The sequence below is a fragment of the Acidipila sp. EB88 genome, assembly GCF_003858395.1.
Taxonomy (GTDB): domain Bacteria; phylum Acidobacteriota; class Terriglobia; order Terriglobales; family Acidobacteriaceae; genus EB88.
Genome location: NZ_QWEV01000005.1, coordinates 4,034,610 through 4,092,280, shown reverse-complemented (window position 1 = coordinate 4,092,280; position 57,671 = coordinate 4,034,610). Strand labels below are relative to the sequence as shown.

The following is a 57,671-nucleotide window of genomic DNA, read 5'->3' as shown; positions in this document are numbered from 1 at the left end:
AGAAGAGAAGTTGTGGATCTGCCGGGTGGTAATACGCAGATGCCGATGCAGGAAGCACGCGGATGCCGAACTGCAAGCTTTACAAGCGGGGGAGGGTGAGGTGTTCAAGATGGCACGCAAGCTGCGGCTGCGGCGTGCCGCGCCGCCTGCTGGTAGATAAAGCGAAAAGCGGCGTAATTGCGTTGCGCCGTGTACTTGCTCTCAAACTCTTCTCGTGCGGATCGACGCATGCGAGCCGCGAAGACAGGGGTATCTAGCAAGGAGCGAACAGTGCGCGCGAGGCTCTCCTCGCGTCCGCCAACCTCGTGTTCGCAACCAACCATGAGACGCGGTCTCTCCTGCTCCGCGCAGGGGCTGAACGCGTGGAGCTGTTTCTCGATGGGGCGTTTACCCCGAAGGATGGACAGATAGCGCCCAAGACCAAGGGTGATGGCCTAACACTCCTCTGGGCCGGACGCATCGTGACGCAGAAGGGTCTCCCGATCGCGCTGCGTGCAGTTGCTGCGTGCAGCAAGAAGGAGGTGCGCATGGTCGTAGCAGGCACGGGCGAGACAGAGGACGCGATGAAGGGTCTGGCTCGCTCGCTGGGACTCGAAGACCGGGTGACCTTTCTTGGCCGCGTTTCCCCCGAGGCAATGGCGGCTCTGTTCGATCGCTGTGACGCTTTGATCTTCACGAGCCTCCGTGAAGCTTTTGGCACCGTGATCCTGGAGGCTGCGGGGCGCGGCCTGCCGGTGATCGGCTTGAATCATCAGGGCCTACGAGCGTTTGTGCCCGATGCCGCTTCCGTCAAAGTGGAGCCCGGCAGCCTCCCGCAAATGGTACGAGGGTTTGCCGATGCATGTGATTGTCTGGCAGCAGACCCGCAACGGCTGCGCAGCATGTCCGAGGCGGCACTGCAGTTTGCGTCGGAACAAACGGCCGAGCGCCGCGCTGTCAGCATGCTGCACTTTTATGAAGAACTGCTCAGTGGACCTGCAGGCAGGGTCTTGACTTAGTCTGATTGTTTCAATGCTTCTGCTCCCGCAATGATGAGTGCCAGTCCCTCCTTGTAGCGGCGGTTATACCCATCGAAGAGAATGGTGTTGGCCTGCCGGTGATGAGGAAACAGCGCCGGATCTAGCCGCGCGCGGCGCGCTTCCAGTGCATACAGGGGAGAGCGCATGCCTGGAGTCGGAAAGACGGCCTGTTCCTCCATGACGAAGCTGAGGGTGTAGTTGTAGATGGTGCTCAGGAGCACAACCGCTTCGCGAAGCGCGAAGTGAGAACCAATCATCCTTGCGCCGAAGGCTTCACCAGCCTTTAGAGGCTCCGTGCTGGTTAGCCTGGTTCCGCTGACCATGCGAGCCCCGTCACGGTACGCCAGCAACGTTTTGCGCAGGCCGTGCCCGTACGTGGAGGCCCAGACCTGCCAGTCCGCAGATGGGCGCCGCGGGACCAGGCCGGACGCACCCTCCACCAGCACAGTGGTCGCCATCTCGTCGAGAAGCTCCTGCTTGTCCTTGAAGTGCCAATAGATAGCAGCCGCCTGCACGTTGAGCTTTGTAGCCAGGCGCCGAAGCGTAAGCTGCTCCAGTCCCACCTCGTTGAGCAGTTCCAGTCCCGCACCTGCGACGATTGCCTTGTTGACTTTCATGCATCCAGCATACGGGAGCGGTCATCTGGTTATTGAACGCTGTTCAATAATGAGTGGCTGGTCGCAGTAACTGCTCGACAGAGTCGGCGGCCGGACGCAAGGAGACGCACGATGAAAGCAGCAATCGTAACGGGCGCAGGGAAGACGCCGATCTACGGAGAGTTCAACGACGCTGTTGTCCACGGAGACGAGGAACTCATCACGGTACGCGCAGCTGCGCTGAGCAACGTGACCAGATCCAGGGCGTCGGGGGTTCACTATAGCGCCGCAGGGGTCTACCCCGCAGTGGCTGGCGTGGATGGCGTCGGGCTCATGAAAGATGGAACACGCGTGTATTTCGCGATGCCCGAGGCGCCCTGGGGCGCGCTTGCCGAGCTTTGTCCCATGCATCCCAGGCGCTGTGTAGACATTCCGGATGCCCTGGATGACATCACCGCTGCCGCGATCGCGAACCCCGGCATGTCAGCGTGGGCTGCCCTGATGGAGCGCTCGCATTTCACCGCTGGTGAGACGGTGCTCGTCCATGGTGCCACCGGAACCGCCGGCAGGATCGCCGTCCAGCTGGCCAAGTACCTGGGAGCCGCAAGGGTCATCGCGACGGGCCGAAACGTGGAGGAACTTGAGGAGTTGAGACAGCTCGGCGCCGATGTCACGATACCGTTCGCGCTGGGCCCAGGCCACGCCGCCGCTCGCGGCGAATTCGAGGAAGCGCTGGCAGCGACATTCCAGCAAGGCATCGATGTAGTGATCGATTATCTTTGGGGTGAGAGCGCCCTGATGGTCATTGCGGCCTTGGCGAAGACCGTCGCAGAGAAGTCTGTCCGCTTCGTGCATGTTGGAAGCGCCAGCGGTGAAAGAAACATCGAGCTTCCGGGAGCCGCACTTCGCTCTGCGGCGATCACTCTGATGGGTTCCGGCGTAGGAAGTGTCAGCAGGAAGGGCCTGGTGCAATCCGTTCGCCATGTCTTTGAAGCGGTTGCGCCTGCCGGCTTGAAGATCGCTACGAAGTCTGTCCCGCTTGCAGACGTCGCATCGGTGTGGGATTCGGCCAAGGGCAAACCACGCGTCGTTTTCACCATCGGCTGAAGCCTTGCGTAACTGCCCGGGTCGTTCCACGCGAACAGCCTTGTCGTGATGGAGCAAAAGCGAGAGGCGATCGCATTATGCTCGATCGCCTCTCGGATAAGTGACTTCCTGTTGCTTTGACTTAGAACTCGATGCGGCCTGAGAGCTGCAGCACGCGAGGTTTGCCGTTCATTGCGGTGAGCTGCCCGAAGTTGCTCGCGGCAGTGATGTTGACCTGGCCACCGTAGCTTCCGTAATCGAGGTCATCGAAGTTCGGGTGGTTGAAGACGTTGAAGGCATCCGCGCGGAATTTGAAGTTCACGTTCCGTTCCGGAATCAGCGCAAACGTCTTCGCCAGACCGGCATCGGTGTTGAAGTAGTTGGGTCCACGAAGGATGTTGCGGCTGCCGATCGTCAGGCCATCCGGTCCGGAGAATGCCGCTGCTGCCGCAACGGGATCAGCGAAGACAGTGACGGAGCCATTCGAAAGCTTGTGGATGCCACGACGGACTGCGTGCGTGTCCCCGTTAAAGATCGCCGGGGCGTCGTTTGAGAAGCCCGCGACGAAGGCGTTGGAGAGGGGCGACCATGCCTGCCCGCTATGCCAGGAAGGGATGCCGCTTACACTCCAGCCACCAATGACCTCGTCGGCAATCATCGGCAGGTTGCTGCCGAAGGACCGTCCGCGGCCAAAGGGCAGGGCGTAGGTAAAGTCGCTGGTGATGTAGTGCGTGGTGTCGAAGTCAGAGTTGCCACGGCATTCGCGCGGGTGAACTGCATCGCAGACAAAACCATAGCCGCTCGCGGCGCCATCGTTCGCAACTTCGGAGGTGTTGTCGATGGAGTGCGACCAGGTGTAGTTCACATCGAACTGCACACCATGGCTAAGGTTCTTCTGGAGCGTCACCAGCAGACCACCGTAGCTTGAGAAACCCTTGTTGGTGAAGATGGTGTTTTCACCAAACTGGGCCGACATGCCAACATTGGGTTGCAGGTTCGGAGAGAGCGCTTGGATGAAGTCGCCAAAGTCGCCGATTTGCACAAGGTTCGGGTTCGAGGAAGCAGCGGCCGAGGTGTTGTTCGGCAGGTTGCCCTTGTAGTTGGGACCCAACTGGTGTTCGAACCACGGCTCTGCGGGAAGGCTTGCCGGGCTCTTGCCGGCGCGCACTTCCCGCTCGATGTTCTGCATGGCCTGGTTCATCGTCTGACCCGATGCGGAATCGGTGAAGTCGATGAGCTGGGCTGCGTCAGCCTGCGCCAAAAGTCTGCGGCCGAAGCGACCGACGTAGTTGACCTTGAGCACCGTGTTGCCTGCGAACTGGTGCTGCATGCCGAAGCTGAGCAGGATCGAATAGGGTGTTTTGAGGCTTGGATCCAGTGTTGTGTTGAACTGGCCTTCCTGCAGCCCGACCGGTACGCCATTTGTCACCCATGGCTGAAATGGCGCTTTGGGCGTCGCGGGAGCCGAAACGGTCGGTGCCGAAGCGATGCGGGGGTCAGTGGCGACAGAACCCGTCGCGTTCGAATTGTCGCCGTTCTGGTTGGTGACGTTCTGCTGGAACAGGTAGGAAAACTCGATCTGCTGGTTCAGGATCGCGTTGATCACGGTGCGGTCATAGACGATGCTCGCGCTGCCGTTGAAGACCGTCTTCGGATCAAAGCTGGGGCTGAAGGCGAAGCCCAGGTGCGGAGCGAAGTCCAGGAAGTTGGAGTGATAGAAACCCGGACCATTGTTCTTCTTACCCCCAAGCACGTATGTCACCAGCGGCACCGAGTTGTTGCCCGTGATGCCGGCTGTGCTCTGGGTTTCGCGGGCCGCAAAGTACTGGTCAAAGGTGGTCGTCTGGATGGTTTCCAGCCCTTGGGTTTCGTAAGGAACGGTGAAGAACTGGTAGTTCAAACCGGCATTGATCGTGAGGTGCGGATTGACCTTCCAGCTGTCGCTGATATACGGCTGCATCTGGTAGTCGACCCACTTGCGGGTGTTCGCCGAGGGCTGCGGCAGCACGGTGCCTGCGGCCGTGTAGTTGAACGTCCCGCCGGTACTGGCAACGCGGCCCAGCGAGGACACAAAGGCGTTGTCGTAATACTCCGACGCGGTGCTGTTCGACGGGAGCAGGTTGGCGGGCTCGAGGCCGGGCGTGCTGTACACGTGGCCGCCAAGACCGATGTTGTAGCTGTCATAGCCGCTGGTCGTGGCGACCATGTAGTGGATCCACTTGAAGTAGCCGCCCAGCTCCACCTGGTGGCGTCCCAGCGTCCAGGTGAAGTTATCGTTCACCTGCGAGACAACTACGTGGCGATTGGACGCCCCCGACGGGCTGGAGTACGGGTTGTCCACGAGCGTCGGCGTGAAGCCATTGAAGAAGCTGAGCTGGTATAGCCCTTCAGCGTTCTGCGGCTGCGAGTAGTTGTAGTCCGCAACCGTGCTGCCGTAGGTGAACTGGTTGAACTTCGACTGGCTGATCTCCCAGTCCATGCCGGCGGCATAACGGTAGCTGCGATCCACGAACTGCTGCGATGCCGGATCGCCGGGGAACTGCTCGGCGCCATCGACCTGGTTCTCGCGCGCAACGTTGCCGATGCCATAGAACTTAATCTGCGGGCTGAACGCGTAGTCCACACGTCCGGTGTAGTTCGTCTTGTTGTCCGGTTCCGGAGAGTTGAAGCGGAAGCCGCCGCTATTGAGTCCGTCACCGTAAGTCAAGTCATTCGCTGCAGGATAGCGGCTGTTGAGCAGCGCGAACACCTGCGGGCTCTCGCCGACGTGCGCCGGGTCCATCTGCTGCACCTGGGTCGGACTGAGCGAGGAGATGCAACTCGGATCTGTGTTCAAGCGCGCCGCTGAGGTGCAACCCGCATTGTTGTTGAGGTACGAGATGGTGCCGGCAGCGAATGCTGGCAGAGGCACGGTACGTTCGACGGCAGTCTGCTCTGCAATGCGCGAGCCCAAGTAGTTGAAAAAGAAGAACAGCTTGTCGTGCAGGATTGGGCCACCCACGGAACCGCCGAACTGGTTCTGCACCAGCTCGGGCTGCGCGACGCCATCATTGGCATCGAACCAGTCGTTCGCGGTGGTGGAGTTGTCGCGGTGGTACTCGTTGATGTTGCCGTGCCACTCGTTGGTACCGCTGCGGGTAACCAGTTGGAACTGGCCGCCGCCGCCCGGACCATTGTCCGCGCTGAAGCCCGCGGTTGTGCCGCGAAATTCCTGGATGGAGTCAACCGGGGCATTGCCGGTGATCACGGTAAAGTTTCCGTTGGCCAGGTCATTCGTGTCCAGGCCATCGACCGTTACGTTGTTCTGGTCGGTACGGGCACCGGTGGTCGCGCCGCCTAATGTGATGCCGGGCTGCAGCGTAAAGAGCACGCTCGGCGAGCTGCGGTCGTACACAGGCAGGTCCTGCAGCTTCGACACTTCGAAGTTGTTGCCGATGGTGGCATCAGTCGTGTTCAACGTCACCGCGTTGCCATCGGCATTGACCTTGATCTCTACACTGGCGCCGCCGGGAGTCAACTGCACGTTCTGAGTGCGCGTGTTCGCCACGTCCACGTACACATTCTTGACTGCGTACGGGGAGAAGCCGGGGGTGGTGACATCGATCTGGTAGCCGGGGCCCGGCGGAATGTTCGACAACCGGTAGGAACCGGCAGAATCAGACTTGACCTGGTACTTGACGCCCGTAGACGGGTTGGTCAATACAACAGTGACACCGGGAATGACAGCGCCTGCGGGGTCGGTGACAACGCCTGTCACAGATGCGGTGGTCTGGCTCAACGCAACGGTCGAAGCCAGAACAAGCTGTGAGAGAACGATGGTCCGGCGGGATGATGATCTCAGCAATGCGTGATTCTCCTCAGGGGGAACTCGATAGCGGCCTCTGTAATCACGACTCAAGGCTGAGATCGTGATTACGGGCGGCTCTTGGAGAGGAGCAGTGCAATCACAGGACCAAAGTGAAATGTCCATTTCCGGGCATCTTTTCCGACCAAGGGTCACCCTGTTCTATGGTTTGGTGGATGAGATTTTGTATTTAATCCACAATGCCGGATGGCATGTGCGCTCCGCGACGAAAATTCACTCCTGCTGTTGCAATTGAGGAGAATTTATGTTCATGGCGTGCCATGCTCATTAGCGGGGCAGCTTCTTGCCCTGTCACAGCCCTGTCACAGCCCTGGAACAGCCCTGGAACAACCCTGGAACGGCCCTGGAACAACCCTGGACCGGCTCCGCAGCAGCGCGCCCAAGGACGCGCCCTGCCATCACAACGAGCCACTCCACAAGAGCATTTCCCCGGCGTGTGGCTGCTGTTCGACCCGGCTCTCGCGATCGAGGATCAGGGTCGAGCGAGCCTGGGCGTCATAGCGCGGCCACGATGGCAGCCCCGTGGCCGCAGGCGCGTCTCCCTTGATGAACGTGACCCAGGCCGTGTGCATCTGTGTCGCCAGTGCAGCTTCGGCTGCACCTTTGCTGTGCCCGGGTGCCTGCCATACAAATCGCAGCTCGAGTGAGTGAAATGCATAACCGCGCAGCCGCCCGGCGTTCTCGCTGTAGTCGAAGCGGTACATCCAGGTCGCGCACCCCGCGCCAGCAGCAGCCTCCGCCACGCGCAACGAAGGGATCCAGTACTCCTCCGCGGTGACCGCACGAATGCAGCGATCGGAAACAGACAGCTTCGGGTAGATCGCTGCGTAGCGCGCCAGGATTGGATCAAATGCTTCGAGCGACAGATTGCCCAGGTCGGAGCGGGTGGGTTGGGCGCCGGGCGTGGGTCCCAGGAAGAACGCACTCTCATCCAGGTTGGTGCCGATCAACAATCGCCTGCCGCGCGTGCTGCCAGTGGCCACGTTCTCCAGGGGCAAACGTGTCAGCAGGTCGCCATCGATCTGCGGGCGCAAAGGGAAGTGTCGCGGCCAGATAGCCATGAACCGCTCCTGCGCTTGCAGCAGATCGGCTGGCGCGGCACGCAGCGCGTCGACGGTGTTTCCGCTTTGTCCCCGCCACTGCTTGCTGAAGCCTTCGCCGACGGTGCGCGCCTGCTGCGTTGACCAGACCCGCTCCGCTCCGCCGCTCTCCGAGATCGCGCTTTGAAACAGCAACTGCGCTGCGGGCACGCCGAGCAGGATGTCGGTAAGCTTGGCCCCTGCCGACTGTCCGCCCACTGTGACCCGGGCGGGATCGCCACCAAAGGAGGCAACGTGTGTTTGTGTCCAGCGGAGCGCCGTGATGAGGTCGTGCAGGGCATTGTTGGCGGAGCCGGCGTAGGAGGGCCCGAGCAGGGGCTCCACATCCAGAAAGCCAAACACTCCCAGCCGATACGCCACCGTGATGCAGACGATTCCGTCCCGCGCGAACCGCGCGCCGTCCGCCATGGGGTCGGACGCAGAGCCCGCCGTGAAGCCTCCTCCATGGATCCACACCAGCACCGGGAACGGGCCCGGCCCCTCCGGCGTCCACAGGTTGAGGTACAGGCAGTCCTCACTCGTAGGGCCCTGCGGGTGTGTTTGCAGGGCTGTCGGCGCAGCGCTGTTTGCATCGCGAATGCCAGGCCATGGCACGACCGGCGAGGTGGGTCGAAAGCGAAGCGGACCCACGGGCGGCGCTGCATAGGGCACGCCACGAAACACGCGCACTCCATCCTGGAGCGTGCCTCGCAGCTTGCCGCTCGGCGTGCTGACCACGCTCGGGAACGAGGTCGCAAAGGAGGATTGTGCCAGCAGCGCCGCGGCATGGCTGCCCAGGGGGAGAGCTTTTGCCGCTGCTGGAACAGCCGCAGCCGCGGTGGAGATCAGGAAGTTGCGTCGCGAGGTATGCACGCTTCTTTCTATCCTGAAAATCTGCCGCGTGCGCCTGCGTTTGCATGCTGCGGCGGCAATCGATCACCCGGGGATCAGAACTCGCCGTGCAGTTTCACGCTGATGACGTCGACCGGCCCGCGATCGGCGTTGAAGCCTGGGTTGCGGATCCGCTGGTAGTCGCCGGCCAGCCAGTACGCCTTGTGCAAATTGAGACTGTAGAAAGCATCGAGCACCTGCTCCGATCGGGCGCGAATATGGCCGTCACCCACAAACCCGTCGATCCCACCCAGCCCGAGGTATTGCGCGTGCGGATTCGAGATCCAGCCAAGGTTATAGCCCACCCCACCTACATCGAGCGGCCTGGACCAGCGTGCTCCCTTGGCCAGCACCCCGAAAGAAGCCGAACGATCCGTGGAGGTGTAGGCGTCCACCTCGGTCTTGCCATCGGAGTACATGCCGCGTGAAAACACGCCGATACCGTGCGTGATGTACTGCTCACCGAAGATGCCGATGCCGGTCTTGGTATTTGGCTTGCGCACCCAGCACAGGTCCGGGGCATTGGCATTGGTCGACCCATAGTTAAAGGTGGTGCAGTTGGCAGCATTCTCTAGTGGATTCGCTTTGAAGACGCGGATGGCATCGCTGAAGCGGCCTATGTCTTCTCGGTTGCGGTAGCCGAGCACACGCAGCACTCCCTCGCGATGCCCAAGCTGGTGATCGTGTTCCACTTCGATCTGGTCGCCGTAGTACTTCGCCAGGCGGAAGTCTGTGGGCAGCTGGTTCGGCTGCTTGGGTGGCGTGATGCGCCCGTAACGGGCCGACCAGCGATCCCAGAACAGCTCAGAGACACCGCCCCACGAGTAACCACGCGCGTTCGATGCGAAGTCGTACGCGCTGTAGGTTAGAAACGCCAGGCTGAAGAGCCCTTGGCGCGGATCGATGTCGAACGCGTTCTTGTCGAAGAAGTCGAGGATGCTGAAGTTGCCGACCGTGAGGTTGACTCTGCGGCTGCGGTAGGTCGTTCCCACCTGGCTCGGCCCGGAGTCTTCCTTGACCTCGTCGCCCCCAAGCTCAAGAGTCTGGCGAAGGTAGATCCGCGAAACATACAGTGTTGGGGTTTCCGCGCCGCCCTTCTGCAACTCGAAGTTCTGCACCGCGCCCCCCAGGCCTTTCAGGTTGGAGAGCGGCCGCTCCGAGATCAGTTCCGGGACAAAGTACACCTCGCCGCCCTTCCAGGGTTTCGCTCCCAGGTGGAGCGTGGCTGAGCCGGTGAAGCTCTGTTCCGGCGTAGGCAGCAGGGAATTGATGCTGCCGTCGGCGTTGGTGTACGCCGCGGAGAACGCCTGCTTCCACCCATAGATATAGGTGAACTGGCCATACGCATTCCATCGTTCGTCCGCCAGGTCATGCTTCCCGTGCGATGCCAGGAGCTTCATAAAGGACGGCTGATCCTCGTCCACCGGTGCCGGCGCGCTCTCCTGTGCTATTGCGGCCAGCGAGGAGCACAGCAACACCAGCGCGGCCATGACCGGCCAGTTCCTGTGAAACATACGGGCCAGCTTCTTCGGTGAAGCAGTGCCATTGCCTATTAATGGGAGAAGCTGGTGTCTTGCTGCGGCGTAGTTCGTCACACTTCTAACCTTATCCCGCTGCGTGCGAGCGCGTGCTCTACTTGAAGCGCCGCTTCCATGCTTTTTGTTGTGAAAAGTGCGTGAATCGGCGCGTGCACTCTCCAGCAGCCCGGTGCTCTTTGCTTCCAGCTTCGCGGGGGTCACGCTTTTCCCTGGCCTCGCTGGCACCATCCCGACCGTCCGAAGTCTTGGACACTCCGGCTCCGGAATCTTCCAGCGGCGAGCGCACTGCTCGCCGGAAAAGCTGTTCTTTGCGCATCGGTCCAGGGCGCAGCAACATCCCAGACAATGTGAACGCCATCGACACCGCCAACACCGCTGATGCTGCAAACGAGCGAAAACTCCTCCGCCCAAATCTGATCCTCGGTATCTGCTGCATGAGCGTGCTGCTGCTGACGATGGACGTCACCATCGTCAACGTCGCGCTTCCCGCGATCCAGCACGATCTGCACGCAACCTTCTCTCAACTGCAATGGGTTGTGGACGCGTACACCCTCGTGGTAGCGAGCCTGCTGATGCTGGCAGGCGCGATCTCCGATCGCTTTGGCAGGCGAAGAGTCTTCCTGATCGGCCTGGTTCTGTTCACCGCGGGTTCCTGGTTGTGCAGCGTGGCGCCCAACATCGAGGGGCTGGTCGCCTTCCGGGTCATGCAGGGCCTTGGCGCGTCCATGCTCAACCCCGTTGCGCTGTCGATCATCGTGAACTCCATACGGGACCCAAAAATGCGGGCCCGCGCGATCGGCATCTGGGGCGCGGTCGCAGGTCTCTCGTTCGCGCTCGGCCCGGTGCTCGGAGGAGCGCTGACACAGGCGGTGGGGTGGCGTTCCATCTTCTGGATCAACCTGCCACTCGGCCTGATCGCGGTGGTGCTCGCGACTCTGTTTGTACCGGAATCGAAAGCAAAGCAGGCACGCTCGTTCGATCCCGTCGGTCAGGCTCTGGTGTTCCTCATCCTGGCTTCGCTGTGCTACGGCGTGATTGAAGGACCCCATGCCGGATGGCACGCGCACCGCATCATCGGACTGTTCGCAACGTGCGCCGTCGCGCTGGTGTGCTTCCTGCTCTACGAACCTCGCCGTCGGGAGCCACTGCTCGATCTACGTTTCTTCCGCAGTGTGCCTTTCAGCAGCGCAACGCTGCTCGCGGTGCTTTCGTTCGCTTCTTTCGCAGGTTTTTTGTTTTTGAATGCCATTTACCTGCAGCAGGTACGAGGGCTCTCAGCGCTGCGGACGGGGCTGTACACGCTGCCCCTCGCGGTCATGATGATGCTGACGGCGCCTCTCTCCGGAAGGCTTGTGGGAAGCCACGGAACCCGCGCTTCGATCCTGCTCTCAGGCAGCGGCCTGCTGGCCAGTACGTTGCTGCTGACACAGCTTTCTGGCACGACCTCGGTTGCTCTCCTGCTGTTCTCCTACCTGCTGTTCGGCATCGGCCTGGGCATGATCAACCCTGCGATTGCCAACAATGCCGTGGCCGGGATGCCCCTCTCGCAGGCCGGGGTCGCTTCTGCAATCGCATCCACAAGTCGCCAGGTCGGTGCCGCGCTCGGCGTGGCCGTGGCTGGCACCGTGGTCAACGCGAGCCGCACGCATGGCACTGACTTCAGCCGCGCCACGCACCCCATCTGGTGGATCATGGTCAGTTGCAGTGTGGGCATCGTGGTACTTGGCTGGGCCTCGAACACTCCCTGGTCGCGCCAAAGCGCAGACAAAGTCGCGCACCTGCTTGGCGATGCGGCTCACTCCTGAGCCGCATCGGGCTTCTTTCTAGGCTCGGCCAGCGTGACCCTGCACCATGAAGCGTCGGGCGCCTCGCTCTAAAATGACCACGGCACGAGACTCAGTTCTGATCATTTGGTCGGGTCTGCAGCGTGGGACCGGACACCGCCGGGAGCAGGATCTGCCTGCCGTTCTCAAGCGCAATCGTTACCTGCAAAGGGGCGCTGGTGCGGAACTCAAGAAGCTGCTCAGGCTTCAGTTCAATCTCCTTGCCACGCGTGATCCCGTTCGCCCCGGCCCCAAGCGCGCCGCCGCTCAACGCGCCGATGCCGGCCCCTGCACCGCCTCCGGCTACCGCACCGATGACCGCGCCGAGCGCTGCACCGCCTCCGGCTTTTTCCGCGGTGTTTGCCCCGCGTCCATCGGCCTTGTTCGAGATCGGCTCGGTCACGACCGACACGTCCTGGACGCTGCCGCTCGTGGCGAGCCGCAGGCTCACAAGCTCCACGGAAAGCTGTGCCGCACCTGTGAAGTGGCCTGCACTTTTCGCAGCGATGACGCGCCCCGTAACCAGCGTCCCGGTCGGCACGAGCGTGTAGCTGTCCAGCATCAGGTTGCTGGCGGTGGTGCCATGGAACGTGTCCCCGGCCTTGGCGGTCTTGCTATTCACATCGTCGGAGATACGTACCGGAATGGACGTTCCCTCCGGCAACGTCAGCGTCTTTGACGTGTTGACCACGGCGGGCGGTGGCGTCGGCGGCGGAGGGGGCGGTGGCGGCGCTACCAGCTGGGGCGACACGATGTTGAGGTTGTTCAGCACCGTCTTGATGCCGCCTATTTTTGCAAGCTCCGCCGATGCCAGGGTCTTCTCCGCTTCACTCCGCACATTGCCGCTCAGGGTGACCACACCCTTGCTTACGCTGGAGGAGATGGAGGAGCCGGCAAACGAGTGATCCTGCTGCAACACCTGCTCCACCTGGGCTTCAATCTGTTCGTCCGTGGGTGGGGAACTGCGGCGTGTCTGCGCCACTCCCGGCGGCACAATCCACGAGGCTACGATCAGGGCGAGCAATGTGTTTCTGTGGCGCATTCCGGTCACTCCGTCTTCCCCTGCGATGAGGGTGCGTCTGGTTCCTGCAAGTGCGTTCTGCTGAGGTTGCCGGGCGGCCGCGCATTCACCGTCTGCGGCTACGCCTCCACAGCATGGACGAGGCCGCAATGCATGAAGTTGCTCCGCCTCTGCCTGATTCTGCACGCTCCTGCCCGCGCCGGCACGTGCCCGGACCTGGTTTGCGCAAGCTGGATCCAGATGGCGTGCTCCAGCTTCCGTGCGCTGCTTACCCAGGCTTGTCCTAAGCGCACAAATGCCCGCTACTATCGACATGTGCAACGACGCTCCGTGCTCCTGCTCCTCGGCATCAGCGGTCTGTGGGGTTCAAGCTGGATCATCGCACCCACTGCGAGCAGCCTGGCTCCTCCCTTTGCCCTGGCGGCGATGCTGCACCTGGAGGCGGCCGCCTGGTTGCTGTGCGCGTCCATCTTTATGCGAAAGACGATGCGTGCGAGTGGGCCGCCCATCACCAGCAGCGGGCGCGTGCCTGTCGCGCGCAGCCTCCTCCTGGCAGTGCTGCTTTTTGCAGCGCCAGCCGCCCTGCTGATCGTCGCCGGCGAGCATGGGGCAAGTGGCTGGGCCCCGCTTTGCGCTGCCACGATGCCGTTGATGCTTGCCCTTGCGGACGGACTCGCCGCGGGTTCGCTCATCCTTCCCCTGTCGGCAGCTGTCGGCGCAACCCTGGTGCTCCTGAACGGATCCGTGCCGTTCGCCTGGAACAAGGCAGCGTGGGCGCTGCTGTCGCTGCTGGCCGTTGCCACACAAGCCTCCGGACTGCGAATGGCTGCGGTGCAGCTGCGCGGTGACCTTGGACCGCACCCGCTACGTTCGCTGGTACGCTCGCTCGCGCTGCAGTGTGCAGTCGCCGCAGTGTTGCTCGGCAGCGTCAGCTTTGTGGTTGAACCAGCCCCGAGACTCGCAGCACCACACGTGTGGGCCGGTAGCGAACTCTCCGCGATGCTGCTGCTCAGCACGCTCGGCATCGCCGTACCCTATGCCGCCCTCCTGTGGCTGCTGACCCGGTCACCTTTGTGTACCCACCAGGTCGTCGTCACACAGTGGATACAGTTCCTGGTCGCGGCCATGGAAGCCATGGTGCTTTCCCAGGCTGAGCCCTCGACAACCTGGCTGGCTGCTGCCGTGGCGCTCGCAGTGTGCGTGTTGCTGGTGCTGTGGCAGCCGGGCACGGCCCCTGGAAACTCCGCTCTGACAAACTTGCTTGAGAGCCCGTTCGCTTAGTTGACTTACAAGATACTTTTCGGATCCGCAGCGCAGGCGCGACAGATGCGATCCGCGTTTGCCATTACACTGTGCTGCATGAGTGCCTGTTTCTACATCGTCGTCGAAGGCGAAGATCCGGGTTACGACATCTTCGTCAATGGGCACGCGCTTGCCCGTCATGAAGCCGAACTGGAACAGTTGGCGACCGCGCTGGGCGTGCCTCCGCTGCTCGACTTCTTCTCCGCTGATCGCAATTCCATGGCCATTTTGCTGGAGCAGGGAGCAGGCGACCCAGCCTGGTCCGCATCGCTGCCCGACCCGCAATGGTTCACGCCCTTTGAAGGGCTCACCACCGTGCGTGCGCTGCTTGCCTATCTGCAACAACACCCCGCGAGTTATGGCTCCAGCACCGGAGACCTGGTCGGCGAGCTGCAGGAGTACCAACAGGTGCTCGAGAAAAGCTCCACCCGCGGCGGGCGCTGGCACCTTGCCGTCAGCTGGGAGTAAGCGCTAACCCTCCAGCTGGCGCCGGAGCAACATGGCCTGCCCAAGGTGGTAGCTGTTGTGCTCAGCCGCAAGCAACGCTTCCCGGAGAATGGTCTGCCCTTCGCCCCACGCGATCTCGGCAAAAAGATCTGTCTCCGGGTTGCTGATCAGCGTGGTCATCTCTTCCACGGCCTGCTCCAGCGCTGCGAATGCGCGTTTCGCTGCCGCAGCATTCTCAGGCGCCTCTTCCGGTGGCCAGTAGTCTCGTGGCCACTCCGGCGCTACGTACGCCTCGTCCGTGGAGAACACGAACAGGTCCCGCAGCGTGAACCGCATGTGCTCCAGCAGTTGCCACAGGGTGTGTGGTGAGCCGGCTGCTTTCGCGCCCCAGTCCTGGTCACGCACCTTGCCGAAGACGGCAGCGATATCCTGGTGCGCGGCCCCGCCTTCGATTGCCTCTACCAGCTGCTCGCGCAGCATGGTGACTTGTTGTTCCTGCATCGCGAAGCTCCTTGCCTCGCCCGCGCACGTCGCCCCTGGAGCCACGCGCGCGGGCTGTGTTCTCAGCCGAAGACCTTGCCCATGCGGCGAATCTGCGCACCCACTCCGCGCAGCTTCTCCTCGATGTGCTCGTATCCGCGATCCATATGGTACACGCGATCCAGGATCGACTCGCCATCGGCGACCAGTGCCGCAAGCACCAGCGAAGCAGAGGCCCGCAGGTCCGAGCACATCACGGCTGCCGCGGAAAGCGGGCTCTTGCCGGTGATGGTTGCGGTGCGGCCTTCGACCTTGATGTTGGCGCCCATGCGGGCCAGCTCGCTTACATGCATGAAGCGGTTTTCGAAGATGTTTTCGACCACGAGCGACGCGCCTTCCGCCTGCGTTGCCAGCGCCATGTACTGCGCCTGCATGTCGGTCGGGAAGCCCGGGTATTCCTGCGTTGAAACATCCGCTGCCTTGAGGTTGCCCTCGCTGCGCACACGAATCGCGTCCTTGCCCAGAATATCGATCCGCGCGCCGCATTCCTGCAGCTTGTGGATGACCGCACCCAGGTGCTCGGGATTGCAATTGGTCAGTTGCAGATCGCCGCCGGTGATGGCGCCTGCCACCAGGAACGTGCCTGCCTCGATGCGATCCGGGTTGATGCGGTGACGGACGCCATGAAGCTTGTCCACGCCTTGTACCCGGATGGTCGGGGTACCCGCGCCTTCAATCTTGGCGCCCATGCCAATCAGCATCGTGGCAAGATCCACAACTTCGGGCTCGCAGGCGCAGTTTTCGAAAACTGTCTCGCCCTCGGCCAGCACTGCCGCCATCAGCAGGTCTTCCGTACCGGTCACCGTGATCTTGTCGAACAGGATCTCGGTACCCTTGAGGCGCTCTGCCTTGGCCTCAATGTAACCGTGCTCGTAAGAGATGGTCGCCCCCATCTTCTCGAGTCCCTTGATGTGCAGATCGATGGGGCGACCGCCGATGGCGCAGCCGCCCGGCATGGCCACCCGGGCGACCCCGGTGCGGGCGATCAGCGGCCCCAGCACCAGCGAGGAGGCACGCATGGTCTTGACGATCTCGTACTTGGCGACCGGATCGGAGAGCACCGCGCAGCTGACCGTGGTGCGGTGCTGGGCGCGCCCATAGCCAAGTTCCACCTCGGCACCCATGGACACCAGCAGCTTGCGCTCCGTCTCAATGTCCTGGACCTGCGGAATGTTCTCAAGCACCACTTCTTCAGCAGTCAGAATGGCAGCTGCCATGCAGGGGAGAGCCGAGTTCTTTGCGCCACTGACTCGAACTGTTCCAAGCAGCGGATTACCGCCGCGGATGACGAATTTGTCCATGTGCTTCTTGCTTACTCCTCGACACTCAGTCTAAATGGCTTGCGCGCGCCGGCGTGCTCCGCGCGTGCGACAGGAATATGGGAGTACACTGGCGGCGATCATGCGCATCCCTCTCCTGCTGCTCGCCGCTGCTGTTTCTCCCTTGATCCCTGCCGCCATTGCCCAGACCGCTCCCGTTCCGAGCGCCACGCAGAACGACCTTACCGTGCAAGCACCCTCCGGCCCGGTACAGGGCATGCTTCAGGACACGCCCGGCGGCCCGGCGCGCGCCTTCCTCGGTATTCCGTACGCGGCGCCGCCCGTCGGCCCACTCCGCTGGAAGCCGCCGGTAGCTGCAGCCACATGGACCGCCGTGCGTCCTGCCACGGCGTTCGGGCCGCGGTGCATGCAGCCCACGCTCTATGACGACATGTTCTTCCGCGACCCGGGCCAGAGCGAGGACTGCCTTAGCCTCAACATCTGGGCGCCCCCGACCAGCGCGTCCGCGGGCAAGCCTGGCAAAAAGCTGCCCGTGATGCTCTGGGTGTATGGAGGAGGCTTCACCACCGGCAGCACGTCCGAGCCCAGGCAGGATGGAGCGCACTTGTCGACCAAGGGCGTCATCGTGGTGACGTTCAACTATCGCCTGGGCATCTTCGGCTTCATGACCCATCCGGAACTCGCGGCGGAATCGCCCGCGCACGCGGCCGGCAACTACGGGCTGCTCGATGCCGTGGCAGCGCTGCAGTGGCTGCACGCCAACATCAGCGCGTTCGGTGGCGACCCTGGCAATGTCACCATCTTCGGCGAAAGCGCGGGCTCGTTCGCGGTCAGCGCCTTGATGGCATCGCCGCTCGCGCACGGACTGTTTGCCCATGCGATCGGGGAAAGCGGTGGCGCGTTCGGTGGCCCGACGCTGCGCTTCAAGCCGGCAGAGATCCGGGAGGCCACGGACGCGGAGTTTGCGCGCACACGGCTCCATGCGGAATCGCTCGCGGCTCTGCGCGCCCTCACGGCCCAGCAGTTGCTGGACTCTACCGCTCCCCATCCCCCGGCACGCCCGGACAGAACTTCGGCCCCGATGTGGATGGCTTGTTCCTGCCGCAGGCGCCTTCCGCGATCTTTGCGGCGGGCAAGCAGAATGACGTACCCATGATGGCCGGCTGGAACCACGATGAGGGCGGCAGCGGCAAAGCCAACACCACCATCACGCCCACGGGCGGCTCATCGGCCGCGCCCGCCGTGGACGCGCCGAGCGACATCACGCGATTGAAAGAGACGGCCGAGAAGGACTTCCCGGGACACAGTGCAGAGTTCCTCGCGGCATTCCCTGCTTCCACCGACGCCGAGGCGCTGGAACGTTTGCAGCAGTACGCCACCGCCAAGTTCATCGGCTACGGCACCTGGAGCTGGCTGGAAGCCCAGACAGAAACAGGGAAGTCGCCTGTTTACCGGTACCGCTTCGACTTGGTGCCACCCCCGGACCCGGCGCGGCCTGGCCGCTATGGTGCCTTCCACTCGGACGAGATCGAGTACGTCTTTGGCGTGATCGACTCGCGCAAGGGCATCGCCTGGCGCCCCGAAGATCGCGCGATGAGTGAGCAGATGATGACCTACTGGACGAACTTCGCGAAAACAGGCGACCCGAATGGTGGGGGCCGCGGCACAGCCAGCCTGCCGCACTGGCCTGTCTATCTGCCCGCCTCGGGCGCGCAGGTGATGTACCTGTCACAGCCTGCGAGTGCGGAGAAAGCGGAGAAGGACCCGCTTCGCGACCAGTTCCTGTTTCTGCAGACGGCTTATGGAACGAAGTAAGTCGGCAGGGCGGGCTAAGTGGTGAGCGCTCCGCGGTAAGCCCAGTGCAACACTAGCAATGCCCGCGCCGACCACGCGACGGTGCGGATCCAGTTGGTTCGGACAAGCCGCTGGATCAGGGGTGCCGAGTACGCCAGGTGCAGCCGGTTGTGGAGCGGCACCTGGATGAAAGCGGTGGAACCCCACAGCACGGCCACCAGCGCAACTCCTATCCAGGCCTCCGGAGCACTTACCTGCGGGGGCCGCATACGCGGCACCAGTAGTAGCAGCGCCGAGGCAAGCTCCAGCAGCATCAGCGGGGCCACCACATAGGTGGTCCGGTTGGCATGCGCCGCTTCGTAGACAGGGAACTGCGATGGGGTGACCTGGAGAAACAAGGGATAGTGCACCACCTGGATGAACCAAATCAGGCCGAACATCGCAAGCGTGCTGCAAAGCTGCACCGGGATCAAAAGCCGCATGTAAAACTCGGATGCGGAACTCGGATGCGGCAATGGCACGACGAGCAAAAGCGCGAACCGGAGGGTTCGCGCTTAGGGTATGCCGTGCTTGCATTTCGCCTGCAGCGTTTGCTTGGAGGTTCGTCTAGAGGTCCATGGTCGAGTCTTCCACCGCGCGCCGCACATTGCCGTCCGCCTTGGCCAGGCGCCGCACGGCTTCCTGCTTGTCGACGGCAGCCTTGAGCATCACCAGGGCGACCGGCACGCTACGGCCCGCGCTCTTGATCACGCTCACAGCCTCGTCACGGCTGACCGCACAGGCACGTTTCAGGATCGAGATGCCACGCTCCACGAGCTTGGAGTTCTGCATGTGCACGTGCACCATGAGGTTGTCATAGACGTAGCCGAGCCGCGTCATGGCCCCCGTGGTAATCATGTTGGTGATCATCTTCTGGGCGGTCGCTGCCTTCATGCGGGTGGAACCGGAAACAACTTCCGGGCCCACGTCAGCTACGATGACGATGTCCGCGGCATTCGCGATGGAGGTGTTGTGATTGCAGGTGATGCATGCTGTGCGCGCACCCTGTGTCCGCGCGTAGGCAAGCGCCGCGACCACGTATGGGGTGCGGCCACTGGCGGAAAGACCCACCACAACATCCTTTCGTGACGGACGCCTGCGGGCGATGTCCCGCTGGCCCAGCTCCTCGGAGTCTTCATTGACTTCCACGGGAGACGCCAGTGCCTTGGGACCGCCGGCCATAATGTATTGAATGGAGTGCGGGTCGTTGGAAAAGTAAGGTGGGCACTCACAGGAGTCAAGCGCTGCGATGCGTCCGCTTGAGCCCGCGCCGATGTAGATGAGACGGCCACCCTCCCGCAGGGATCGTGCCACTGCGTCAATAACGAGCGCGATCTCCGGCAGGGCCTTTTTCACGGCCGCCGCGACCTTGGCGTCTTCATGGTTGATAATCCGTGCGATTTCCAGAGCGGACTTGGTATCGAAGCCCTGCGATGCTTCGTTCGAGCTCTCCGTGGTGAGTTGGTGGAGCGGGAGCTGTTCCTCTGGTTCATGCTGCGCGTCGAGTGGTGCCTGCGTAATCGTCGCCATCGTTTTCTCTTCGCCTTTGTGCTCTGCGATTGTATGCCTCTTACTGCACGGTTGGCACCGCTAAGTACGCGCAAACTTAGTCAAAGGTGCTGGAGTGCTTCCTGGTCCAATCCTGGTCCAGAACGGAACGGACCGCATCGTGGAATGCGGGGCGCACCTGCTGGATCTGCGTATTTGCGCGCTCGGGGTAAGTGCGGTTGGTGAGCAATACGATACCAATGTCCGCCACGGGGTCTATCCATAACGAGGTACCAGCGTAACCAAGATGCCCGAAGCTTGTCGGGGCAAAATAGCTCCCTGCTGAAGATACGAGGCCGCTGGGCGTGTCCCAGCCGAGTGCGCGGCTGGAGCCCGAAACCAGCGCAGCGCGGTGGGTGAACAGCTCCACTGTCCTGCGTTCGAACAGCAAGTCTCCCGTGGTTGCGGGGCGGCATGGCCCCAGCATGGCCTCTGCGAACCGTAGTACATCGACTGCCGGCGCGAATAAACCGGCATGTCCGGACGCGCCTCCCAGAACAAAACAGTTTTCATCCTGCACGAAACCCTGCACCACGCAATGCCGGAAGCTCTGGTCCAGCTCCGTCGGCGGAATGCTGTGCCTGTCAGCAGCCGAAGGGCAGAAGCGCGTGGCCTGCATCGCCAGCGGCGCAAAGATCTCCCGCTGGCAGAACTGCGCAAGTGGTTCATCCGCCAGCACTTCCAGCGCCTTGCCGAGGAGGATGAACCCGGGGTCCGAGTAGGCCTCAACCGTCCCCGGCGCGGCGACCAGTGGCGTGCGCAGCACAGCCCGGAGAACCCCTTCGGGGGTCGTATGTTCCTCGAAATACCGCACATAGGCAGGCAGTCCAGAGCAGTGGGCCAGCAGCATCCGTAGCGTTACCTGCCGCCTCTCCGTCGAGCTGAACTCCCCTCCGGAGCCCTGGTGAACGATGAAGCCGGGCAGCAGTTCACCCAATGAACAATCAAGGTCAAGCTGCCCACGCTGCCAGAGCAGCATGGCCATTCCCGTTGTGGCGAGTGCCTTGGTGACACTCGCCAGGTCGAACGACGTGCCCCGTTCCACAGGGTGGCTGTCCGGTGCATAGGTAAAATGCCCCACGGCCCCAAGGCCAACAACGGTGCCCCGCAGCGAAACGCCATACGCAGCCCCAGGGAATGCCCCGGCGGTTATGGCATCGGCCAGCAGTTGGTCGACCCTTTGAAACTGTTCTTTCCAGCGAATGCCGCCCATCGCACCTGGCAACGGAGTCACCTTGATGCTGCCGGGTTTGCCGATTCGCAGATCACTCGGTTCCACGTGCGCCACCTGCAATGTGCCCTGTATGAGAATAGGACATCGACCTTGAGATGCCTCCCGGTTGTCGCCGTTTGGCAACATACACCGCCGGCTCACCGTACCGATTTGGGATACGGGTTACCAGCCCTGTCACGGCAAGAGGCAACGAGTTGCACACGCTTTCTGCGACAATACGGCCTCAGCAGGGTCTACAGGAAGAGAGCTTGTCCCGGGGGACTTCATCGTGCCGAGAACCATCCAGGTGTATTCCACAGAAGCGAACGCATGGCCCGGCAACGCGCTGCGCGCACTCTTCCACCTGGCCGCCCTGAGCGGTCTGGCTGTCGTGGCGCTTCCTCAGGCGTCCTCCGCGCAAAGTGTCTCCACGCCACCCTCTCCCGTTTCAGCCCCTGCTGAGCCTGCCCCCGAGCAATCTTCTGTGGTCGCTTCCAGCATCACCGTGCCGGCCGGTACCAAGGTTCTTCTGGCTCTTCGATCAGGGATCAACACTCGTTCGGCGCAGCCCGGCGACGGGGTTTACCTGGCATCGACATTCCCTGTGGTCGTGGGTACCCGCGTTGCCATCCCCGCCGGGGTGTATGTGCAGGGCGTGATCGACAGGGTGCAGCGGGCAGGCCGCGTCAAGGGTCGCGCGGAGGTCGGCATGCATTTCACCACCATGATCTTCAGCAATGGCAGCGTTGTAGCCGTCCCCGGGGCACTCAACGCTCTGCCGGGCGCGACGGACGCCAAAGTCAAGAACGGGGAGGGGGATGTGCAGCAGGCAGGCTCCAAGGGCAAAGATGCAGGCACTATCGCCCGTGGCGCCGAGACCGGCGCCGGGATCGGCGCAATCGGCGGTGCGATCGGCGGCAGCCCGCTTGCCGGGGCCGGGTACGGTGCGGTCGCCGGCGGCCTCACCGGTCTTGTCTACACACTGTTCACCCGCGGCAACGATGTCAATCTGGAGCAGGGAGAAACAGTCGAAATGGTGCTGCAACGCCCGCTGACCCTGACCCCGATCAACCTTGCCCCCGGAGAGGGTCCCGGTGTGGAACCGACCGCCCAGCGTTCCCTGCCAAAGCCAGCGCACGCCCGCACACTCTGCCCGCCCGGCGGCCTGGGGTGCCCATAGTTCGTGACAGAAAACAGTGACAAGTCGCACCAACCGGGCCCATTTCGGAATCATGTCACGCAGTGGCTGCGCGACCTGGCCGTTTCGCTGGGCGTCTCCGCCCTCATCATCACCTGCATTTACCAGCCCGTGCGGGTCGAAGGAACCAGCATGCAGCCGCGGCTCCACGACAAGGACCGGCTCTTCATCAACAAGTTCGTCTACCATTTCGAGCACATCGAGCGTGGAGACGTGGTGGTCTTTCGCTACCCGGGCGACCTTACCAAGAGCTACATCAAGCGGGTCATCGCACTGCCCGGGGACGACCTGCGCATCGCGGATGGCGTGGTGTTCGTCAACGGCAAGCGGGTGCCGGAGCCCTACGTGCCGCCCCTGTATGAGGATGGACGCTCTGTCGATGAAGAGCGGATTCCGGACGGTTCCTTCTGGGTCATGGGTGACCATCGCTCCATCTCGAGCGACAGCCGCGACTTTGGCCCGGTCGCACGCGACCTGATCTACGGCAAGGCAGCGTTTGTGTACTGGCCGTCGGATGGAGTGGGGGTCGTGCGCTAGGGAACCACGGCTGGTGCTGAACAGGTCGGGAGTCAGGCGCCGATCTGGACCAGGTTCTCTACCTTTTCACGCGTACCCAGGATAGACACCCGGGGAACCTCGCCACGCGCCATCGCGATCTCGTCGCAGTGGTAAATGCGCGGGCAGTTCTGGCAGTCCTTGTAGATCTTGTCCGGCAGCGCCGCACGATCCGTGACTTCGCGAAATCCATAGCGAAAAAAGAAATCTGGAATGCGTGTGAACAGGCACACGCAGCCAATGCCATGCTCCTCGCTCTCGGCAAGGATTGCGGCGAGCAGCTTTGCTCCCACACCCTGGCCCTTGGCTTCGGGGCGCACCACGATCGAGCGGACCTCCGCAAGGTGCGGGCCGTAAAGATGCAAGGCTCCGCAGCCGAGAAATGCGCCCGCATCGCTCTCGGCCACGGTAAAGTCGCGCACGTTCTCGCAGATCTCCGCGAACACACGCCGCAACAGCGTGCCGTCGTGAGAAAGCGAGTTCACCAGTTCATAGATGTTGGTCGCATCATGAAGCAGGGCCTTACGTACCCGCATGCGCTGCTTCCTTTAAGTCGGCGTGTGGCTCTGTCACGAGGGCGAAGCGGGAGCACAGCGCCTGCACCCGCTGCGTCGTTTCCGCCAGTGCTGCGCGCACGCGCGCGCGTGCCGTTCCGCCGATCACGTCGTGGCAATCGAGCGTCGCCTCCAGGGTGATCGCGGCGTACACATCCGCCCCGAAGAGCGGTTCGATCGACTGCAGCTCTTGCAGTGACAACTCCTGCAGCTCGCGGCCGCTCTCAAGCCCGAAGCGCACCGCGGTACCGACGCGCTCGTGCGCGGTGCGAAAGGGAACACCCTTCTCGGTGAGGTAGGTAGCCGCCGCCATCGCATTCAGATAGCCTTGTTCGCAGGCGACCCGCATGCGATCGGTCTTGAAGCGGACGGCATGGGTAAAGCCGGCCAGCAGGTGCAGCATTCCGTGCGCTACCTGTGTCGCTGCGAACACCGGTTCCTGCGTTTCCTGCATGTCCTTGTTGTAGGCCAGCGGCAGACCTTTCAGGGTCAACAACACGCTCTGTGCCGCAGCCGAAAGACGGCCAACCTTGGCGCGCAGCAGCTCGGTAAGATCCGGGTTCTTCTTCTGCGGCATGGCGCTCGATCCGGTCGAGTACGCCTCCGGCAGCTCCACAAAACCGAACTCTGCCGTAGCAAACAACGTCATCTCTTCCGCGAAACGGCTCACGTGGACACCCAGCAGCGTTAGTACCTGCAGGTACTCGAGCACAAAGTCGCGATCGCTCGTTGCATCCATGCTGTTGGCCGTGGGCGCGGCAAAGCGAAGTGTCTCCGAGGTGATCGTGCGATCCAGCGCAAGGGTAGCCCCGGCCACGGCGCCCGAGCCGAGTGGGCAGAAGTTAAGCCGCTCCAGGCAATCCTCAAGCCGCGAGGCGTCGCGGAGAATCATTTCGACGTAAGCAAGCAGCCAGTGCGCAACCAGCACGGGCTCGGCACGCTGCAGGTGCGTGTAGGCCGGCATAGCCGCCTCGCCCGCAGCCACTGCCTGCGCCAGCAGAGCGTTGGCCCAGCGCCCAAGGTGACGGATCAACATTGCCCCGCTCTCGCGGATATAGAGCCGCAGGTCCGTGGCGACCTGCTCGTTGCGTGAGCGCCCGGTATGCAGCTTGAGGCCAAGATTGCCGACCAGCTCGACCAGCTCCATCTCGACAAAGTGGTGAATGTCCTCGGCGTCGTGCCCGGTGGCGACACCGATTTCCTCCACCGCTTTTGCGGCGGAGAAACGCGCGGCGATGCTGTCGAGAGCACTGCTGATCTGCTGCTGCTCCTGCTCGTCAAGAACCCCCGCAGCCGCGAGGGCCCGTGCGTGCGCCTTGCTCGCCTGCACCTCTTGCTGCAGCAGCGCACGATCAAAAGTGATCGAGCGCTGCCACGTGTCGAAAAAAGAATCAAGCGGCTCCCGAAAGCGGCCGGACCACATCTTCACTTGGAGACCACCTTGTGGCTTTGGTCCTGCTGCAGGCTGCGCAGCTTGGCCTGGGTACGCGCAGGCAGGCCCAGGATGCGAATAAAGCCGGCTGCATCGCGCTGGTCGTAGGAGTCGCCCATGGTGAACGACGACAGCTCATCCGAATACAGCGAGAACGGGCTGGTGCGGCCGGCAATCGCGATGTTGCCCTTGTAGAGCGAAAGCGTAACCGATCCTGTGACCGTTGTCTGCGTCTGCAGCACAAAGGCATCGAGCGCTTCGCGCAGCGGGGTAAACCACAACCCGTTGTAGACCATGTCTGCGTAGCGAAGACCCACGTGCTGCTTGTAGTGCTTCACATCGCGCTCAAGCGTGAGGGCCTCGAGCTCCGCATGGGCCGCAACGATCAGCGTGCCGCCGGGCGTCTCATAACAGCCGCGGCTCTTCATGCCGACAAAGCGGTTCTCCACCAGGTCAATGCGGCCGATGGCATTGCGGGCGCCGATCTCGTTGAGCAGTTCCACCAGTTGCACCGGCTCAAGCGTCTGGCCGCCTACGGACACCGGGATGCCACGTTCGAAACCGATCGTGACAAGTTCATCCTTGTCCGGGGCTTCCTGCGGGCTGCGTGTCATTGTCCAGGTTGTGTCGAGTGGCGCATTGTTGGCGTCTTCGAGTTCACCGCCTTCATGGCTTACATGCCAGAGGTTGCGGTCGCGCGAGTGGATCTTGACGCGGCTCGCGGAGACCTGGATATTGTGTGCTTCGGCGTAGTCAATGCAGTCTTCGCGTGAGCGCAGGTCCCACTCGCGCCACGGCGCAATCACCTTCAACTCGGGCGCAAGCGCCTGGTAGGCGTGCTCAAAACGCACCTGGTCGTTGCCCTTGCCAGTGCAGCCATGCGCGACCGAGGTAGCTCCCTCCGCAAGGGCTACTTCGACCTGCGCCTTGGCGATCACGGGGCGAGCGATCGAGGTGCCGAGCAGGTACTTGCCTTCATACATTGCGCCCGCCTGGACGGTCGGCGTGATGTACTCGCGCACGAACTCATCCCGCAGATCCTGCACGACCACCTTTTTCGCGCCAGTGGTGTACGCCTTCTGCACCACCGCGTCGATGTCCTCACCCTGGCCCACGTCGGCCACCATAGCGATCACGTCGAGGCCATAGTTTTCGTTGAGCCACGGAATGATGATGGATGTATCGAGTCCACCCGAGTACGCCAGCACTACCTTGTCATTTGCCATGTATTTCTCCAATCCTTGTTCAGGTGCGGGTGCCGCGCTCTTAGATCGCGGCGATGTGGGCGAAGGGGGTCGCAGGAAGCTTGGCGCCAAGCAGGAGCAGCAGCAGCGCCTTCTGTACGTGCATGCGGTTCTCCGCCTGTTCAAACACAACAGAGTTTGGACCATCGAACACCGCGTCTGTCACCTCGGCGTTGCGGTGCGCAGGCAGGCAGTGCATGAAGGCGGCGTCGGGCTGCGCATGCGCCATCAGCTCTTCGTTGACCTGGTAAGGCTTGAAGATCGGCGCGCGCTTGGTCGCTTCGTGTTCAAAGCCCATGCTGGTGCATACGTCCGTGTACACCACGTTCGCTCCGGCCACGGCAGCAACCGGGTCCTGCACCAGCGTGATGTTCGAACCGGTGATGTTGGCGATCGCACGTGCCTGCGCCACCACTTCGGCCTTGGGTGCATAGTTCTTCGGTGTGCCGATGGTGCAGTGCGCGCCAAGCTGCGCGGCCAGCAGCATCAGTGAGTGCGCCACGTTGTTGCCGTCGCCGACATACGTGAACTGGATCCCGCGGGCAGAACCGCCGAAGCGTTCTTCCACTGTCATGAAGTCCGCCAGCGCCTGGCAGGGATGCTCGTGGTCGGACAGGGCATTGATCACGGGACAGGTCGCGTACTGCGCCATCTCCGTGATGGTGTCGTGCGAGTATGTCCGCAGCACGATGACCTGCACCCAACGCTCCACGTTCCGGGACATGTCCGCCAGCGACTCGCGCTCGCCCAGCGGCGACTGCGTCTGGTCCACGAACATGGCGTCGCCACCCGATGTGTTCATCGCGACCTCGAAGGTCAGGCGCGTGCGCAGCGAAGCTTTCTCAAAAAACATCACCATCTGCTTGGCATCGAGTGCGTAGCGGAAGGCTGCGGGATTGGCTTTGACCTTGTGCGCAAGGGCCAGGATCGCTGCGGCTTCCGTCGTGGATAGGTCGGCGATGGAGCACAGATCGCGCCCGGCGAGCGACTCCTGCGCGTCCGCAAACGCCTTCGCCGAGAGCTCGCCCGGTGTATGCACCTGTGGTTCGATCAGCTGGTTAGTCACCAATAGTTCCTCCCGTTTGCGCGGCCGCCTGTAGCTGTTTTTCGTTGAGGTGTCGCAGCGAAGCATCCAGTGCTGCAATGCCAAGATCCACATGCTCGGCCTTCAGAATGTACGGCGGCAAAAAGCGAAGCACCGTCTCGCTGGTGCGGTTGATCAGCACATGGTGCGTGTTAATCATTTGTTCGAGCACGGCCTTCGCATCCAATGCATCGCTGAGTTCAATCGCAAGCATCAGGCCCTTGCCGCGTACGTCCACGATCTGGGGGTGCCGCTGCTTCAACTCGGCAAGCCGCTGCTCAAAATAAGCGCCAACCTCGGTGACATGTGCCAGCAGGGCAGAGCGCTCGATCTCGTCGAACACCGCCACCGCCACGCGGCATGCCAGCGGACCACCGCCAAAGGTGGTGCCATGGAGACCGGGTTGCATGGCGCGTCCAACCTCGTCCGTGCAAAGCATCGCACCGAGCGGCAAACCGCCGGCCAGGGGTTTTGCCACGGTGATGATGTCAGGTGCGACATCGTAGTGCTGGAACGCAAACCACTTACCCGTGCGGCCAAAGCCTGCCTGGATTTCATCAGCCACCAGCAGTCCTCCCGTGCGCTGTGTGACTGCGCGCGCGGCGTCCATGAACGCCTGCGAAACCGGCCGGATGCCGCCCTCACCCTGGATCGGCTCGATCAACAGGGCGCAGTACTCGTTCGACCACGCGGCTTCCAGCGCGGCTACATCGTTGAACGGAATGTAATCGACTTCCGGCATAACCGGCGCGAACGGTTCGCGATACTTTTCCTTGTGCGTGGTGGCCACCGAACCCATCGTGCGCCCGTGGAACGAGCCTTCCATCGCCAGGAAGCGCGTGCCAAGCGCGGCGCCTTCACCGCGGCGCATTGTGCCATAAAGGCGCGCCATCTTGAGCGCTGCCTCCCATGCCTCGGTGCCGCTGTTGCAGAAGAAGGCGCGATTCAGCCCGCTGGCTTCGGTGAGCCGCAGGGCAAGCGCTGCCTGTCCTTCATGGAAGAAGAGGTTGGACGTGTGAAGCACCGAAGCAGACGCCGCCTGGATCGCTGCCGTGATCACCGGGTGCGCATAGCCAAGTGCGCTTACCCCGATCCCGCTCAGCAGGTCGAGGTAGCGCACGCCATGCTCCGCCTGCAGAAACACACCTTCACCGCCGGTGACAAGCAGTGGGTTCCGTTCGTACGTTGGCAGCAACAGCTTCTGCTCCGCCGCCTGTAACTCCTCAAGCCTCATGGATCTCTCCCGCGCAACGTTCTATTAGACGGGTTGTTGAGACCTGCCGAACCCGATGCGCTTCAAAAACAACGAAAATTCGTAAAGCGGAACTATGTCTCTGTTCCTTGTAAAAGAGTGCCTCACGGCTGCGTTACGCGACGAGAACCTCGGTACCATCCGGAATGCGTGCCGAGCACAGCTCGGGCAGCAGCGCGGCGCGATCCGCCGGCAGGATGCGCACGCGTTTCACCCCCTGCGCCAGAGCATCCCGGCAGGCATGCAGCTTGGGCAGCATCCCGCCCGTGATCACGGCATCCCGCACCAGCCCCGCAATCTGCTCCGTGTTGAGCCAGCGCATCACCGTGCCATCTGCCCCGCGCACACCGGGCACATCCGTCAGGAACACCAGCGCATCAGCATGGCAGGCAGCCGCGCAGGCCGCTGCCATCTCGTCCGCATTGATGTTGTAGTACTCGCCATCGAAACCGAGCGCCATGCTTGAGAGCACCGGCACGCCGCCCATCCGCCAGATGGCGTCCAGCCAGCGCGGATCCGCGGCGGCAATCTCGCCCACAAAGCCGAGGTCCGGCGCCATGCGCTTCTTGCGCGCGCGAAACACCATGCCATCGCCGCCCGACATGCCCATCGCCGGGACTGCCTGTGCGGCTAAAGCAGCGACCAACGCCTTGTTCACCGCGCCGCCGAGGACCATTAGCGCGGTGTCGCGGGTCTCCGCATCCGTGATGCGCAAACCGCCCACAAACTCACTCTGCTTGCCAAGCTGCTTGAGCGTGCGCGTCAGCTGCACCCCGCCACCATGCACGACCGCGACGTCGTTGCCCGCCTGCTTCAACTGGGCGAGCGCACGGGCGCAGGAGCGCAGCAGCGCAGGATCTTCAAGCGTGGCACCGCCCAGCTTCACGATGTACTTCATAGCAAGCCCTCCGCGTTCCCGCCGGCGTACTGCCGGCCCATCACAGCAGCCCTTCCGTTTCCGGCCAGCCGCACATCAGGTTCCAATTCTGCACGGCCTGGCTGGCAGCGCCCTTGAGCAGGTTGTCCAGGCAGGCAACCACGATGCCGCGCCGTCCGTCCGCCGCGAGCGACACGCCCAGGTCGCAGAAGTTAGTACGCTCCACGTACTGGATCTGCGGCAGGTCCGGCGATTCAAACAGCCGCACCAGCCGGCGCCCCGCGTAAAAGCTGCGGAAACAATCCTGCACCTGTGCCAAGGTGACGCGCTCGCGAAACCGCACATAGATCGTAGACAGGATGCCGCGCGGAATCGGCAGCAGGTGGGGCGTAAGAACGAGCTGCTCCTCGCTGACACCCAGTTGCTCAAACAGTTCGCCGGTATGCCGATGCTTCCATAGCCCGTACACGGAAAGATTGTCCGCCGCGTACATGTAGTGGGTTTTCGCCGTGGGTTCACGGCCCGCGCCCGAGACACCGGACTTCGCATCGCAGATGATGCCGTGATCCAGGTCGAGGAGGCCCGCGGCGACCAGCGGCTTCAGTGCCAGGATCACGGAGGTTGCATAACAGCCCGGGTTGGCCACAAGCCGTGCCTTTGCGATTGCCTCGCGGTGCAATTCGGGCATGCCGTACACGGCCTGCTGCTGCGTCGCGAGCGCAGCCTCCGCCTCGTTATCCTCAAAGCCGTACACGGCCCGGTACTGGTTGGATTCCAGCCGCCATGCGCCGCTCAGGTCGATCACGCGGAACCCTCGCGCCAGGGCTTCCGGCACCCACTGCCGCGACTGCTCGTGCGGCGTCGCCAGAAAAACCGTATCGACCCCGCGCTCCTCGAGCAAAGACCAGGCAAACGGCTGCACAGTCAGCGCCTCGGCGCTGGCCAGTGAGCGCAGCGCCGGGTGCACCGTCGCAAGCGAGTCCCGCTCGCGCCCGCAGAACACTGGGGGCAAGCCACCGAGACGAGGGTGGGCCAGCAGGATACGCGCAAGCTCCTGGCCCGCATACCCGCGGGCACCCACCACCGCGGTTTGATTGTTGTTTGAAAGTAGCTGATCCATCCGAACGTCGAATCCTTTGCCGCGGCATGGCCGCGATGCTTGCTGGGCGCTAACCGATCAGGATGCGCAAACGAGTGCAAAGCGCCTTGGCCTGCTTACGATCCGGGCAGATGATCAACACGGTGTTGTCCCCGGCCACGGTCCCGACGACCTCCGGCAATCCTGCATAATCAAGCGCTGCGGCTACCGGCTGCGCCGAACCCATCACGGTGATCACCACCAGGAGATTCTGTGCCTGTTCAATGCGCAGTCCAAAACTGTCCAGAAGGTCCCCCAGCGCGGGCAGGCGGTCCTCGTTTTCTTCATCCGCAACGCCATTATTCCCTTGGCCGGGCAGTGCATACCCGCTCGGCCCCTTCATCAGGTGCAGCTCACGAATGTCGCGGGACAGGGTGGCCTGGGTGACGCGGAAGCCGCGACGGGCCAGCTTGCGCCGGAGCTCGTCCTGGCTCGCAATCGCCGAAGCGTGGAGCACGTCCCGGATCGCTGTGTGGCGCTCGGCCTTGTTTTCAGATGCGGTCACGCGCTTTGCTGATCCTCGCTGCTGGGGCTGGTTAAGGCGGGGCAGAGCCCACTGCATAAAAATACGCTCCGGTGTATAACTATGCAAGCGACCGGCCGCAAGGCAGTTCGCGATCCGGCTGAGAGCCCGGCTGAAACCGGCCTGGCTGCCGCCGTTCGCGTGGTCTTCCGCTTTGCCCGCGTCGTGTTGCTCGACCGCCGGTTGTTCCGGTACCTGCAGGTCCGGCAGCATCCTGCCTGCGGACGCCTTCAGGGCTGCGGGCGCTGCGAAATCAAGATGTACCCACTCCCGCAATGAGGACGTATAGTTGGACATGGGCCGTCACCAATCTGTTGCATCCCACGCTGCCGTGGTTCCCTCCGAGCTGGACGCCGCGTCGTCCAACAGCCTCTCCGCCGGTCTGTACGACCCCCGTTTTGAACATGAAAGCTGCGGCGTCGGCTTTGTTGCGACCCTGACGGACGTGGCCTCGCGGTCGATCCTGGAGCAGGCGCTGGAAGCCCTGAGCCGCCTTGCCCATCGCGGAGCGATCGCATCCGACGGTGTTTCGAGCGACGGCATCGGCATCTGCACCGCGATTCCGCGTGAGCTCCTGCTTGCCTCCACCGGCATCTCGCTGGCACCCGAGCAGACTCTGGCCGTGGGCATGGTCTTCTGGCCCGTGGGCACTGATGCGGATGTGCAGGCCGGCTTCGAGGGCGCGCTCTCCGGCGTGCTTGCCGCGCAGGAGTTTGAGGTGCTGGGCTGGCGTACCGTGCCCACGCAGCCTTCCATTCTTGGCACCATCGCGCGCTCGACCATGCCTGTGGTCCGGCAGGTCCTGCTCACCACCGCCAATGTCGAGGCCATTGAGCGCCGCCTTTACATTGCGCGCAAAGCCTTCGAGCGTAGCCGCACGCCCGGCTACGTCTGCTCGCTGTCATCCCGCACCATCATTTACAAATCCATGTGTTCCGGCCGGCAGCTGCCGCACTTCTATGCCGACCTGGCTGACCCGCGCTACGTTACGTCGTTCGCGATCTTTCACCAGCGCTATGCCACCAATGTTGCCCCGTCCTGGGATCGCGCGCAGCCCCTGCGCACCATTTCGCACAACGGCGAGATCAACACGGTTTGGGGCAACCGGGCCCGCATGGATGCCCGCGACGCCACGCTCCCGGCCGAAGTGAAGCCGATCTTTTCTCCCGACGGTTCCGACTCCACCTCGCTTGATGAAACCGCCGAGCTGCTGTCGCACAATGGGCGCTCCATCGCGGAGTCCATCCGGCTGATGCTGCCGCCGGCCCAGCACCGCAAGCAGTCCGCGTTCTTTGCCTACAATGAGGACTGCATCGAGCACTGGGATGGTCCCGCCGCCGTGGTGTTCACAGACGGCCGCCTGGTCGGTGCCGCGCTCGACCGTGTCGGCTTGAGGCCCTGCCGCTTCTTCGTCACCGACGATCAACTCGTCGTGGTCGGCTCAGAAGCTGGCCTGGTCGACCTGGATCCCGAGCACGTGGTGCACTCCGGCCGCCTCGGCCCCGGACAGATGCTTTGTATCGATCTCGACGAACACCACCTCTACGAGAACGACGAAGTGCAGGAAGTGTTTGACGGGCGCGCGCCGATGTACGAGCCCCTGCTGAACGACCGCACGCTCGACATGGCAACGCCGGTGACTCCCCTGCCGGACGGCGAACTGCTTCGCCTGCAGCATGGCTTCGGCTACACGCGTGAAGACGTCGCCATGGTGCTCAAGCCGATGTCGACCGATGGCAAGGATGCCATCTGGTCCATGGGCGATGACACGCCGCTGGCCCCGATGGCTCGCTCGCCGCGCCCGGTCTACGCGTACTTCCGCCAGCGCTTCGCCCAGGTGACCAATCCTCCCATCGATTCGCTGCGCGAGGCCGTGGTAATTCACCTGCACACTCGGCTGGGACCCTGGCCGCACCTGCTCGACAACAAGGCCCGTTTGACAGGGCTTTCGCTCGCGTCGCCCTTGCTGTCGCTCGGGCAGGTCGAGGCCCTGCGCACGCGCAGGCACTCGCTGGGTGATGAGCTTCCGCTCGCCGTGCTCGACTGTCTTTTGCCGACCGGTGCCACGCTTGCTTCCACGATCGAGGATCTGATGGCCAAGGCCGCCGACCTGGTGCGTGGCGGCGCGGCGATTTTGCTGCTTTCCGATCGCGCTACCGACGCGGACCATGCGCCGGTACCGATGGCTCTTGCGCTCGGCGCCGTGCACCACAAGCTCATCCGCGAAGGCATTCGCACCCAGGTCGGCCTGGCTGTGGAAGCCGGGGACTGTCGCGATGTGCACCATGCCGCCGTGCTGCTGGGCATGGGCGCGGGCGCGGTGTGCCCATGGCTGGCTTTCGAAACAGCCAAAGCGGCAGTGCCAGACGTGGGTGAGAGCAACCTGCTCAAGGCGTTCAACGCCGGCTTAGCGAAGATCATGTCCAAGATGGGCATCTCGGTGCTCGACTCGTACCGCGGCGCACACCTGTTCGACTCGATCGGCCTGGATCATACCGTGATTGAGCAATGCTTCTTCGGTACGCCCGCGCCGCTCGGAGGCATCGGGTATGCCGACCTCGAGTCGCACGTACGCGCAAACTGGAGCACCTACGCGCCGGCGGCTTCGCCTGCTGTCGCTACGGCGCCTGTGGTCGAGACCGTGAATGCCTCGTCGGAAGGCGTCCCCGTCGCCGTGGGCGCTGGAGCACCGGTGACCGCTGCTGCGTCTGCTGCTGTACCCTCCGCCGCCGCGGCCGCGCCTGCGGTTGTCTCCAAGGACCTGCCGGATTTCGGCTGGGTTCGCTTCCGCAAGACCGAAGGCGCGGAGCCGCACTCCTGGCAGCCCTCCACCGTGCGCCTGCTGCAGACTGTTGCCGGCAGCACGGCACGCGCAGTGGTTCCGGCTCCCGGGCCTGGTGCAGCCTGGGCTGCGTTCACGGCGCAGGCCGCGGAGAAGGAGCCGGCCAACCTGCGGGATCTTCTGGATTTCCGTGCGGCGGGCGCTGCCTTGCCCGTAGATTCCGTCGAGAAGTCGTCGAGCATCTTTGCCCGCTGCATCGCCAGTGCCATGTCGCTGGGCTCGCTGAGCCCGGAGGCGCACCAGACGGTTACCGCCGCAATGAACCTGCTGGGCGGCCGTTCCAACACCGGAGAGGGCGGGGAAGACCGCTCCGTGTACCAGGCGGACACGGAGCTCGAACTGGTGGGTCGCAAGTACCCGGCGCACCTGCTCAACAATAAGACCAAGCAGATTGCCTCGGGCCGGTTCGGCGTCACCGCGGAATACCTCCGCAATGCCGAGGAGATTGAGATCAAGATGGCGCAGGGCGCCAAGCCAGGCGAGGGTGGCCAGCTGCCAGGCCACAAGGTGACCGGCCTGATCGCTCGCCTTCGCCATGCACAGCCCGGCGTCACGCTGATCTCTCCGCCGCCGCACCACGACATCTACTCGATCGAAGACCTCGCGCAGCTCATCTATGACCTGAAGCGCATCAACCCGAAGGCGGCCGTGGGCGTCAAGCTCGTGTCCGAGTACGGGGTCGGCACGGTCGCTGCAGGCGTCGCCAAGGCATACGCCGACTACATTGTGATTGCCGGCTACTCCGGCGGCACCGGCGCCTCGCCGCTCTCAAGCATCAAGTACACCGGCTCGCCCTGGGAGCTGGGCCTGGCTGAAGCGCAGCAAACCCTGATGCGCAATGGCCTGCGCGGTCGCGTGCGCCTGCGTGTCGACGGCGGCCTGCGCACCGGCAACGACCTGCTGGTCGCCGCCATGCTCGGCGCAGACGAGTTCGCCTTCGGCACCGCGGTGCTGGTGGCGATCGGCTGCGACATGGCGCGGCAGTGCCACCTCAACACCTGCCCCGTCGGTATCGCCACCCAGCGAGAAGACCTACGGGCCAAGTTCCGCGGCAAGCCAGAGCACATCGTGCGCTTCTTTGAGGAACTCGCGGGCGACGTCCAGGGGCTGCTTGCCCGGCTGGGCCTGCCCTCGATCGACGCCGCCATCGGGCGCGCCGACCTGCTTACCCAGGTACGCCACGCGGGCGGTCTCGATCTCGCCCCGATGCTGGCTGCCTCGGTCAGCGGCGAAACACGCTGGGCCGGTGGCCGCAACGATCGTCCCGAGACGGGCGAAGATGCGCCCATTGATGACGCATGGGTTGAGCCGGCGCTTGCCGCCTACGCTGCGGGCAAGGCCTTTGAGTGGAGCGGGACTGTCTCCAACAAGGACCGGACCCTCGGAGCGCGCCTCTCGGGTGAACTGGCGCTGCAGCAGGCGCGTCGCCAGCACGCGGGTGACGACACCCACCCTGCGCTGCGCTTCGACATGAAGGGCGTAGCTGGGCAGAGCTTTGGCGCCTTCGCAACCAGGGGCTTGTCCCTGGTGCTCGAAGGTCTGGCAAACGACTTTGTCGGCAAGGGACTATGCGGTGCGGAACTCGTGCTGCGCGGCCAGGGACGGGCCGCGCGCGAAAGTGAGCGTCATGTCATCCTTGGCAATGTCGCGCTGTACGGTGGCACCAGCGGCTCGCTGTTTGCCGCAGGCCGCGCGGGCGAACGCTTTGCGGTCCGGAACTCCGGCGTGCTCGCCGTGGTTGAAGGCGTGGGCGACCATGGCTGCGAGTACATGACGGGCGGCACCGTGGTGGTGCTGGGTCGCACCGGCATGAACTTCGGCGCAGGCATGACCGGCGGAAGTGCCTGGGTTTTCGATGAGGATGGCGACTTCCTGAGCGATGGCCGTTACCACGCGTCCTTTCTGGAGGCCGAGCGGTTCGATCACCTCGACGAAGAAGCCCAGGGCGTGATCCGCGATCTGATCCAGCTGCACGGGGAAAAGACCGGCAGCACCCGGGCGGCTTGGCTGCTTGCCGAGTGGCCCACGCAGGCCACGAAGCTGGTTCGCCTTACTCCCTTACCGCAAGCGTAACCAAGGCAGGAGCCGGGCCCCACGCCCGGTTCCTTTTCAGCGCGTGGACGCGTCCCCGCAGCAAGCAACCGTCCTCCGGCGCGGATGATTCGCCCGCCTGTTCAACCCTTGTTCATGGGCTGTTTACCGCCCAGTCATCTGCGTGCCGGGCACGGGGGCGGCGCTTTCCCGCCTCCTGCCAGGTCGGATACAGTGCTGAATATGGCTACCGAGAACGCGCCGAACTACCAGACCGTCAATGACATCTTCTACAAGGTTGCAGATTCCGGCTCCGCCGACGTGGTGCGGGTGCTGGAGCGCAACGGCGCCTGGCTGATCCTGTCGGCAGCGGAACTCTACGCGCGCGTCCGGGCACTCGCGCATGCGCTCACCTCCCTCGGCCTCGGCAAGGGAGATCGCGTTGCCATCCTGAGTGAGAACCGGGCCGAGTGGGCCATCACCGACTTCGCAACGCTGGCGACCGGCATGGTCAACGTGCCGCTGTTCCCAACCCTGCATGCGCCGCAGATCGGCGACCTGCTGCAGCACTCCGGCTGCCGTGTCGCGGTGGTGTCCACCAAGGTGCAACTGCGCAAGGTGCTTTCGGTGCTGGCCCAGACCAGGCTCGAGCACATCATCGTCATGGACGATGTGAAAGACGAAATCGCTACGCTTGCTGGCAACAGCGACACCCCCGGTGGCAGTGCAGAGGTTCCTAGCATTCTGAGCTTTGGCGCCCTGATCGCCGAGCGCACCACAGCGAGGGACACCGCTTTCGATGCCGCAGCCCACGCCATTACGGGCAGTGACCTGGGGTCGATCATCTATACCTCGGGCACCACGGGCGAGCCCAAGGGGGTCATGCTCACGCACGGCAACCTGGCCAGCAATGTCTCCTACGCACTGCGCGAGTTCATGCCGTTCTCGGGCCCGCAACGTACTGTGTCCTTCCTGCCGCTCTCGCATGTGACGGCGCGGCACGCGGACTACGACCTCTACTCGCTCGGGTTCTCCATGGCGTACTGCCCATCCATGGACAAGTTGATGAGCGCGCTCAAGACCGTGAAGCCGACTTTGATCGTCGCCGTGCCCCGGGTCTTTGAAAAGGTGCGCCAGGAGGTCGAGCGTCGCTCGCGGGGCTCGAAACTCAGCAGCGCCGTGGTGCGCTGGGCGCTGGGTGTCGGCCGGCGCAACGAGTCCACCATCCTGGCCGGACGCACACCGCGCTCACCCCTGTGGAAGCTGGCGGATAAGCTCTTCTACAGCAAGGTGCGCGCTGTGTTCGGCGGCGAAGTGTTGTATTTCGTGGCGGGCGGCGCTCCGCTCGGTGGAGACACCGCTCACTGGTTTGCGCAAGCCGGCATCCGGATCCTCGAGGGTTACGGGCTGACCGAGACTTCGCCCGTGATCGGCGTCAACACCCCGGTCGCCTACCGGCTGGGCACAATCGGCAAGCCATTGCCCAACCTGCAGGTACGCCTCGCCGAGGACGGCGAACTGCTCGTAAAAGGGCCGAGTGTTTTCAAGGGCTACTGGGAAAGCCCTGGCCTGACTGCCCAGGCTTTCGACAGCGAGGGCTGGTTCCTAACGGGCGACATCGCGAGCCAGGACGCGGACGGCTTCCTGACGATCACCGATCGCAAGAAAGAACTGATCAAGACTTCCGCGGGCAAGTTCATCGCTCCCCAGGCCATCGAAGGCAAGCTGGCGGCAGACCTTTTTGTGGCGAGTGCTGCGGTGTTCGGCGACCGGGAGAAGTACGTGGCCGCCTTGATCGCGCCAAACTTTGAAGTCCTGGAAGCCTGGGCACGCGAGCAGAAGATCGTCGCTGCCAGCCGCCAGGAACTCATCCGCAATCCTGCAGTCATCGCGCGGTACAAGGAAACGATCAAGCAGGTAAACCGGGGATTGGCGGACTACGAGCTGCTCAAGAACTTCGCACTCGTGGCCGATGAGTGGACCATCGACAGCGGGGAACTCACGCCCTCGATGAAGCTCAAGCGCAGGGTGCTGAAAGAGCGGTACCAGGTGGAAATAGCCTCATTGTTCCATCCAGGCTGAATAAGCCCGATGTCGCGTGCGTTCCGCAGCGGTCATTACCTCCGCTCCCTTGAACCTGTAAGTGCTTGCAACAGAACGGCAAAGCGGGTATAAGGCTGGCAGCGAAGGAGTGCCTATGCGCGCTGAGACGCAACGTCCCGAGAAAAGTCGACCCGCACTGGTGGATGCCGCCCAGGCGCGCGAGGTCATGGATATCAGGCAGGCTGCTGACTACCTTGGTATCAGCGCGGACAGCCTGTATCGCTATGCAGCTGAAGCCACGATCCCAGCATTTCGCCTAGGCAACAGGTGGCGCTTCAAAAAGTCCAAGCTCGACAGCTGGATGGAAGAGCAGAGCGATCCTGTGCCGACGATGGCGGCAGGCAAGAAAAAGCCCGCCCGCTCCGTGCAGAAGCCTCCCCTGCGCGCTGTGCGCTGAACGGGAGACATAGCGAGGTCAGACGCGGGTCTCGCAGCATCATCCAAAACACGCAAGGGGCACGATCGCCATGATCGTGCCCCTTGTTTATGTCTGGCCGCTGCTGGTTTGCAATGGCCACCGTCTTGAGGTCGCAGTTCTAGTGATCGTGGTTGCCGCCATGCTCATGGGCTTCATGGCCACCACCACCGCTCGGTTTGGCCTGGGTATGCGCGGGCGCGCTACGCTGCTGCTGTGCCGGTGCTGCCTGGCCTGCTGGCCGCCCTGCCGTGTTTCCTTGTGGACGGGCGTAGTTCGCGGAGCCTCCCGGCGCAGCCTGCTGGGGGCGTGCTCCGGTCTGACCACCCTGGTAGGAGCCGCGATTTGCATTGTTGAACTGGCCCGTCTGCGCTCCGCCCGTATAGCCCTGGCCGCGATTCAGCGTGTTGTTGCCACCATTGTTGAAGGTGTTGGCGCCGCCTCGGTTCACCGTGTTGCCGCCGGCATTGAAGGTGTTGGCACCACGATTCACTGTGTTGCCGCCGTTGTTGAACCCGCCACCGGGACGGTTCACGGTGTTGCCACCGTTGTTGAAGCCACCACGGTTCACCGCGTTGCCACCGTTGAAGCCGCCACCGCCCCGGTTGATGGTCACGTTGTTGATGGAGCGGTTGCCGCCAAAGCGGGCTGCCTGCGTCTGGTTGAACGCGCGCGCCTGCGGATTGCGGTCAAACCCGCCATAGTTGCCGTGGTTCACCACCGTCACGCTGCGCGAGATGTACGTGTTGTGGTTAAACACCACTGCGCGCTGATGCCAGTCGGGCGCCCAGCTATGGAAGCCCCACGCGAAGTGCGTGAAGGCTCCGATGGCGATGCCCACACCAAACCCGATGGCCAGGCCCGTTCCGAAGGAGATGCCGCGCGGCGGCCCATAGTAGTAGTGCCCGTATGCCGGGATCGGCGCGCCGTAAACCACCCAGGGGTTGTAGTACGGCACGTACACCACCGAAGGGCTCACCGGCGCGATCTCGATGTCACCGGGGGCATACTGCACCGCAAGCTGCGAGTTCGAGCGCAGGCTTCCGGCTGCATACGCCCGCTGCCGCATGTCCTGCACGGCGGAAAGCACGTCCTGCGGCTGGTTGTAATAGGCATTGCCGAGCTGCGTGGTCCAGTCCATGTTCCGGTTCAGGTTATCCAGCACCTGTGGAAACGCCACCAGGGACTTCACGCTCGGGTCCCAAGGCTGCCCATTGGCCATTTCGGCCAGCTGCTCGGGCGGGTAGTTGCCGCCCTGCTGGACAAACTGCTCGGCGCTGGCGAGCTGGGCCGGGTACGTGGCGCCCGCAAGCACCTGCGCTACCAGTGAGTCGGGGTAGAGCGCGATCGGCGCAACCAGCTGGTTGATCTGGTCCGGCCCCAGCGGTTGGTAGTTGCCCTGGTTGCCCTGCGGGGGATAGCCCTGCTCCGCATCGGGCGGCGGCGGCGGCCCGTAGTCCTGGGCGAGAGCCGAGCCCGCGGTCAGTGGAAACATCGTCATGGCCAGCACAGCAGCGATCATCTGCTGCGCACTGAAACGCGGAGTGCTCTTTTGAAAGAGCCGGATGGCACATGGCTTGCCGGCTGCTGCCGTGTTGCTCTGTTTCTGCATCGGTCTTCCTCGCTATGCCGCTTGCGGATCACGGCTTTTTGCCCGTTTGCTTCGGCTATGAGAACACAGGGTGCCGCGGAAAGTTACGCGACCCTGACACTGAAGGCACTGCCTGGACCAGTCTGCTCACTTTGTAGGATGGCTTCACAGAGGTGGGTACCTCTTGCCTGGCAGCAATTTCTGCGAGGTGGACCACGCCCGAGCCGCTTCTCACCCAGTCACGCGCGCGCCGCAGGAAGCGCGCGCCTCATGTATCTTCAGGGTGGAATGAACCATAAGGCACGCCTCCAGGCACTCCGCAGCAAACTGGCACTCAGCAGCACCAGGGCCTTGCTGTTGACCCATGGGCCAGACGTCCGCTACCTTTCGGGCTTCACCGGCTCCAACGCCGTTTTGCTGGTGTTTGCCCGCTCCACGGTGCTGCTGACCGACGGCCGCTACACGACGCAGGCGCGGCAGGAAACAGCCGGCAGCGGTGCCCGCGTGGTGATCGGCAAGCGCCTGGCGAGCGAGGCCTGCGTGCTGCTGCTCCGCGCAGGTGTCACCTCCGTCGCCTACGACAGCAATCACACCACCGTGGCGGCATTAAGCCGGTTTGAGGCCGCCCTGCCCGAGAGCCATGGCAAGGTGGCGCGCCGACGCTTTTTCTCTCCAATGGCCGACTCACCTGTGGCTTCGTTGCGCCAGGTGAAGGACAGCGAGGAACTGCAAGGCATGGCGGAGGCGGCTGCTGTGGGCTGCCAGATCTTTGAGGACGTATTGCATCACCTCGCAGCCGGGGTCGCCGAACGAGAGATTGCCGCGGAACTCGAGTACGCGGCGCGCCGGCGGGGCGCCGAGGGCATGTCCTTCGATACGATTGTGGCGTCGGGCAGGCGCTCCGCCCTGCCGCATGGCCACGCCTCGGCCCAGCCGCTGCCCCGGCGCGGGTTTGTGACCATGGACTTCGGTGTTATCTTAGGGGGCTACTGTTCCGATATGACCCGCACCGTGTACATGGGCAAGCCAACCCGGGAAGAGAAGTCCGCCTACCAGGCAGTGCTTGAAGCGGAGCAGGCCGGTATTGAGGCGGTCCGGGCCGGGGTAACGGGTGCTTCCGTGGACGCGGCATCCCGCGCGGTGCTGCGGCGCGCAGGGCTTGCCAACTACTTTTCGCACTCCACGGGGCATGGGGTCGGCCTGGAGATCCACGAAGGACCACGGCTTGCCGCCAAATCCGAGGATGTCCTCGCGGAAGGCATGGTCGTCACCGTGGAACCGGGTGTGTACCTGCCGGAGCGGTTCGGTATCCGCATAGAAGATATGGTGGTAGTCGAGGCCACCGGCGCTCGGGTGCTGACCTTCAGCCCTAAAGAACTGCTTATGCTGTAAGCGAAGGAAGAACAGAGAAGAGATGAATCCGGAAGAAATCAAAGCGCTCAAAGAGCTCATCGAGTTCCTGCAGGAGAAGAAGATCGGGGAGTTCCGCCTGGAGCGCGGCGAACTCAAGGTAGAGCTGAAGTTCGAAGCCGCCATGATCGCGGCTGCTGCCCAAAATGCTCCGCATCCCGCCCAGCAGATGGATCCCTTGCTGCTGGCACGCCTGCTCGGCGGTGGGGCGCCCGCACCGGCTGCCGCCGCCGCGCCTGCAAGCCCGGCGCCGCCTGTGCACGAGTTGACGGCCCAGCCCGCTGCTGCGGAGGCTGCGGAAGAAGTGCTGCACACGGTGAAGTCGCCCATTGTGGGGACCTTCTACGAATCGCCTTCCCCGGGGTCAGCCGCGTTCGTCAAGATCGGCGACATGGTGGAAGTGGCCCAGCCCATTTGCATCGTGGAAGCCATGAAGCTGATGAACGAGATCGAGTCCGACGTGGCAGGCGAGATCGTCAAGCGCCTGGTGCAGAACGGTCAGCCGGTCGAGTACGGCCAGCCCCTTTTCGCAGTGCGCGTGCGCTGACAAGGCGCTCTCACCCGCATCCTGATCTCTCCGGCGCCGCTCCTTTGCTCCTTCATCTGTGTCCAGCTCGCGCCGGGATGGACCACCGAAGCTCGCCGGCGCGGCCGGGTATCAGCCGCCCCGCTCCGACTGGAAAGAAGCACTTCCCATGTTTCGAAAAGTTCTGATCGCCAACCGTGGCGAAATCGCACTCCGCGTCATCTGCGCCTGCAAGGAACTCGGCATTCGCACGGTAGCCGTCTACTCCGAGGCCGATCGCAACGCGCTGCACGTCCGCTTTGCCGATGAAGCCATCTGCATCGGGCCGCCGCGCTCCAGCGAAAGCTACCTCCACGTGCCGGCCGTGATCGCCGCGGCTGAAATCGCGGACGTGGACGCGATCCATCCTGGCTATGGGTTGCTCAGCGAGAACGCCAACTTCGCCGAGGTCTGCCGCGAGTCCAACATCAAGTTCATCGGACCGCCGCCTGAAGTCACCCGCATGATGGGTGAGAAATCCATGGCGCGCCAGACGATGAAAAAGGCGAAAGTGCCCATCCTGCCCGGCTCCGACGGCGTGCTGGTTGACCAGAACGAAGCCCTGGAGTGGGCAAGGTCGATTGGCTACCCAGTCATCCTCAAGGCAGTCGCCGGCGGCGGCGGCCGTGGCATGCGCATTGTGCGCACCCCCGAGGAGCTGCCCGCGCTTTACCAGGCCGCGCACACCGAGGCCGCCAATGCTTTTGGCAATGGCGACCTGTACATGGAAAAGTTCATCGAGCGGCCGCGTCACATCGAGTTCCAGGTACTGGCCGATGAGCATGGCAACGTGCTTTCGCTCGGCGAGCGCGAATGTTCCATTCAGCGCCGCCACCAGAAGCTGATCGAAGAAGCGCCATCGCTGCAGGTCACGCAGAAGATGCGCGACGACATCGGCAAGACCATTCGAAAGTCGCTCGTTGACGTCGGCTACCAGAACGCCGGCACCATCGAATTCCTGATGGACGAAGACGGCAAGCTTTACTTCATCGAGATGAACACGCGCATCCAGGTCGAACACCCCGTCACCGAGATGATCACCGGCGTGGATCTCGTCAAAGCGCAGCTGCGCGTCGCGGCTGGCGAGAAACTGTCGTCGATCATTCCCGACCCGATTGCGATTCGTGGCCATGCGATTGAGTGCCGCGTCAACGCGGAGCATCCTGAGAAGTTCACCCCGTCGGCCGGCAAGATTACCGCGTTCAACCTGCCCGGTGGCAATGGCGTTCGTGTCGACACGGCGCAGTATGCCGAGGGTGTTGTGCCGCCTTACTACGACTCACTTATCGCCAAGCTGATCGTGCACGGTAAGGATCGCGCCGAAGCCATGGCCCGCATGGAGCGTGCGCTGGAGATGTTCGTGGTGGAAGGCATTCACACCACCATCCCGCTGCACCGCAAGATCTTCAAGGACGAGGAGTTTCGCACCGGGGCTTTCGACACGAAGTTCATGGAGCGGTTTTTCGATCGCGAAAAAGAACGCCGCGCCAACATGCAGCACATTATCGCGCAGAGCGATGCGCCGCCGTCCGGCGAGACTCCTTCCGCATAGAAGGGTCCCGCCAGGCCCTGCGTGGTTCGCCTGGATTAGAGGATATTGACCGCGCGTGCAGCCAGCAGCGCAATCGTCACCAGCGAGATGCTGGCCTGCACCATCATCAGCCCCTTGGCCCAGCGCGAAAGCACCGGTGCATCGGTCGGTGAGAACGCAGTGCTGGTGTTGTACGCCAGGAACAGGTAGTCCACAAAGCCGGGCGTCCACCCCTGCGCCTTGTCCGCGAGGTCGCCGCCGGCCGAGCCGAGGGTCATCTGCGGGAACAGGAACGCGCCCTCGGTATGCGTTTCCCGCAGGTCGCGCGCATGCGGACCGCCCGCATCCAGTCTCCAGTACCACGAAGCAAATACCAGCACGTTGCTGGTCCAGAGCACAGCGGCCACCGTCAGCAGGGTGCGGGGCGAGAGCGTGTGCTGCGGCAGCGATCGCACCAGCAGCGCCAGAGACCAGATCATCGCCAGCGTGATCAGGCCATTTGAAGCGAAGCCCAGCATCTCGGTGAGCTTGTGCTTGCCGCGCATGCGCGCCAGCGTTGCCGGGATCGCCAGCAGCAGCACCACCAGCAGCAGCAGCCATCCTGGTCCGAAGGAAAGTTGCCGCGGCAGCGCGAACTCAAGCGCGCCTACTGCGAAGACGGCGAGTATAGCCGGCCACCGTGGTTCAGGGTCATTGTTGTCGTCAGCGGAGGAAGGGGAGTGACTCGCGTTGTTGTCCATGCCTGCTGTCATCTTATGGCACCCCTGCGGCCGTGCCGTGCGCCCACGGAGCATCGCCAGCCATGCTGCGAAACTGCTCCCCGGCTGGCTTTCCCTGCCGCGTGTGTAGAGTTTTGCTATGGCCCTGGCGCTCCCTCCGCTTTACCCCATCCTAGACTCTGCGTTCTTTCCGGCTGATCCTGCCACCTGCGACCGGTATCTCACCGAGATGGTGCACGTGCTCACCGATGCAGGTGTCACGCTCCTGCAGTTGCGCATGAAAGGTGCCGCAGCGCCAGCAATCCTGCATGCGGCGCATGTCCTGCATGCCGCGTCTCCGCCGTCTTTGCGGCTTATCCTCAACGACGCTGCGCCCCTGCTCGCCGCGAGCGGCTTCCACGGTGTGCACCTGGGCCAGGCAGATATGCCTGTCGCCCAAGCTCGCGCTGCCCTCGGCTCTGACGTGCTGATCGGCATCTCCACGCATACCCTTGCGCAGCTTGAGCAGGGCGGGGCCTCCTCCGCCGATTACATTGCCACCGGGCCCGTGTTCGCCACCGGCTCCAAGGCGGATGCCGAGCCGCACATCGGCCTTGACGGCGTGCGCTTGGCACGCGGAGTCACCGCCCGGCCCCTGGTCGCCATTGGCGGCATCACGCCGTACAACGCAGAATCGGTGCGCGATGCAGGTGCAGATAGCCTTGCCGTCATCGGCGCCATCTTCGCACAGCCCGGCACGCGCTCGGCCGCGTCCCCTGCGGAGGCGGGGAGATTAGCTGCAGACTTTCTGAAGCTTTTCCGGTAGAACAGCTTGTAACGTGACCACAGCAACCCCCGTAGGCTCCTCCAGCACAACCCATGAACCGCTGATCCAGGGCCTTGGCCTTTTCAGTGCGACTTCGATTGTGGTTGGTTCCATGATCGGGTCCGGCATTTTCATCGTGTCGGCCGACATAGCTCGCGTCACCGGTTCGCCCGCACTGCTGATTGGCGCCTGGCTGGTCACCGCGGTGATGACCATCATCGGCGCACTCTCCTACGCGGAGCTTGCCGCCATGATGCCCCGGGCCGGCGGCCAGTATGTGTACCTGCGCGAAGCGCTTGGGCCCATGTGGGGCTTTCTGTTTGGCTGGACGCTGTTCCTGGTCATCCAGACCGGCACCATCGCCGCGGTCGGCGTGGCGTTCGGCAAGTTCCTCGGCGTGTTCTTTCCCACGGTTTCCTCCACGCACTGGCTGCTGCGCATTGGCCATGTACCCGCGCTGCAGCTTGGCCCTGTCACGCTCGGCAACATGGATCTAGGCATCAACACGGCAAACCTCGCCGGGATCCTCATCACCATCCTGCTGACCGCGGTGAACATCTTCGGCGTGCGCCTGGGCGCGCTGGTGCAGAACATCTTCACCACTGCAAAGACGCTGGCGTTGCTCGCGCTGGTGCTGTTCGGCGTTGCTCTCGGCCGCAACCATGCGGCCATCGGGGCCAACTTCTCGCACGGACACTTCTTTGCTGGTGCCGGGCTGCACACCCTGCATCCGCTTGCAGGCGCCGGTGGCAGCGTCATGCTGGTCGGCATCGTCACCATGCTGGCAGTGGTGCAGACCGGCTCGCTGTTTTCGGCCGATGCCTGGAACAACGTCACCTACACCGCGGGCGAGGTGCGCAACCCGAGCCGCAACCTGCCGCTGTCGTTGATCCTTGGCACCGGCATCGTGCTCGCGCTGTACCTGCTCTCGAACTTCGTTTATCTCTTTGCGCTGCCGCTTGCCGGCGACCCGCATGGCGCAACCGTGTTCGCACGCGGCATCCAGTACGCGGGTGAAGATCGTGTGGCCACCGCCGTGCTGGAGCAGATCTTCCACTCCGCGGGCGCGTACCTCATGGCCGGCGCCATTCTTATCTCGACCTTTGGCTGCGCCAACGGATTGATCCTGGCCGGCTCGCGCGTGTACTACGCCATGAGCCAGGACGGCTTGTTCTTCCGCGCCACCGGCCGCCTGCACCCGCGCTACAAAACGCCGGTTGCCTCGCTGGTGATCCAGGCCATCTGGACCTGCTTCCTCTGTATCTCGGGCTCCTATGGGCAGCTGCTCGACTACATCATCTGCGCGGAGTTGGTCTTCTACATCCTCACGATCGTGAGCCTGTTTGTGCTGCGCATTCGCCGGCCCGACGCCGTGCGCCCGTACCGTGCGCTGGGCTACCCCGTGCTGCCCGCGCTTTACATCGTCTTGGCCGCAACGATCTGCTTTACGCTGCTGCGGTACAAGCCGCAGTACACCTGGCCCGGCCTTTTCCTGGTGCTGCTTGGTGTCCCGGTCTACCTGTTCTGGTCACGCTCCGCCGCTCGTTCAGAGGCTGTGGCTTCTTCGCTTCCCCCTGTGCACAATTAGTCTTGGGCAATCGCAGCGCATATAAGTTCAAACTCAGCACCACAAGAAGGGACTTGGCCCCATGGCGAACCTCCTAGCAACCAAGCCGCTTTCCATGCTCAAGCATGAGGCCAGCGAAGAAGGCGAACACACGCTCAAACGTTCGCTCGGGCCCATCAACCTCATCACGCTTGGCATCGGCGCCATTGTGGGTGCAGGTATCTTTGTGCTTACGGGCCACGCAGCGGCAGCCAACGCGGGTCCTGCGCTGGCGCTCTCGTTTGTGCTCGCCGGCATCACCTGTGCCTTTGCCGGCCTCTGCTATGCCGAATTCGCCTCGATTATCCCCATTGCCGGGTCTGCCTACACCTACGGTTACGCTACGCTCGGCGAGTTCGTCGCCTGGATTATCGGCTGGGACCTTGTGCTGGAGTACGCCTTTGGTGCCGCAACGGTGGCCAGTGGCTGGTCGGGCTACCTGCTTTCGCTGGTGGGCCAGCTTGGCTACACCCCTTCGCCTGCGATCGCCCGCTTCTGTTACAACTACGGCGCCTCGGTCTACCTGACCCACAACCGGTGGCAGCTTGCCGGTTCTTTCCTGCCCGGTTCTGACCTCAGCTCCCTCCCGCATGTCACCGGCGCCTTCAACCTCATCGCTTTCCTGATCATCGCGCTGGTCACGACGATCCTGGTCGTCGGCATCAAGGAGTCGGCGAACCTCAACTCCTTGATCGTGATCGTGAAGCTGCTGATCGTCGGCGTCTTCCTGGTGCTCGGCATCAACTACCTTATTCACCACCCCAGCATCGCGCACGCCAACTGGCACCCGTTCATCCCGCCGAACGAGGGGCCGGGCCGCTACGGAGTCTCGGGGATCGCTGCTGGCGCGGCCTCGGTCTTCTTCGCCTACATCGGCTTTGACGCGGTTTCCACCGCCGCGCAGGAAGCCAAGAACCCTCGCCGAGACATGCCCATCGGTATCCTCGGATCGCTGGTCTTCTGCACCCTTCTGTACATCGTGGTTTCGCTGGTGCTCACCGGCATGGTCAACTACCGCACGCTCAACGTCGCAGAGCCGGTGGCGGTCGGTATTGATGCGACCGGTGTTGCGTGGGGCGGCATCCTGGTCAAGGTTGGCGCGGTGTTCGGGTTGTTCACCGTCATGCTGGTCATGCTGCTTGGCCAGTCGCGCGTGTTCTTCTCCATGTCCAAGGACGGTCTGCTGCCGAAGTGGGCGAGCGCCGTGCATCCCAGGTTCCGCACCCCTTGGATCTCCAGCATCGTGGTCGGCGGCGTGGTTGCTTTTCTCCCTGCCATGCTCGACGTTGACCGCCTCTCGCAGTTGGTCAATATGGGCACGCTGCTTGCGTTTTCCATCGTCTCGGCCGGTGTGTGGATCCTGCGTGTACGGCAGCCTGATCTCGTCCGTCCGTTCAAGACGCCGCTGGTGCCGCTCGTGCCGATCTGCGGCATCATCAGCGCCTTCTACCTCATGTTCCAGCTGCCCGCCCTCACCTGGGAGGTGGTCGGTGTGTGGCTGGTCGTGGGGCTCGTGATCTACTTCGGCTACTCGGTGAAGCACAGCAACGTGCAGAAGCTGCCGCAGGGCGAGACCACGGGGCGCTAGCAGGAGCGCTGCTGAGAAGCAGTGCTCCTGCATCCCAGCAGCCGCAGAAGAAGGGAACCGCTCCTTCAACGCGCAGACAAAAGAGCCCGGCTTTAGCCGGGCTCTTTTGCTGCCGCTCAGCCTACGCGTTTGCCGTAGCGCAGAATTCCTGGAACGCCCTCTGCAGTTCGCCTGCGATGGCCTGTGCCGTGTTGGCCTCAATTGCGTACCGCTGCATCAGGTACACCAATTCTCCGTCGCGCAGAATAGCGATCGCTGGCGAGGTGGGAGGGTTGCTGCCGAAGTAGCCACGCGCCTTTTCGGTCGCGTCGCGATCCTGGCCGGCAAACACCGTGACCGACTGGTCCGGCTTCACCGTACCCTGCAACGCCAGGCGAACGCCCGGGCGCATCTTGCCCGCTGCGCAGCCGCAGATCGAGTTCACAACAACCATCGTGGTGCCGGACTTTGCCAGCGCCGCATCCACTTCCGCCGGGGTCCGCGCCTCAGTGATGCCGACCCGCGTCAGCTCTTCCCGCATCGGGATGACCATGATCTCTGGATACATAAAACTCCTCTCGAGGAAGGGCGTGCGCTTGGTTGCCGCAGCCACCCTTTTATTGTAAGCGCGTCGGCCGCCGGAGCCTGTTCGACCGACGACGCGACGCGTTACCCTAAGGGTTCCAGATGCTCAACTCTCCGGCCCCGATGCATTCTCCCAAACGCGCTGCTGCTACGCCTGCCGCCGACCATCCTGTCGTCACCCCTGGAGCGTCGCTGCACGACACTTTGCCGCAGCCGACGGATGGTGCCGGGCCCGGCTTTCCCCTCCGGGAGCAGGTGCTGCTCGCTCCCTACACCACGTTTGGTATCGGCGGGCCGGCCCGCTGGTTTGCTTCTGTTGCGACGGAGCAGCAGCTTGCCGCAGCCTGCCAATGGGCCCGCAGACAGGGGCTACCCCTGTTTGTGCTCGGAGGCGGCAGCAACGTGCTCGTCGCGGACAGCGGCTTTGCCGGCCTCGTGCTCCACATCGCCCTGCTCGGCGTGCAGACCACGCACGACGATGCTGCGGGCACCACAACGTTCGCAGCGGCTGCGGGCGAAGACTGGGACGCGCTCGTTGCCCGCTCCGTCGGCGCAGGCTGCGCCGGCATGGAGTGTCTTGCCGGCATCCCGGGCACCGTCGGTGGCACCCCCGTGCAGAACGTCGGCGCCTATGGGCAGGAAGTTGCGCAGTGCATCACCTCCGTCCGTTGCTACGATCGCGAAGGAGACTGCTTCGTCTGCTTCCCCAACGAGCAGTGCGGCTTCGCCTACCGCACCAGCCGCTTCAACACCGCGCCGGATCGCGGGCGCTACGTCGTTACCTCCGTGGAGTTCGCGCTGCACCCCGGCGCGGCGCCGTCGCTCGCCTATGCCGATGTGCAGCGCTTCTTCGCCGATCGCACCACCACACCCTCGCTGCCGGAGGTTGCGGAAGCCATCCGCACCATCCGCCGCGCCAAGGGCATGGTGATCGACAACGCCGCTCAACCGGCGCGCGATCCTGACACCCGCAGCGCCGGCTCTTTTTTCAAGAATCCTGTTGTCGCCGAGACGCTCTACCGCTCGATCGCCGCCTCCGTCGCCCCTGCGAACACACCGTCTTATCCCGCGCCCGCCGCCACGGATGGCAGCCCTCAGCGCAAGCTGCCCGCTGCATGGCTGCTGGAGCAGGCAGGTTTTCCAAAGGGGTTCCGCATGGCCGGCGCCGCCATCTCCTCCAAGCACACGCTCGCACTCACCAACCACTCTGGCGAGGCCACTGCCGCCGAGGTCATCGCCCTTCGCGATGCGCTTGCCACAGGGGTGAAGCTGCGCTTCGGCGTTCAACTGGAGCAGGAACCGATTTCGGTCGGATAGTCGGCTGCATGGCTGGCAGTATCCGGGTGCGGCCGCGCCGGGTCGTTGCCCAGGGCGTGTGAACGCCACAGCGCCAGGTCCAGCTAGCGCGCCTCTTCCACCGCGTCACGCGCGCCAAACTGCTCTAGCGCCCGCATCCGTTCGCCGGCAAGGATTCGCTCAGGCGGGCCTTGGGCCGTCACCGATCCTTCCGCGATACGCACCACGTAGTCGGCATGGCTCCAGACCTCCGCAGCGTCATGCGAGACGAGCAGCGTCGCGATGTTGTGCTGCTGGAGATAGGGCCCGAGCGCCAGCCAGGTGTCCTTCTTGCTGGCGCCGTCGAGCGCACTGAACGGTTCATCCAGCAGCAGCAGCCGTGGCTGGCGCACCATCGCCCGCACCAGCGCCACACGCTGCCTTTCTCCACCCGAGAGCGTGGCAGGCCACCGCGACCGCAGCTCATTGAGCTGAAACAGCTCGCAGGGCTGATCGATGCGCGCCTTCTGCTCGGCCGGCGACAAATGCCTGAGCCCAAATCCGAGGTTGTCCTGCACAGACAGGTGCGGGAACAGCGCAGGCTGCTGCGTGACCAGCCCGATGCGTCGGTCCGCGGGCGGCAGAACGATGGCGGCGGCTGTATCCAGGAGAACCCGGCCTTCCAGCGCCACCCGGCCGTCGCGCGGCTGACAAAGGCCAGCCAGAATCCTGAGCAGCGTGCTCTTGCCGGAACCCGATGGCCCGAACAGCGCGGAGCGCTCGCCACTTAGGCATAAGCTGGCCTGCATCGGCAGCGACCCGATGCGGTGACTCAGGTGGATCTCCAGCAGCGGGGCTCCGCTGTGCCCGGTTGCGCCCTGCGCCACGCTCACCAAGATCGCGACCGCCGTTGACGCAGCGAGTACAGCGCGGTGAGGCCGGCAACCGAGGCCACCAGCAACAGGGTCGCAGTACGATTCGCGGCGGCATAATCAAAGCTTTGTACCGAGTCGAGCAGCGAAATGGAAAGCGTACGCGTCGCTCCCGGGATATCGCCCCCGATCATCAGCACCACGCCGAACTCGCCCACAGTGTGCGCAAACGCCAGCAGCACGCTGCCCAGGATCGCGCGGCGCGACAAGGGCAGCAGCACCGACCACACCACCCGGAGCCGCCCTGCACCCAGCAGCGCAGCTGCTTCCAGCAGCTCCCGCGGAACCTGCGAAAAGCCCGCTACCAGTGGCTGCAACGCAAACGGCAGGCTGTACAAAAGGGAACCGATCAGCAGCCCCGCGAAGGAAAACGCCAGCGGGTGCCCCAGCACGTGGGTCAACGCGCGTCCCAGGGCTGTGCGTGGGCCAAGCAGCACCAGCAGGTAGTAGCCAAGCACGGTCGGCGGCAGCACCAGCGGCACCATCGCGATCGCCTCTGCCACCGGTCGCCAGCCGCTGCGGCCCAGTACCAGCCACGCCGCTAGCGGAACGGTCGCTACAAGCAACAGCAGGGCGCATAGCGAGGAAAGGCGCAGGGTAAGCAGCAGGGCTTCGGTGTCCACCATCTCTCTAGGGTCTACTGTGGCGGCTGCAGCCCGCCACTCGCCAGCATCGCGCGGGTCGACGGGGCAGCGAGGAAGTGCAGCAGCTGCTCGGCGGCCGCTGCATTGGCACCCTTGTGCAGCACAACGGCACCCTGCACGATCGGCGGGTAGAACTCCTCGGGAACTTTCAGGTAGGTGCCATCCGCACTGAGCTTCGCGCTGCTGGCGCTGGTCAGCGACAGGAAGCCCACCTCGGCATTGCCGGAATCGGCATACTGGGCTGCCTGGGCAATGTTTTCAGCCACCTTTAGCTTGGGGCCCAGAGTGCTCGCAAGGTGCATGGTTGCAATGGCAGCCTTGGCCGCGCGTCCGTAGGGAGCATGGTCCGGGTTCGCGATGGCGACGGATTGCAGCTGCGGGTGGCGCAGCACGGCGAACGTCAGGGGACCGCCCCGCAACACCTTGGCATCGTGCCGTGCCCACAGCACCAGCGTTCCGCGCGCATATGGCACGGGCCGGCTTTCGTTGGTGAGGCCGGCAGCGACGAGGCGCTGGGGATAGCTCATGTCGGCGGCCAGGAACAGGTCGAACGGAGCACCGTTGAAGATCTGCTGCGTCAGCGTCGCCGAGCTCTGGTAGGTAGCCTCCGCGTGGATCCCGGTGCGGTGCTCGAACGTTTCAAGCACTGCGGGCAGCACCGGTTGCAGATCAGCAGCGGCTGCTACATGCACAACGGGAACAGTGTGCGCGGACTGCGCAGAGAGTAACGCAGAACCACCGCAGCAGAGCGCCCAGACCGCCGCCAGTATTGCAGCCCGGCGCACTGCCAGTTGCCACCCAGCGCCTGACTGGTTTTTCAGGATTGTTTTCATACGCGCAACACCATGACTTCTGTGGCCTTCACCAGGGCAGCCACCGTCTCGCCCACGACCAGGTTAAGTTCGCGCGCTGCATCTGCCGTGATGATGGACGTGAGGATCTGGCCGCCGATCGAAATCTTGACCTGTGCCAGCAGTCCTTCAACCCGCAAATCCACCACGCGGCCCACAAGCTGGTTGCGCCCCGAAATCGTGCGCATCATTTCGCGCTTCGGCGTCTCCGGACCGCGGGCCTTGTGCAGCCATGCGTCCAGTTCGCTTTCATCGATGCGGTAGTGCCCACCCGGGGTCTTTGCTGCCTTGACCTTCCCGTTGTAGAGCCATTGCTTCATGGTCGGGTAGGAGATGCCCAGGCGAAGCGCGGCCTCTCTGGGCGTAAGCATGGCTGGCATAGCCGGTAGTATACGACTTTGTCTCGCTATCTCCGGTACGACTTAGCCCGGTTGTTCCCGCAGCGTTCTGGGTCGGCTGCGCTGTGCAGAGACCTAGCAGTCATCGGCGTGCTTCAAACCGGGCCTGCGTGGAGGCGTTCTGGCCGGCGCTCTCAAGCAGTCCTTCCTGTTGCGTGCGGTTATACTGGCGACGCCTCTGCACCTGCGGGCAGCAACATCCGCCAAAGGGTCCTGTCGCCGGTCGACGACGCTGCGCCGAGCCGGACACCGGACCACGCAAGACCCGTTCCGATGCGGTAGGCTAACTAACTATGCATAGTGCAGCGTATGAGGCCACTGCCGTGAATGAGACAGGCGCAACCGACCTCCATCAACTCCTCTGCACCGGGTGTGGCACCCAGGCTGGTCGCGGCACCCTTAAAGGCGACCTCCGTTGCGAGTGCGGCGACCTTTATGCCGTGCACTATCCCCATTGGTCGAGCTCTGAGGGCGCGGACAGACTTTCGGTGCAGCAGATGCGTGACCGCTGGCAGCGGCGGCGTCTTTCCAGCGCCGCCATTGACCAGAGCGGTGTCTGGCGCTTCCGCGACCTCCTGCCCATCGTGCAGGACACCTCCAAGATCATCACCCTGCGGGAAGGCAACACGCCCCTGTTTCATCTGAAGCAGAGCGGGCGCCGCCTTGGGCATGAGGCGCTCTACGCCAAGCACCAGGGGATGAATCCTACCGGCTCTTTCAAGGACACCGGTATGACCGCCGCGCTCTCCGTCGCGCACGAGGATGGTTTCGACTGGGTGGCCTGCGCCTCCACGGGAAATACGTCCGCCGCCATGGCAGCCTATGCAGCGCGCGCAGGCATGCGTTCGCTGGTGCTGATTCCCGAAGGCAAGATCGCCTGGGGTAAGCTGTCGCAGTCCATGGACTACGGCGCCCATACCTTCCAGCTGAGAACTGACTTCGACGGCTGTGTGCGGGTGCTTGCGGAAGTGGTGCGCCGCGCCCCGGTGTTTCTGCTCAACTCGGTGAACCCCTACCGGCTGGAGGGGCAGAAGACCCCGGCGTTCGAGATCGCCGAAGCGATGAACTGGGATGTTCCCGATCACGTGATCGTGCCGGGCGGCAATCTGGCCAATGTCTCAGCCTTGGGTAAGGGGTTTGAGGAACTGATGCTGCTTGGTCTCACGACGCGCATGCCGAGGCTCTCGGTGATCCAGGCCGAGGGTGCGAACCCGCTCTATCGGCTGATCCAGAAGGGTGCCGATGCCAGCCGCCTTGAGCCGGTGACAGCTAAAACGCGGGCCAGCGCCATCCAGATCGGCAATCCCGCCTCGTGGCGCAAGGCGCTGCGCATCCTGCAGCTCACCGACGGGTACTGCGAACAGGTTTCAGAAGCCGAACTGGCCCTGGCCAAGGCCGAGATTGGCAGGGAAGGCATCGGCTGCGAGCCGGCTTCCGCAGTGACGCTCGCCGGCTTCAAGAAGCTGCAGGCAGCCGGGAGGATCGATCCCGGGGCGTCCGTCGTCCTGTTCCTGACTGGGCACACACTGAAAGACTCTGATTTCACCATCCAGTACCACCGGGGCGAGCTGCTCGATGCCGCGGAGATGTCTTCCTATGCGGGCGAGATCAAGGCCACGCAGCGTAACTCCGAGCTGCTCGACGCGGATGCCGACACCATCCTCCGCGCCATGAGCAAGCTCAATACCCTGGACCACGCTGGAGCGATGCATGCGTGATACTTCGCCCGCGCAAGGGCAGCAATGGACCCGGCCCGCAAGCTCTCGAGGGAAGCAGTTTTGAGTGCTGCCATACCTGCTCCGATCCGTCTTCGTCTTCCTGCGACTTCCGCCAATCTGGGCCCAGGCTTTGACGCGATCGCCCTGGCCCTCGCCCTCTATCTCGAGGTAGATGCCAGGCCCATCGCCACCTCTGCGCACGCGGTGCTGCCAGCATTTCAGATCGAGGCTTCCGGTCGCAGTGTGGCGCTTTGCTCCGCGCTCACCGGCAACCTTCTGCTCGACACCTACCGCGAGACCTGGATGCGGCACGCGGGCTCTATGGGCAGCGCGGCGATACCGCTTCATCTCTCGGTGCGCAACGGGATCCCGCTTGGCATGGGCTGCGGCTCGTCGGCTGCTTCCCGGTTCGCTGGAGTGGCGCTTGCGTCGCACTTCGCCGGACTGGGCTGGGACCAACTGCGCATGCTCGAGGAGGTTGCCGCGCTCGAACACCATCCTGACAATGCGGCTGCCTGCTGCCTTGGCGGGTTTGTGGTCTCGGGCTACCTGGCTGCGGACGCGACTCCAGAGAAGTATTTGTCGGCGACACCACCTGCGATGGACTCTGCGATCAAAGGCGCGCTCACAGACATGAGCCTCGGAGGCGCTGCCGGCGCACAGGGCTCCGGCCCACTACCCGCCACCGTCTCGTCTCAACTCAGGGTGCGGGCGGTCTCCATCCATCCACCGGCCTCCTGGTATGCGTTGCTGGTTCTGCCGGAACGTCCCTTCGCCACGGTAGAGTCCCGCGCAGTGCTTCCAGAGCAGTACGGCCTCGACGCCATCGTTCCCAATCTTCAAAATGTCGCTCTGCTGGTTGCCGCTTTTGGCCAAGGACGGGGCGACCTCCTGCACGTGGCCACAACCGATCGGCTCCATCAGCCCTTCCGGGGTAAGGTTTGCCCCTTGTTGCCGCGTCTTCTGCCGCTGGCCGGGTCCGCAGGCATCCTCAGCGTCACGCTGAGCGGTGCGGGGTCGGGCGTGCTGTGCCTCCTCGAAAGCGAAGCCTCGGTCGCCGAGGCATCGGCTCGCGTGCTGGCAGCCGCGGCGCATAGTACCCATTCTGATGGGCAGGGAGCGCTGCCTATTGCCGAGCTGCTGCCGTGCGCGCTTGCCACCGGGGCAGCTATTCTTCATGCCGAGGAAATCCTGGAAAAATAATGCTTCTGTTCTGTCGGCAACAGCAATTTTTTGGGACTTAGTTACCGAAGTTTGCTTTACAGCCGCAGGTGACACCCCCTATGTTCGTGCAGTGGGCAGCTCTGGGGGAGGGCTGCTCCCTGCGCCCGTGGCTTGTTGAGCACGGGCGCTTATGCGTTCAAGCGCCCACCTGCGACGTTCGGCCCTCTTCCTGCATCTATTGTTGAGCAAGGATCTACGCTGGTCTGGATTCGAGTGACGCTTCGGCGGACGAAGCGCAACAGGATGCGGCCTTCAAGGGAGAGCAACATGGCAGGTGTGGGCGTACACGAAGTAAACGACAGCAGTTTCGAGGCGGAGGTTCTGCAGTCTTCGCAGCCTGTTCTGGTGGATTTCTGGGCAGGCTGGTGCGGCCCCTGTAAGGCACTCGCTCCCATTGTGGACGAAGTGGCAAAGGATTTCGACGGCAAGCTCAAGGTCATGAAGATGGACGTGGACCGGAACTCGGCCACCCCGGCACGCTACGGCATTCGCGGCATCCCGGCCCTGTTGATCTTCAAGGACGGCAAGCTTGCGGACCAGATCGTGGGCTACGTGCCCAAGGACACGATCTCAAAGTCGGTCAGCAAGGTTGTTGGCGTCTAGTTAGCACGAGCCGGCGCTATTACCGGTCGCTGACAGATCCAAAACGCAAAGAAAAGAGCCCGGGGATCCCGGGCTCTTTTCATTTGTGAGTTCAAGCACCGTACTTAGTAACGACGCAGCACGCCGAGCACCCGCCCCTGCACCTCTACCTGGCCGGCTGGTATCAGGATCGGCAGCATCTCCTGGTTGGAGGGTTGCAGCCGGACGGTGTCGCCTTCCACGTAGAAACGCTTCAGGGTTGTTTCCGAGCCCCGGACCAGGGCCACTACGATCTCACCATCGCGGGCGGCGCGTGTCCGCTCTACCAGCACATAATCTCCATCCACGATGTGTTCGTCCCGCATGGAGTCGCCGCTTACCTCCAGCGCAAACACCTCCTTGTTGCCCACGATGTCGGACAGCGAGATGGTCTCGCTGGTCTGCACCGCTTCCACCGGCAGCCCGGCGACGATCCGTCCCATCAACGGGAGGCGCTCGCGGGTGGGTGCAGCGCGTTGTGCCCGGGGCTGCGGCAACACGTCAATCGACCGGCTGCGGTTGTGCCCACGCTGCAGAATTCCTTTGGTTTGCAGGTTCGTGATGTGTTTGTGCACGGTGGCCAGCGACTTCAGGTTGAGCCCGCGCGCGATCTCCTCGAACGACGGCGAGTAGCCCTGCCGTTCCACAAACCCTGCAATGAAGTCCAGTACTTCCTTTTGTCGACGTGTAACAGCCATAGTCGCCCATTATAGCGAAGAAAAAGCGAATTGCAAGGTGGTGTCGCCCGAGAGGGTACCGGTGCCAGGCTCTGCATTGGGCGGCCCCAAGGCGCCCGGGCGGCTGCGAACCTCGCTCTTCCTGAATCGAAATGCGTCAGTCAAGCGAGACCTGGCGCAATCCTGAGGTAAGGTCCGCTTTTGGGACGACCAGTGGCGGCCGGGTTCAGAAGAGAAGAAGGCTCTGGGGAAAGGCGGGAAAGGTGTACCGCGACTGCGTATGCGGTCGTAGGTTGGGTGTGGGAGAAGCGGGATGCGCGTGCTGATTGCAGAAGATGATGAAAAGCTGGGAATGCTTCTGCGCCGCGCCTTGTTGTCCGAAGCATCGGAGATCGAGCTTGCCGCCGACGGGGAACAGGCGATCACCCGTTTCCTGGAACAGGAGCCCGCACTGCTGATTCTGGACCTGGACCTTCCGGTACGTTCCGGGATGGAGGTGCTTGCAGCCGCGCGTGCTGCCTCGCCCCGTTGCTCCATCCTGGTCGTGAGCGGCCGAGCCGAGACACAGTGCCGCATCGCCTGCCTGGATGCCGGTGCGGACGACTGCCTGCAGAAGCCGTTCT

General features: G+C 63.5%; 48 protein-coding genes and 1 pseudogene (1 of these 49 only partly in view). 23 read left to right on the top strand and 26 right to left on the bottom strand.

Annotation, left to right across the window (positions count from 1 at the left end; all coding sequences use genetic code 11):
* Positions 1-296: 296 nt before the first annotated feature.
* A pseudogene (locus D1Y84_RS17150) lies at positions 297-998 on the top strand (glycosyltransferase family 4 protein); the annotation flags it as partial.
* Here D1Y84_RS17150 and D1Y84_RS17145 read toward each other — a convergent pair.
* Positions 995-1,636: a TetR/AcrR family transcriptional regulator C-terminal domain-containing protein gene (locus D1Y84_RS17145; protein WP_124849765.1), complete on the bottom strand. Its 642-nt coding sequence runs from the start codon at positions 1,634-1,636 to the stop codon at positions 995-997. The pseudogene D1Y84_RS17150 and the gene D1Y84_RS17145 overlap by 4 nt on opposite strands.
* 111 nt (positions 1,637-1,747) lie before the next feature.
* Here D1Y84_RS17145 and D1Y84_RS17140 point away from each other — a divergent pair, with 111 nt between their 5' ends.
* Positions 1,748-2,722: a zinc-binding alcohol dehydrogenase family protein gene (locus tag D1Y84_RS17140; protein WP_124849764.1), complete on the top strand. Its 975-nt coding sequence runs from the start codon at positions 1,748-1,750 to the stop codon at positions 2,720-2,722.
* 121 nt (positions 2,723-2,843) lie between these two features.
* Here D1Y84_RS17140 and D1Y84_RS17135 read toward each other — a convergent pair whose 3' ends face one another.
* The 3 genes from D1Y84_RS17135 to D1Y84_RS17125 form a co-directional block, all read right to left on the bottom strand.
* On the bottom strand, positions 2,844-6,545 hold the full coding sequence (locus tag D1Y84_RS17135) for a carboxypeptidase-like regulatory domain-containing protein (protein WP_158615549.1): 3,702 nt from the start codon (positions 6,543-6,545) through the stop codon (positions 2,844-2,846).
* Positions 6,546-6,964: 419 nt separating this feature from the next.
* Positions 6,965-8,518 (bottom strand): carboxylesterase/lipase family protein, encoded by a 1,554-nt coding sequence (locus D1Y84_RS17130; RefSeq protein WP_158615548.1) that lies wholly within the window; start codon positions 8,516-8,518, stop codon positions 6,965-6,967.
* 74 nt (positions 8,519-8,592) lie between these two features.
* A complete protein-coding gene (locus D1Y84_RS17125; protein WP_199726437.1) occupies positions 8,593-10,050 on the bottom strand; it encodes a carbohydrate porin in 1,458 nt (485 codons plus the stop codon).
* Between the two features lie 332 nt (positions 10,051-10,382).
* Here D1Y84_RS17125 and D1Y84_RS17120 point away from each other — a divergent pair, with 332 nt between their 5' ends.
* On the top strand, positions 10,383-11,879 hold the full coding sequence (locus D1Y84_RS17120; protein WP_233581514.1) for an MFS transporter: 1,497 nt from the start codon (positions 10,383-10,385) through the stop codon (positions 11,877-11,879).
* Positions 11,880-11,970: 91 nt separating this feature from the next.
* Here D1Y84_RS17120 and D1Y84_RS17115 read toward each other — a convergent pair whose 3' ends face one another.
* Entirely contained in the window at positions 11,971-12,939 is a 969-nt protein-coding gene (locus D1Y84_RS17115) for a BON domain-containing protein (RefSeq protein ID WP_158615547.1), read from the bottom strand.
* Between the two features lie 132 nt (positions 12,940-13,071).
* On the opposite strand from D1Y84_RS17115, the gene D1Y84_RS17110 reads away from it, so the two are divergent.
* Positions 13,072-14,199: a hypothetical protein gene (locus D1Y84_RS17110; protein WP_158615546.1), complete on the top strand. Its 1,128-nt coding sequence runs from the start codon at positions 13,072-13,074 to the stop codon at positions 14,197-14,199.
* A gap of 45 nt (positions 14,200-14,244) precedes the next feature.
* Positions 14,245-14,688 (top strand): hypothetical protein, encoded by a 444-nt coding sequence (locus D1Y84_RS17105; RefSeq protein ID WP_233581513.1) that lies wholly within the window; start codon positions 14,245-14,247, stop codon positions 14,686-14,688.
* Between the two features lie 3 nt (positions 14,689-14,691).
* Here D1Y84_RS17105 and D1Y84_RS17100 read toward each other — a convergent pair whose 3' ends face one another.
* Positions 14,692-15,168, bottom strand: coding sequence for a DinB family protein (locus D1Y84_RS17100; protein ID WP_124849758.1), 477 nt, complete (start codon positions 15,166-15,168; stop codon positions 14,692-14,694).
* A 62-nt stretch (positions 15,169-15,230) separates the two neighbouring features.
* Positions 15,231-16,508, bottom strand: a complete 1,278-nt coding sequence (gene murA, locus D1Y84_RS17095) for a UDP-N-acetylglucosamine 1-carboxyvinyltransferase (protein WP_124849757.1) — start codon at positions 16,506-16,508, stop codon at positions 15,231-15,233.
* A gap of 100 nt (positions 16,509-16,608) precedes the next feature.
* Here murA and D1Y84_RS18695 point away from each other — a divergent pair, with 100 nt between their 5' ends.
* Positions 16,609-17,643 (top strand): carboxylesterase family protein, encoded by a 1,035-nt coding sequence (locus D1Y84_RS18695; RefSeq protein ID WP_158615545.1) that lies wholly within the window; start codon positions 16,609-16,611, stop codon positions 17,641-17,643.
* The gene (locus D1Y84_RS18690; protein WP_255424368.1) at positions 17,571-18,302 is read left to right on the top strand and encodes a carboxylesterase family protein; all 732 of its coding nucleotides are present in this window, start codon (positions 17,571-17,573) and stop codon (positions 18,300-18,302) included. The genes D1Y84_RS18695 and D1Y84_RS18690 overlap by 73 nt, the downstream gene beginning before the upstream one ends.
* 14 nt (positions 18,303-18,316) lie before the next feature.
* Here the strand turns inward: D1Y84_RS18690 and D1Y84_RS17080 are convergent, their stop codons facing one another.
* From D1Y84_RS17080 to D1Y84_RS17070, 3 genes are all read right to left on the bottom strand, one after another.
* Positions 18,317-18,721, bottom strand: coding sequence for a hypothetical protein (locus D1Y84_RS17080; protein ID WP_199726436.1), 405 nt, complete (start codon positions 18,719-18,721; stop codon positions 18,317-18,319).
* 166 nt (positions 18,722-18,887) lie between these two features.
* Positions 18,888-19,850, bottom strand: coding sequence for an N-acetylmuramic acid 6-phosphate etherase (gene murQ / locus D1Y84_RS17075; RefSeq protein ID WP_124849753.1), 963 nt, complete (start codon positions 19,848-19,850; stop codon positions 18,888-18,890).
* 76 nt (positions 19,851-19,926) lie between these two features.
* Positions 19,927-21,147, bottom strand: coding sequence for a serine hydrolase (locus D1Y84_RS17070; protein ID WP_158615543.1), 1,221 nt, complete (start codon positions 21,145-21,147; stop codon positions 19,927-19,929).
* 223 nt (positions 21,148-21,370) lie between these two features.
* Between D1Y84_RS17070 and D1Y84_RS17065 the strand changes: the two genes are divergently transcribed.
* Together D1Y84_RS17065 and lepB are read left to right on the top strand one after the other, a co-directional pair.
* Positions 21,371-22,261, top strand: a complete 891-nt coding sequence (locus tag D1Y84_RS17065) for a TrbI/VirB10 family protein (protein WP_124849751.1) — start codon at positions 21,371-21,373, stop codon at positions 22,259-22,261.
* A gap of 3 nt (positions 22,262-22,264) precedes the next feature.
* Positions 22,265-22,816 (top strand): signal peptidase I, encoded by a 552-nt coding sequence (lepB, locus tag D1Y84_RS17060; RefSeq protein ID WP_124849750.1) that lies wholly within the window; start codon positions 22,265-22,267, stop codon positions 22,814-22,816.
* Between the two features lie 32 nt (positions 22,817-22,848).
* Here the strand turns inward: lepB and D1Y84_RS17055 are convergent, their stop codons facing one another.
* From D1Y84_RS17055 to D1Y84_RS19035, 8 genes are all read right to left on the bottom strand, one after another.
* Complete coding sequence (locus D1Y84_RS17055; protein WP_124849749.1) at positions 22,849-23,370, bottom strand: GNAT family N-acetyltransferase; 522 nt, start codon at positions 23,368-23,370, stop codon at positions 22,849-22,851.
* The gene (gene argH / locus D1Y84_RS17050) at positions 23,357-24,817 is read right to left on the bottom strand and encodes an argininosuccinate lyase (protein ID WP_124849748.1); all 1,461 of its coding nucleotides are present in this window, start codon (positions 24,815-24,817) and stop codon (positions 23,357-23,359) included. Before argH ends, D1Y84_RS17055 begins: the two co-directional genes overlap by 14 nt.
* Positions 24,814-26,046, bottom strand: coding sequence for an argininosuccinate synthase (locus D1Y84_RS17045; protein WP_124849747.1), 1,233 nt, complete (start codon positions 26,044-26,046; stop codon positions 24,814-24,816). Before D1Y84_RS17045 ends, argH begins: the two co-directional genes overlap by 4 nt.
* A 40-nt stretch (positions 26,047-26,086) precedes the next feature.
* Positions 26,087-27,130: an ornithine carbamoyltransferase gene (gene argF, locus D1Y84_RS17040; RefSeq protein WP_233581512.1), complete on the bottom strand. Its 1,044-nt coding sequence runs from the start codon at positions 27,128-27,130 to the stop codon at positions 26,087-26,089.
* On the bottom strand, positions 27,123-28,382 hold the full coding sequence (locus D1Y84_RS17035; RefSeq protein ID WP_124849745.1) for an aspartate aminotransferase family protein: 1,260 nt from the start codon (positions 28,380-28,382) through the stop codon (positions 27,123-27,125). The genes argF and D1Y84_RS17035 overlap by 8 nt, the downstream gene beginning before the upstream one ends.
* A gap of 133 nt (positions 28,383-28,515) precedes the next feature.
* The gene (gene argB, locus D1Y84_RS17030; RefSeq protein ID WP_124849744.1) at positions 28,516-29,298 is read right to left on the bottom strand and encodes an acetylglutamate kinase; all 783 of its coding nucleotides are present in this window, start codon (positions 29,296-29,298) and stop codon (positions 28,516-28,518) included.
* A gap of 40 nt (positions 29,299-29,338) precedes the next feature.
* Positions 29,339-30,397, bottom strand: a complete 1,059-nt coding sequence (gene argC / locus D1Y84_RS17025) for an N-acetyl-gamma-glutamyl-phosphate reductase (RefSeq protein ID WP_124849743.1) — start codon at positions 30,395-30,397, stop codon at positions 29,339-29,341.
* 49 nt (positions 30,398-30,446) lie between these two features.
* Positions 30,447-31,235 carry an arginine repressor gene (locus D1Y84_RS19035; protein ID WP_370245794.1) on the bottom strand — a complete coding sequence of 263 codons (789 nt, stop codon included), beginning with the start codon at positions 31,233-31,235 and terminating at the stop codon, positions 30,447-30,449.
* Here D1Y84_RS19035 and D1Y84_RS17015 point away from each other — a divergent pair.
* The 3 genes from D1Y84_RS17015 (at position 31,234) to D1Y84_RS17005 (ending at position 38,311) form a co-directional block, all read left to right on the top strand.
* A complete protein-coding gene (locus D1Y84_RS17015; protein ID WP_124849742.1) occupies positions 31,234-35,853 on the top strand; it encodes a glutamate synthase-related protein in 4,620 nt (1,539 codons plus the stop codon). The genes D1Y84_RS19035 and D1Y84_RS17015 overlap by 2 nt on opposite strands.
* A gap of 201 nt (positions 35,854-36,054) precedes the next feature.
* Positions 36,055-37,893, top strand: coding sequence for a long-chain fatty acid--CoA ligase (locus D1Y84_RS17010; protein ID WP_124849741.1), 1,839 nt, complete (start codon positions 36,055-36,057; stop codon positions 37,891-37,893).
* 115 nt (positions 37,894-38,008) lie between these two features.
* Positions 38,009-38,311, top strand: a complete 303-nt coding sequence (locus tag D1Y84_RS17005; RefSeq protein ID WP_370245793.1) for a helix-turn-helix domain-containing protein — start codon at positions 38,009-38,011, stop codon at positions 38,309-38,311.
* A gap of 139 nt (positions 38,312-38,450) precedes the next feature.
* Here the strand turns inward: D1Y84_RS17005 and D1Y84_RS17000 are convergent, their stop codons facing one another.
* Positions 38,451-39,941, bottom strand: coding sequence for a DUF3300 domain-containing protein (locus D1Y84_RS17000; RefSeq protein ID WP_124849740.1), 1,491 nt, complete (start codon positions 39,939-39,941; stop codon positions 38,451-38,453).
* Between the two features lie 249 nt (positions 39,942-40,190).
* Here D1Y84_RS17000 and D1Y84_RS16995 point away from each other — a divergent pair, with 249 nt between their 5' ends.
* From D1Y84_RS16995 to accC, 3 genes are all read left to right on the top strand, one after another.
* On the top strand, positions 40,191-41,312 hold the full coding sequence (locus D1Y84_RS16995) for a Xaa-Pro peptidase family protein (protein ID WP_233581511.1): 1,122 nt from the start codon (positions 40,191-40,193) through the stop codon (positions 41,310-41,312).
* A 22-nt stretch (positions 41,313-41,334) separates the two neighbouring features.
* Positions 41,335-41,877, top strand: coding sequence for an acetyl-CoA carboxylase biotin carboxyl carrier protein (gene accB / locus D1Y84_RS16990; RefSeq protein WP_124849739.1), 543 nt, complete (start codon positions 41,335-41,337; stop codon positions 41,875-41,877).
* Positions 41,878-42,025: 148 nt separating this feature from the next.
* Entirely contained in the window at positions 42,026-43,447 is a 1,422-nt protein-coding gene (gene accC, locus D1Y84_RS16985; RefSeq protein ID WP_124849738.1) for an acetyl-CoA carboxylase biotin carboxylase subunit, read from the top strand.
* Positions 43,448-43,482: 35 nt separating this feature from the next.
* Here accC and D1Y84_RS16980 read toward each other — a convergent pair whose 3' ends face one another.
* Positions 43,483-44,178: a hypothetical protein gene (locus D1Y84_RS16980; protein ID WP_233581510.1), complete on the bottom strand. Its 696-nt coding sequence runs from the start codon at positions 44,176-44,178 to the stop codon at positions 43,483-43,485.
* A gap of 106 nt (positions 44,179-44,284) precedes the next feature.
* Here D1Y84_RS16980 and thiE point away from each other — a divergent pair, with 106 nt between their 5' ends.
* From thiE to D1Y84_RS16965, 3 genes are all read left to right on the top strand, one after another.
* Positions 44,285-44,950, top strand: a complete 666-nt coding sequence (thiE, locus tag D1Y84_RS16975) for a thiamine phosphate synthase (RefSeq protein ID WP_124849737.1) — start codon at positions 44,285-44,287, stop codon at positions 44,948-44,950.
* Positions 44,951-44,963: 13 nt separating this feature from the next.
* Positions 44,964-46,538 (top strand): APC family permease, encoded by a 1,575-nt coding sequence (locus tag D1Y84_RS16970; RefSeq protein ID WP_124849736.1) that lies wholly within the window; start codon positions 44,964-44,966, stop codon positions 46,536-46,538.
* Positions 46,539-46,599: 61 nt separating this feature from the next.
* Complete coding sequence (locus D1Y84_RS16965; protein ID WP_124849735.1) at positions 46,600-48,144, top strand: amino acid permease; 1,545 nt, start codon at positions 46,600-46,602, stop codon at positions 48,142-48,144.
* A 121-nt stretch (positions 48,145-48,265) separates the two neighbouring features.
* On the opposite strand, the gene D1Y84_RS16960 is transcribed toward D1Y84_RS16965, so the two are convergent.
* A complete protein-coding gene (locus D1Y84_RS16960) occupies positions 48,266-48,691 on the bottom strand; it encodes a BrxA/BrxB family bacilliredoxin (protein WP_124849734.1) in 426 nt (141 codons plus the stop codon).
* 119 nt (positions 48,692-48,810) lie between these two features.
* Here D1Y84_RS16960 and D1Y84_RS16955 point away from each other — a divergent pair, with 119 nt between their 5' ends.
* Positions 48,811-50,025, top strand: coding sequence for a UDP-N-acetylmuramate dehydrogenase (locus D1Y84_RS16955; RefSeq protein WP_233581509.1), 1,215 nt, complete (start codon positions 48,811-48,813; stop codon positions 50,023-50,025).
* Positions 50,026-50,108: 83 nt separating this feature from the next.
* On the opposite strand, the gene D1Y84_RS16950 is transcribed toward D1Y84_RS16955, so the two are convergent.
* From D1Y84_RS16950 to D1Y84_RS16935, 4 genes are read right to left on the bottom strand one after another with little or no spacing between them, the layout of a single operon-like run.
* Positions 50,109-50,870 carry an ATP-binding cassette domain-containing protein gene (locus D1Y84_RS16950; protein WP_124849733.1) on the bottom strand — a complete coding sequence of 254 codons (762 nt, stop codon included), beginning with the start codon at positions 50,868-50,870 and terminating at the stop codon, positions 50,109-50,111.
* Between the two features lie 2 nt (positions 50,871-50,872).
* A complete protein-coding gene (modB, locus tag D1Y84_RS16945; RefSeq protein WP_233581508.1) occupies positions 50,873-51,541 on the bottom strand; it encodes a molybdate ABC transporter permease subunit in 669 nt (222 codons plus the stop codon).
* A gap of 11 nt (positions 51,542-51,552) precedes the next feature.
* Positions 51,553-52,392, bottom strand: coding sequence for a molybdate ABC transporter substrate-binding protein (gene modA, locus D1Y84_RS16940; RefSeq protein ID WP_124849732.1), 840 nt, complete (start codon positions 52,390-52,392; stop codon positions 51,553-51,555).
* Positions 52,389-52,781: a helix-turn-helix transcriptional regulator gene (locus D1Y84_RS16935; RefSeq protein WP_124849731.1), complete on the bottom strand. Its 393-nt coding sequence runs from the start codon at positions 52,779-52,781 to the stop codon at positions 52,389-52,391. The genes modA and D1Y84_RS16935 overlap by 4 nt, the downstream gene beginning before the upstream one ends.
* A 350-nt stretch (positions 52,782-53,131) precedes the next feature.
* On the opposite strand from D1Y84_RS16935, the gene thrC reads away from it, so the two are divergent.
* From thrC to trxA, 3 genes are all read left to right on the top strand, one after another.
* A complete protein-coding gene (gene thrC / locus D1Y84_RS16930; RefSeq protein ID WP_233581507.1) occupies positions 53,132-54,526 on the top strand; it encodes a threonine synthase in 1,395 nt (464 codons plus the stop codon).
* A 60-nt stretch (positions 54,527-54,586) separates the two neighbouring features.
* Positions 54,587-55,729, top strand: coding sequence for a homoserine kinase (gene thrB, locus D1Y84_RS16925; RefSeq protein WP_158615542.1), 1,143 nt, complete (start codon positions 54,587-54,589; stop codon positions 55,727-55,729).
* 288 nt (positions 55,730-56,017) lie between these two features.
* Positions 56,018-56,353, top strand: coding sequence for a thioredoxin (trxA, locus tag D1Y84_RS16920; RefSeq protein WP_124849728.1), 336 nt, complete (start codon positions 56,018-56,020; stop codon positions 56,351-56,353).
* A gap of 104 nt (positions 56,354-56,457) precedes the next feature.
* Here trxA and lexA read toward each other — a convergent pair whose 3' ends face one another.
* Complete coding sequence (lexA, locus tag D1Y84_RS16915) at positions 56,458-57,069, bottom strand: transcriptional repressor LexA (RefSeq protein WP_124849727.1); 612 nt, start codon at positions 57,067-57,069, stop codon at positions 56,458-56,460.
* Between the two features lie 298 nt (positions 57,070-57,367).
* Here lexA and D1Y84_RS16910 point away from each other — a divergent pair, with 298 nt between their 5' ends.
* Positions 57,368-57,671: the 5' portion of a response regulator transcription factor gene (locus tag D1Y84_RS16910; RefSeq protein ID WP_158615541.1), read on the top strand. 521 nt of this gene lie beyond the right edge of the window; 304 of the gene's 825 nt are visible here — the first part of the coding sequence; its start codon is at positions 57,368-57,370; its stop codon lies beyond the right edge, outside the window.

Coding starts and splice junctions, on each gene's coding strand:
- D1Y84_RS17145 (WP_124849765.1), bottom strand. CDS start 1,636: ATGAAAGTCAACAAGGCAATCGTCGCAGGTGCGGGACTGGAACTGCTC.
- D1Y84_RS17140 (WP_124849764.1), top strand. CDS start 1,748: ATGAAAGCAGCAATCGTAACGGGCGCAGGGAAGACGCCGATCTACGGA.
- D1Y84_RS17125 (WP_199726437.1), bottom strand. CDS start 10,050: ATGTTTCACAGGAACTGGCCGGTCATGGCCGCGCTGGTGTTGCTGTGC.
- D1Y84_RS17115 (WP_158615547.1), bottom strand. CDS start 12,939: ATGCGCCACAGAAACACATTGCTCGCCCTGATCGTAGCCTCGTGGATT.
- D1Y84_RS17110 (WP_158615546.1), top strand. CDS start 13,072: ATGAAGTTGCTCCGCCTCTGCCTGATTCTGCACGCTCCTGCCCGCGCC.
- D1Y84_RS17105 (WP_233581513.1), top strand. CDS start 14,245: ATGCGATCCGCGTTTGCCATTACACTGTGCTGCATGAGTGCCTGTTTC.
- D1Y84_RS17100 (WP_124849758.1), bottom strand. CDS start 15,168: ATGCAGGAACAACAAGTCACCATGCTGCGCGAGCAGCTGGTAGAGGCA.
- murA (WP_124849757.1), bottom strand. CDS start 16,508: ATGGACAAATTCGTCATCCGCGGCGGTAATCCGCTGCTTGGAACAGTT.
- D1Y84_RS18695 (WP_158615545.1), top strand. CDS start 16,609: ATGCGCATCCCTCTCCTGCTGCTCGCCGCTGCTGTTTCTCCCTTGATC.
- D1Y84_RS17080 (WP_199726436.1), bottom strand. CDS start 18,721: ATGTTCGGCCTGATTTGGTTCATCCAGGTGGTGCACTATCCCTTGTTT.
- murQ (WP_124849753.1), bottom strand. CDS start 19,850: ATGGCGACGATTACGCAGGCACCACTCGACGCGCAGCATGAACCAGAG.
- D1Y84_RS17055 (WP_124849749.1), bottom strand. CDS start 23,370: ATGCGGGTACGTAAGGCCCTGCTTCATGATGCGACCAACATCTATGAA.
- D1Y84_RS17045 (WP_124849747.1), bottom strand. CDS start 26,046: ATGGCAAATGACAAGGTAGTGCTGGCGTACTCGGGTGGACTCGATACA.
- D1Y84_RS17035 (WP_124849745.1), bottom strand. CDS start 28,382: ATGAGGCTTGAGGAGTTACAGGCGGCGGAGCAGAAGCTGTTGCTGCCA.
- argB (WP_124849744.1), bottom strand. CDS start 29,298: ATGAAGTACATCGTGAAGCTGGGCGGTGCCACGCTTGAAGATCCTGCG.
- argC (WP_124849743.1), bottom strand. CDS start 30,397: ATGGATCAGCTACTTTCAAACAACAATCAAACCGCGGTGGTGGGTGCC.
- D1Y84_RS17015 (WP_124849742.1), top strand. CDS start 31,234: ATGGGCCGTCACCAATCTGTTGCATCCCACGCTGCCGTGGTTCCCTCC.
- D1Y84_RS19035 (WP_370245794.1), bottom strand. CDS start 31,235: ATGTCCAACTATACGTCCTCATTGCGGGAGTGGGTACATCTTGATTTC.
- D1Y84_RS17010 (WP_124849741.1), top strand. CDS start 36,055: ATGGCTACCGAGAACGCGCCGAACTACCAGACCGTCAATGACATCTTC.
- D1Y84_RS17005 (WP_370245793.1), top strand. CDS start 38,009: ATGCGCGCTGAGACGCAACGTCCCGAGAAAAGTCGACCCGCACTGGTG.
- D1Y84_RS17000 (WP_124849740.1), bottom strand. CDS start 39,941: ATGCAGAAACAGAGCAACACGGCAGCAGCCGGCAAGCCATGTGCCATC.
- D1Y84_RS16995 (WP_233581511.1), top strand. CDS start 40,191: ATGTATCTTCAGGGTGGAATGAACCATAAGGCACGCCTCCAGGCACTC.
- accB (WP_124849739.1), top strand. CDS start 41,335: ATGAATCCGGAAGAAATCAAAGCGCTCAAAGAGCTCATCGAGTTCCTG.
- accC (WP_124849738.1), top strand. CDS start 42,026: ATGTTTCGAAAAGTTCTGATCGCCAACCGTGGCGAAATCGCACTCCGC.
- D1Y84_RS16980 (WP_233581510.1), bottom strand. CDS start 44,178: ATGACAGCAGGCATGGACAACAACGCGAGTCACTCCCCTTCCTCCGCT.
- thiE (WP_124849737.1), top strand. CDS start 44,285: ATGGCCCTGGCGCTCCCTCCGCTTTACCCCATCCTAGACTCTGCGTTC.
- D1Y84_RS16965 (WP_124849735.1), top strand. CDS start 46,600: ATGGCGAACCTCCTAGCAACCAAGCCGCTTTCCATGCTCAAGCATGAG.
- D1Y84_RS16960 (WP_124849734.1), bottom strand. CDS start 48,691: ATGTATCCAGAGATCATGGTCATCCCGATGCGGGAAGAGCTGACGCGG.
- D1Y84_RS16955 (WP_233581509.1), top strand. CDS start 48,811: ATGCTCAACTCTCCGGCCCCGATGCATTCTCCCAAACGCGCTGCTGCT.
- modB (WP_233581508.1), bottom strand. CDS start 51,541: ATGGTGGACACCGAAGCCCTGCTGCTTACCCTGCGCCTTTCCTCGCTA.
- modA (WP_124849732.1), bottom strand. CDS start 52,392: ATGAAAACAATCCTGAAAAACCAGTCAGGCGCTGGGTGGCAACTGGCA.
- D1Y84_RS16935 (WP_124849731.1), bottom strand. CDS start 52,781: ATGCTTACGCCCAGAGAGGCCGCGCTTCGCCTGGGCATCTCCTACCCG.
- trxA (WP_124849728.1), top strand. CDS start 56,018: ATGGCAGGTGTGGGCGTACACGAAGTAAACGACAGCAGTTTCGAGGCG.
- lexA (WP_124849727.1), bottom strand. CDS start 57,069: ATGGCTGTTACACGTCGACAAAAGGAAGTACTGGACTTCATTGCAGGG.